General features: G+C 69.4%; 53 protein-coding genes and 1 pseudogene (2 of these 54 running past the window's edge). 26 read left to right on the top strand and 28 right to left on the bottom strand.

Translation table 11 applies throughout. The annotated features are described in order from the left end of the window. Window positions 1-364: the 5' portion of a DUF4232 domain-containing protein gene (locus RV986_RS23180; RefSeq protein ID WP_475919229.1), read on the bottom strand. 200 nt of this gene lie to the left of the window's left edge; only the first 364 of its 564 coding nucleotides appear in the window; its start codon is at window positions 362-364; the stop codon falls past the left edge of the window. A 131-nt stretch (window positions 365-495) separates the two neighbouring features. Between RV986_RS23180 and RV986_RS23175 the strand changes: the two genes are divergently transcribed. Beyond that, window positions 496-2,787, top strand: coding sequence for an FUSC family protein (locus tag RV986_RS23175; protein ID WP_475919228.1), 2,292 nt, complete (start codon window positions 496-498; stop codon window positions 2,785-2,787). A gap of 37 nt (window positions 2,788-2,824) precedes the next feature. On the opposite strand, the gene RV986_RS23170 is transcribed toward RV986_RS23175, so the two are convergent. Beyond that, entirely contained in the window at window positions 2,825-3,370 is a 546-nt protein-coding gene (locus RV986_RS23170; RefSeq protein WP_475919227.1) for a hypothetical protein, read from the bottom strand. 186 nt (window positions 3,371-3,556) lie between these two features. Then, on the bottom strand, window positions 3,557-3,793 hold the full coding sequence (gene rpmB / locus RV986_RS23165) for a 50S ribosomal protein L28 (protein WP_475919226.1): 237 nt from the start codon (window positions 3,791-3,793) through the stop codon (window positions 3,557-3,559). Between the two features lie 63 nt (window positions 3,794-3,856). On the opposite strand from rpmB, the gene rpmG reads away from it, so the two are divergent. From rpmG to RV986_RS23145, 4 genes and pseudogenes are all read left to right on the top strand, one after another. Then, a complete protein-coding gene (gene rpmG / locus RV986_RS23160; protein ID WP_030846000.1) occupies window positions 3,857-4,021 on the top strand; it encodes a 50S ribosomal protein L33 in 165 nt (54 codons plus the stop codon). A gap of 4 nt (window positions 4,022-4,025) precedes the next feature. Then, window positions 4,026-4,313 (top strand): type B 50S ribosomal protein L31, encoded by a 288-nt coding sequence (locus RV986_RS23155; protein WP_475919225.1) that lies wholly within the window; start codon window positions 4,026-4,028, stop codon window positions 4,311-4,313. Further along, window positions 4,313-4,764, top strand: a pseudogene (locus RV986_RS23150) (cobalamin biosynthesis protein CobW); the annotation flags it as partial. The gene RV986_RS23155 and the pseudogene RV986_RS23150, both read left to right, overlap by 1 nt. 738 nt (window positions 4,765-5,502) lie before the next feature. Next, on the top strand, window positions 5,503-5,772 hold the full coding sequence (locus tag RV986_RS23145; RefSeq protein WP_475919224.1) for a DUF397 domain-containing protein: 270 nt from the start codon (window positions 5,503-5,505) through the stop codon (window positions 5,770-5,772). Window positions 5,773-5,915: 143 nt separating this feature from the next. Here RV986_RS23145 and RV986_RS23140 read toward each other — a convergent pair whose 3' ends face one another. Continuing rightward, window positions 5,916-6,437, bottom strand: coding sequence for an ATP-binding protein (locus tag RV986_RS23140; RefSeq protein WP_475919223.1), 522 nt, complete (start codon window positions 6,435-6,437; stop codon window positions 5,916-5,918). A 337-nt stretch (window positions 6,438-6,774) separates the two neighbouring features. Here RV986_RS23140 and RV986_RS23135 point away from each other — a divergent pair, with 337 nt between their 5' ends. The 3 genes from RV986_RS23135 (at window position 6,775) to RV986_RS23125 (ending at window position 9,570) form a co-directional block, all read left to right on the top strand. Continuing rightward, window positions 6,775-7,599, top strand: a complete 825-nt coding sequence (locus RV986_RS23135; RefSeq protein ID WP_475924393.1) for a helix-turn-helix domain-containing protein — start codon at window positions 6,775-6,777, stop codon at window positions 7,597-7,599. Between the two features lie 195 nt (window positions 7,600-7,794). Further along, window positions 7,795-9,255 (top strand): aldehyde dehydrogenase family protein, encoded by a 1,461-nt coding sequence (locus RV986_RS23130; protein ID WP_475919222.1) that lies wholly within the window; start codon window positions 7,795-7,797, stop codon window positions 9,253-9,255. A 51-nt stretch (window positions 9,256-9,306) separates the two neighbouring features. After that, window positions 9,307-9,570 (top strand): type II toxin-antitoxin system prevent-host-death family antitoxin, encoded by a 264-nt coding sequence (locus RV986_RS23125; protein ID WP_475919221.1) that lies wholly within the window; start codon window positions 9,307-9,309, stop codon window positions 9,568-9,570. Between the two features lie 39 nt (window positions 9,571-9,609). Here RV986_RS23125 and RV986_RS23120 read toward each other — a convergent pair whose 3' ends face one another. From RV986_RS23120 to RV986_RS23100, 5 genes are all read right to left on the bottom strand, one after another. Next, complete coding sequence (locus tag RV986_RS23120; protein ID WP_475919220.1) at window positions 9,610-10,239, bottom strand: Uma2 family endonuclease; 630 nt, start codon at window positions 10,237-10,239, stop codon at window positions 9,610-9,612. A gap of 127 nt (window positions 10,240-10,366) precedes the next feature. After that, window positions 10,367-11,080 (bottom strand): HNH endonuclease family protein, encoded by a 714-nt coding sequence (locus RV986_RS23115; protein ID WP_475919219.1) that lies wholly within the window; start codon window positions 11,078-11,080, stop codon window positions 10,367-10,369. Between the two features lie 5 nt (window positions 11,081-11,085). Further along, complete coding sequence (locus RV986_RS23110; RefSeq protein ID WP_475919218.1) at window positions 11,086-12,468, bottom strand: AAA family ATPase; 1,383 nt, start codon at window positions 12,466-12,468, stop codon at window positions 11,086-11,088. Window positions 12,469-12,545: 77 nt separating this feature from the next. Continuing rightward, a complete protein-coding gene (locus RV986_RS23105; protein WP_475919217.1) occupies window positions 12,546-12,755 on the bottom strand; it encodes a DUF397 domain-containing protein in 210 nt (69 codons plus the stop codon). Continuing rightward, window positions 12,731-13,534 (bottom strand): helix-turn-helix domain-containing protein, encoded by an 804-nt coding sequence (locus tag RV986_RS23100; RefSeq protein WP_475919216.1) that lies wholly within the window; start codon window positions 13,532-13,534, stop codon window positions 12,731-12,733. Before RV986_RS23100 ends, RV986_RS23105 begins: the two co-directional genes overlap by 25 nt. Window positions 13,535-13,714: 180 nt before the next feature. Here RV986_RS23100 and RV986_RS23095 point away from each other — a divergent pair, with 180 nt between their 5' ends. After that, complete coding sequence (locus RV986_RS23095) at window positions 13,715-13,954, top strand: hypothetical protein (protein WP_475919215.1); 240 nt, start codon at window positions 13,715-13,717, stop codon at window positions 13,952-13,954. Between the two features lie 31 nt (window positions 13,955-13,985). On the opposite strand, the gene RV986_RS23090 is transcribed toward RV986_RS23095, so the two are convergent. The 5 genes from RV986_RS23090 to RV986_RS23070 form a co-directional block, all read right to left on the bottom strand. Next, window positions 13,986-17,240 carry a type I restriction endonuclease subunit R gene (locus RV986_RS23090; RefSeq protein ID WP_475919214.1) on the bottom strand — a complete coding sequence of 1,085 codons (3,255 nt, stop codon included), beginning with the start codon at window positions 17,238-17,240 and terminating at the stop codon, window positions 13,986-13,988. Next, the gene (locus tag RV986_RS23085; protein WP_475924392.1) at window positions 17,237-18,451 is read right to left on the bottom strand and encodes a restriction endonuclease subunit S; all 1,215 of its coding nucleotides are present in this window, start codon (window positions 18,449-18,451) and stop codon (window positions 17,237-17,239) included. The genes RV986_RS23090 and RV986_RS23085 overlap by 4 nt, the downstream gene beginning before the upstream one ends. Further along, window positions 18,444-20,090 carry a class I SAM-dependent DNA methyltransferase gene (locus RV986_RS23080; protein WP_475919213.1) on the bottom strand — a complete coding sequence of 549 codons (1,647 nt, stop codon included), beginning with the start codon at window positions 20,088-20,090 and terminating at the stop codon, window positions 18,444-18,446. Before RV986_RS23080 ends, RV986_RS23085 begins: the two co-directional genes overlap by 8 nt. A gap of 98 nt (window positions 20,091-20,188) precedes the next feature. Continuing rightward, window positions 20,189-22,381 (bottom strand): DNA methyltransferase family protein, encoded by a 2,193-nt coding sequence (locus tag RV986_RS23075; RefSeq protein WP_475919212.1) that lies wholly within the window; start codon window positions 22,379-22,381, stop codon window positions 20,189-20,191. Next, window positions 22,381-22,671 carry a hypothetical protein gene (locus tag RV986_RS23070; protein WP_475919211.1) on the bottom strand — a complete coding sequence of 97 codons (291 nt, stop codon included), beginning with the start codon at window positions 22,669-22,671 and terminating at the stop codon, window positions 22,381-22,383. Before RV986_RS23070 ends, RV986_RS23075 begins: the two co-directional genes overlap by 1 nt. A 371-nt stretch (window positions 22,672-23,042) precedes the next feature. On the opposite strand from RV986_RS23070, the gene RV986_RS23065 reads away from it, so the two are divergent. Together RV986_RS23065 and RV986_RS23060 are read left to right on the top strand one after the other, a co-directional pair. Continuing rightward, complete coding sequence (locus RV986_RS23065) at window positions 23,043-23,579, top strand: DinB family protein (RefSeq protein WP_475919210.1); 537 nt, start codon at window positions 23,043-23,045, stop codon at window positions 23,577-23,579. A 38-nt stretch (window positions 23,580-23,617) separates the two neighbouring features. After that, complete coding sequence (locus RV986_RS23060; protein WP_475919209.1) at window positions 23,618-24,259, top strand: PadR family transcriptional regulator; 642 nt, start codon at window positions 23,618-23,620, stop codon at window positions 24,257-24,259. A 79-nt stretch (window positions 24,260-24,338) separates the two neighbouring features. On the opposite strand, the gene gad is transcribed toward RV986_RS23060, so the two are convergent. Continuing rightward, on the bottom strand, window positions 24,339-25,745 hold the full coding sequence (gene gad / locus RV986_RS23055) for a glutamate decarboxylase (RefSeq protein WP_475919208.1): 1,407 nt from the start codon (window positions 25,743-25,745) through the stop codon (window positions 24,339-24,341). Between the two features lie 231 nt (window positions 25,746-25,976). Continuing rightward, window positions 25,977-27,242 carry an ion channel protein gene (locus RV986_RS23050; protein WP_475919207.1) on the bottom strand — a complete coding sequence of 422 codons (1,266 nt, stop codon included), beginning with the start codon at window positions 27,240-27,242 and terminating at the stop codon, window positions 25,977-25,979. A 130-nt stretch (window positions 27,243-27,372) separates the two neighbouring features. On the opposite strand from RV986_RS23050, the gene RV986_RS23045 reads away from it, so the two are divergent. Both RV986_RS23045 and RV986_RS23040 read left to right on the top strand, forming a co-directional pair. Further along, window positions 27,373-28,140, top strand: a complete 768-nt coding sequence (locus tag RV986_RS23045) for a MerR family transcriptional regulator (protein ID WP_475919206.1) — start codon at window positions 27,373-27,375, stop codon at window positions 28,138-28,140. A 226-nt stretch (window positions 28,141-28,366) separates the two neighbouring features. Continuing rightward, window positions 28,367-29,404, top strand: a complete 1,038-nt coding sequence (locus RV986_RS23040; protein ID WP_475919205.1) for a DedA family protein — start codon at window positions 28,367-28,369, stop codon at window positions 29,402-29,404. A 108-nt stretch (window positions 29,405-29,512) separates the two neighbouring features. On the opposite strand, the gene RV986_RS23035 is transcribed toward RV986_RS23040, so the two are convergent. Together RV986_RS23035 and RV986_RS23030 are read right to left on the bottom strand one after the other, a co-directional pair. Then, window positions 29,513-31,153: a threonine/serine exporter family protein gene (locus tag RV986_RS23035; RefSeq protein WP_475919204.1), complete on the bottom strand. Its 1,641-nt coding sequence runs from the start codon at window positions 31,151-31,153 to the stop codon at window positions 29,513-29,515. 118 nt (window positions 31,154-31,271) lie between these two features. Beyond that, on the bottom strand, window positions 31,272-31,763 hold the full coding sequence (locus RV986_RS23030; RefSeq protein WP_405880567.1) for an inorganic diphosphatase: 492 nt from the start codon (window positions 31,761-31,763) through the stop codon (window positions 31,272-31,274). Window positions 31,764-31,842: 79 nt separating this feature from the next. Here RV986_RS23030 and dacB point away from each other — a divergent pair, with 79 nt between their 5' ends. The 7 genes from dacB to RV986_RS22995 all read left to right on the top strand — a co-directional run bounded on the left by dacB (window position 31,843) and on the right by RV986_RS22995 (window position 40,572). Continuing rightward, the gene (gene dacB, locus RV986_RS23025) at window positions 31,843-33,477 is read left to right on the top strand and encodes a D-alanyl-D-alanine carboxypeptidase/D-alanyl-D-alanine endopeptidase (RefSeq protein ID WP_475919203.1); all 1,635 of its coding nucleotides are present in this window, start codon (window positions 31,843-31,845) and stop codon (window positions 33,475-33,477) included. A gap of 99 nt (window positions 33,478-33,576) precedes the next feature. Beyond that, complete coding sequence (locus RV986_RS23020; RefSeq protein WP_475919202.1) at window positions 33,577-34,701, top strand: zinc-dependent metalloprotease; 1,125 nt, start codon at window positions 33,577-33,579, stop codon at window positions 34,699-34,701. A gap of 193 nt (window positions 34,702-34,894) precedes the next feature. Beyond that, the gene (gene tilS / locus RV986_RS23015) at window positions 34,895-35,902 is read left to right on the top strand and encodes a tRNA lysidine(34) synthetase TilS (RefSeq protein ID WP_475919201.1); all 1,008 of its coding nucleotides are present in this window, start codon (window positions 34,895-34,897) and stop codon (window positions 35,900-35,902) included. A gap of 74 nt (window positions 35,903-35,976) precedes the next feature. Continuing rightward, window positions 35,977-36,537, top strand: a complete 561-nt coding sequence (gene hpt, locus RV986_RS23010) for a hypoxanthine phosphoribosyltransferase (RefSeq protein ID WP_475924391.1) — start codon at window positions 35,977-35,979, stop codon at window positions 36,535-36,537. A gap of 198 nt (window positions 36,538-36,735) precedes the next feature. Further along, window positions 36,736-38,763, top strand: coding sequence for an ATP-dependent zinc metalloprotease FtsH (gene ftsH, locus RV986_RS23005; RefSeq protein ID WP_475924390.1), 2,028 nt, complete (start codon window positions 36,736-36,738; stop codon window positions 38,761-38,763). Window positions 38,764-38,907: 144 nt separating this feature from the next. Next, entirely contained in the window at window positions 38,908-39,513 is a 606-nt protein-coding gene (folE, locus tag RV986_RS23000; protein ID WP_475919200.1) for a GTP cyclohydrolase I FolE, read from the top strand. Between the two features lie 69 nt (window positions 39,514-39,582). Further along, window positions 39,583-40,572 carry a hypothetical protein gene (locus RV986_RS22995; RefSeq protein WP_475919199.1) on the top strand — a complete coding sequence of 330 codons (990 nt, stop codon included), beginning with the start codon at window positions 39,583-39,585 and terminating at the stop codon, window positions 40,570-40,572. Between the two features lie 3 nt (window positions 40,573-40,575). Here RV986_RS22995 and RV986_RS22990 read toward each other — a convergent pair whose 3' ends face one another. From RV986_RS22990 to RV986_RS22965, 6 genes are all read right to left on the bottom strand, one after another. After that, window positions 40,576-41,064 (bottom strand): DUF3180 domain-containing protein, encoded by a 489-nt coding sequence (locus RV986_RS22990; protein ID WP_475919198.1) that lies wholly within the window; start codon window positions 41,062-41,064, stop codon window positions 40,576-40,578. A 55-nt stretch (window positions 41,065-41,119) separates the two neighbouring features. Then, a complete protein-coding gene (gene folK / locus RV986_RS22985; RefSeq protein WP_475919197.1) occupies window positions 41,120-41,731 on the bottom strand; it encodes a 2-amino-4-hydroxy-6-hydroxymethyldihydropteridine diphosphokinase in 612 nt (203 codons plus the stop codon). Beyond that, window positions 41,728-42,087 (bottom strand): dihydroneopterin aldolase, encoded by a 360-nt coding sequence (folB, locus tag RV986_RS22980; protein WP_475919196.1) that lies wholly within the window; start codon window positions 42,085-42,087, stop codon window positions 41,728-41,730. The genes folK and folB overlap by 4 nt, the downstream gene beginning before the upstream one ends. Window positions 42,088-42,375: 288 nt before the next feature. Then, a complete protein-coding gene (locus RV986_RS22975; protein ID WP_475919195.1) occupies window positions 42,376-42,870 on the bottom strand; it encodes a nuclear transport factor 2 family protein in 495 nt (164 codons plus the stop codon). After that, a complete protein-coding gene (folP, locus tag RV986_RS22970; RefSeq protein WP_475919194.1) occupies window positions 42,867-43,727 on the bottom strand; it encodes a dihydropteroate synthase in 861 nt (286 codons plus the stop codon). The genes RV986_RS22975 and folP overlap by 4 nt, the downstream gene beginning before the upstream one ends. Window positions 43,728-43,914: 187 nt before the next feature. Continuing rightward, the gene (locus RV986_RS22965; protein ID WP_475919193.1) at window positions 43,915-45,720 is read right to left on the bottom strand and encodes a phosphatidylglycerol lysyltransferase domain-containing protein; all 1,806 of its coding nucleotides are present in this window, start codon (window positions 45,718-45,720) and stop codon (window positions 43,915-43,917) included. Between the two features lie 224 nt (window positions 45,721-45,944). On the opposite strand from RV986_RS22965, the gene RV986_RS22960 reads away from it, so the two are divergent. Both RV986_RS22960 and RV986_RS22955 read left to right on the top strand, forming a co-directional pair. Further along, window positions 45,945-47,069: an alpha/beta hydrolase gene (locus RV986_RS22960; protein ID WP_475919192.1), complete on the top strand. Its 1,125-nt coding sequence runs from the start codon at window positions 45,945-45,947 to the stop codon at window positions 47,067-47,069. Window positions 47,070-47,294: 225 nt separating this feature from the next. Continuing rightward, complete coding sequence (locus RV986_RS22955; protein WP_475919191.1) at window positions 47,295-48,854, top strand: hypothetical protein; 1,560 nt, start codon at window positions 47,295-47,297, stop codon at window positions 48,852-48,854. 154 nt (window positions 48,855-49,008) lie between these two features. Here the strand turns inward: RV986_RS22955 and RV986_RS22950 are convergent, their stop codons facing one another. Both RV986_RS22950 and RV986_RS22945 read right to left on the bottom strand, forming a co-directional pair. Further along, window positions 49,009-50,322 (bottom strand): PH domain-containing protein, encoded by a 1,314-nt coding sequence (locus tag RV986_RS22950; protein WP_475924389.1) that lies wholly within the window; start codon window positions 50,320-50,322, stop codon window positions 49,009-49,011. Window positions 50,323-50,339: 17 nt separating this feature from the next. Beyond that, window positions 50,340-50,855 (bottom strand): PH domain-containing protein, encoded by a 516-nt coding sequence (locus RV986_RS22945; RefSeq protein WP_475919190.1) that lies wholly within the window; start codon window positions 50,853-50,855, stop codon window positions 50,340-50,342. Between the two features lie 31 nt (window positions 50,856-50,886). On the opposite strand from RV986_RS22945, the gene RV986_RS22940 reads away from it, so the two are divergent. Further along, window positions 50,887-52,038, top strand: a complete 1,152-nt coding sequence (locus RV986_RS22940) for an NADH-quinone oxidoreductase subunit D (protein WP_475919189.1) — start codon at window positions 50,887-50,889, stop codon at window positions 52,036-52,038. Here RV986_RS22940 and RV986_RS22935 read toward each other — a convergent pair. Continuing rightward, on the bottom strand, window positions 52,003-53,160 hold the full coding sequence (locus RV986_RS22935) for an SAM-dependent methyltransferase (protein ID WP_475919188.1): 1,158 nt from the start codon (window positions 53,158-53,160) through the stop codon (window positions 52,003-52,005). The genes RV986_RS22940 and RV986_RS22935 overlap by 36 nt on opposite strands. Window positions 53,161-53,279: 119 nt before the next feature. Between RV986_RS22935 and RV986_RS22930 the strand changes: the two genes are divergently transcribed. The 3 genes from RV986_RS22930 (at window position 53,280) to RV986_RS22920 (ending at window position 55,971) form a co-directional block, all read left to right on the top strand. Next, window positions 53,280-54,485 (top strand): sensor histidine kinase, encoded by a 1,206-nt coding sequence (locus tag RV986_RS22930; RefSeq protein WP_475919187.1) that lies wholly within the window; start codon window positions 53,280-53,282, stop codon window positions 54,483-54,485. A 91-nt stretch (window positions 54,486-54,576) separates the two neighbouring features. Next, window positions 54,577-55,248, top strand: a complete 672-nt coding sequence (locus RV986_RS22925; protein WP_475919186.1) for a response regulator transcription factor — start codon at window positions 54,577-54,579, stop codon at window positions 55,246-55,248. Between the two features lie 90 nt (window positions 55,249-55,338). Then, window positions 55,339-55,971, top strand: coding sequence for an AAA family ATPase (locus RV986_RS22920; RefSeq protein WP_475919185.1), 633 nt, complete (start codon window positions 55,339-55,341; stop codon window positions 55,969-55,971). A gap of 35 nt (window positions 55,972-56,006) precedes the next feature. Here the strand turns inward: RV986_RS22920 and RV986_RS22915 are convergent, their stop codons facing one another. Beyond that, window positions 56,007-56,851, bottom strand: partial view of a DUF5937 family protein gene (locus tag RV986_RS22915; protein ID WP_475919184.1) — the 3' portion only. It continues 262 nt past the right edge of the window; only the last 845 of its 1,107 coding nucleotides appear in the window; its start codon lies off the right edge, out of view; it ends in the stop codon at window positions 56,007-56,009.

Genomic DNA, 56,851 nt, shown 5'->3' with positions numbered 1-56,851 from the left:
CGCTCGCCGCCAGGGTCAGCTTCGGCGGGGTGGCGGAATTGTCCGCGGGAATGTCCGCACTCCCGCCGCCGTCCTGCACCTTGATGCCGGGGAACCCTTCGAGGGCGCATTCGGCGCCGCGATTGGTGAGCGTGACGGGGACGTTGCCGGTGTCCCCGGCGGCCGGTGCGGTGTTGGCGGGGCCGACCTGGACACCGACCTCGTCGATCTTGCAGGCCTTGGAGGAGCCGGAGCCGGAGCGGGCGGCGGCGGAAGCGGTCGAGGCGGTGGAGGACTTCGTACCGCTGTCGTCACCGCCGCTGTCGCAGGCGGTCAGGGTGAGAGCCGCCGTGGCGGCGAGGACGGCGATCGGAAGGGCGCGCATGGGTTTCCCCCTAAATTCATGACGGTGCTCATGGATCATCACGCAGGCGTGAGGACGAGCGTCGCGCGCCCCCCTCGCCGCACGTGTCTCCCGGGCCGCGCAGGTCCCGAAACCTCCCTTACGCTGACGGAATGAGCTGGTTCCGGGCGCTGAAGGCGACCGCGCGCTCGGGTCTGCGGATCGAACGGAAGCGTCTCGAACCGCTGCTCGCACTGCGCGGCGCGACGGGGCTCGCCCTGGTGATCGGGGTGAGTCTGTGGGCGTTCGGGCCCGCGGCGGCGGTCGGTGGGGCGTTCGGGGCGTTCCAGGCGGCGATCGCCACCTTCCAGCGCAGCTGGCGGCCGCGTCCGGAACTGGCCCTCGCCTCCGGCGCGAGCCTCGCCGTCTCGACGTTCGTCGGCTACGTGACCATCTCCCACCTGGCCCTGTACCTGGCCATGCTGGTGGTGTGGACGTTCCTGGCGGGGCTGAGCTGGGCGGCTGGTCCCACGGTCGGCCTGATCGCCTCCTCGAACGTCGCGATCATGCTGGTGACGGTCACCCTGCCGACCTCGGTCGCGCAGGCGGCCGGCCACAGCGCGTTGATGATCGCGGGCGGACTCGTACAGGCGTCCCTGGTGGTGCTCTTTCCCGTACGACGCTGGGGTGCCCACCGTGACGCGCTGGCCGACGCCCTGGCCGCCGAGGCGGACTACGCGCGCCGGCTGCGCCACGATCCGGCGGCACCGTTCGACCCGCTCCCGCTGATGGAGGCCCGCAACGCGGCCGCCGTCACCCCGCGCCAGGCGCGCCACCGCCCCGCCGAACTGCACGGCACCCGGGGCCTGGCCGAACGCATCCGCCCCGTCCTCGCCTCCCTGGCCGACCCGGCGATGGGCGTCCCGCCCGAGGGCCTCGCGCGTGCCCGGGTCGACGAACTGCTCGCCGCCGCGGCCGCCGTCCTGGACGCGGCGGCCCACGCCGTCCGTCACGGAACACCGGTGGACCTGCCGTCGGGCGCGGCCGCCGCGTTCAAGACCCCGGACACGGGGGCGATCCTGACCGGGCCGTCGTACCGGGCGGCGATGCGCCTCGCGACCCTGCTGCAGGACGTGGTGGAGACGGTCGCCGGGGAGGACGAGCCGGTCGCCGCGGGTGGCGCGGGGGCGGCTTCGGGCGGTGCGGGGACCACCACCGACGGTTCGGGAGCCTCTTCGGCCGGGGTGGGAGCCCCTTCGGCCGAGGTGCGGGACGCTTCGCGCGGCGGTCCGCGGAAGAGCGGCGCCGCGCCCCTGCTGCGTCCCACCCTCGTCCGCCTGGTGCCCGTCGTCCTGCGTGCCATGCGCGACGAACTGCACCGGGACTCCCAGATCGGCCGCCACGCCACCCGCGTCTCCGCCGTCGCCGCGACCGGCTACCTCCTCGGCACCTGGCTCCCGCTCGGCCACGGCTACTGGGCGCCCCTGGCCTCCGTGATGATCATGCGCCCGGACTTCTCCCAGACGTACAGCCGCGCGATCGCCCGCTTCGGCGGCACCCTCGTCGGGGTCACGCTGGCGACCGGGATCGTGCGGTTCGCGAGCCCGGGGACGTATCTCTCGGGCACCCTCGCGGTGATCAGCGCGGGGCTGATGTACCTGCTGACGCGCACCGGCCAGATGGCCGCACAGGCCTTCATCGCCGCGTACGTCGTGTTCCTGCTCGGCATGGGCGGCGAGCAGTGGCAGCAGACCGTACCGGAGCGGGTGCTGCTCACCCTGCTCGGCGGACTGCTCGCGATGCTCGCCTACGCGCTCTACCCGGCCTGGGAGACGCCCCGGCTGCGCGGCCGCCTCGCCGCCTGGCTGACCGCCCAGTCCCGCTATGTCTCCGCCGTCCTCGACCGCAACGCGGATCCCGGTGGCAGCGGTGCCGTTCCCACCGTCGGCGCCGACACCCCCCACAGGGACGACCTCCGCGAGGCGCTGCTCGCCTCACGAAGTGCTCGCGCCGCCTGGCACGAGGCCGTGGCCCGTGCGATGAACGAACCGGTACGTCACCGGGGCCTGTCCCGAGCCGCCACCGGTGCCGCCGAGGGCGCCCTCGCCCAGGTGGGACGCGTCGCCATGCTCCTGGAGGCGCACCTTCCGGAACGGGACGCGACCCCCGTCCCGGCCGCCGCCCGGTTCGCCGAGGCCCTGCGCACGGACATCGCGCAGGGCGCGAAGGTGATGCGAGAGCGCCGAGTACCGCGCTGGGACGCCGTCCGCGAGGCCCTGGAGGCCTGGGACGCCGAGGATTCCCAGGAGACGTTCGTCCGCAGGGGCGCGGGCCTGATCGTGGACTCCCTGACCGCACTCTCCGAGGCCCTCGACACCGCCGTACCGCCGAAGACCGACGACGGGAACGACGACAGGAACGGGAGCGGGCCGCGAAGTCCGAAGGATTCCGCGGCCCACCGATAAAGCGGGCCGCCGATAAAAGGGAGGGGAGCCGAGGGACTCAGGAGCCGAGGCTCGCCGTCGGCAGTCCGGACGGCAGTTTCCCGCCCTCCGCCTTGGTGTACGGCTCCGCGCCGAGGCTGCTCGACCAGGTGACCTTGAGCGTCGTGCCGTTCACCGTGTCGACCATGCCCGTGGCGCGGTCCTTGTTCCCGTCGTTGCACTTGAGATGGATCATCTGCATGCCCGCCTCGTCGCCGGCGGTGCCGGTGCACACGGTGCCGCCCGTGGTGAAGAGCCCGGCCTGCTTGCCGGTGATCACCAGCGCCACGGCCTTGCCGCCCGTCGTGGCCACCCAGCTGCCCTCCAGCTTGCTGTTGGCCGTGGACGAAGTGCCCGAGTCCCCGCCGGTGTCGGCCGTCCCGGAGGCGGACGCGCCGGGGCTCGCGGACTCGTCCCCGGAACCGGAACCGGAACCGGATCCCGAGCCCGAGTCCCCACTGCTGCAGCCGGTCAGCGCGAGCGCGCCCGCCAGAGCCGCGGCCACGGCCGTGGCCGCGATCCGCGCCCGCCGACGCGGGAGGGTCGCCGAAGTCGCCGATGTCACTGAAGCCCCCAAGGGTGGTGGTGTCTCTGGGGTCGCCGGAACGACCGCAGCAAGCTATCAGCAGCACTCACGAGCAGCCTGAGCGAGACATCGGGAGAACTTACGAATGTCCTGAGCATCCCTCCAGGAGGACCGGCGGACTACCAGGAGGACTTGCGAACGCCGCGATCCCGCTCTTCTTGGCCATCAGACCCTCACCCCGCGGGCGCGGATCCTGGCCACGGCCGCCTCGACGCCGATCGCGTCGACCGTCTTGATCCCCTTCGCGCTCAACCGCAGCCGCACGTGACGGCCCTCGCTCGGCAGCCAGTAGCGCTTGCGCTGGACGTTCGGGTCGAAGCGGCGGGACGTGCGCCGGTGCGAGTGGGAGATGGAGTTGCCGAAGCCCGGCCTGGTGCCGGTCAGCATGCAATGCGCGGACAAGGGTGACGCACCTCTCTCTGGCAAGTCTTGGAAATGGGATTCATTTCCATTAACATACCAGCCATGGCACGCAACGAACTCCGCCCCGTCATCAAGCTCCGGTCCACGGCCGGGACCGGCTTCACGTACGTCACCCGGAAGAACCGGCGCAACGACCCGGACCGGATGACCCTGCGCAAGTTCGATCCGGTCGCCGGCCGTCACGTCGACTTCCGAGAGGAGCGCTGACCTCATGCGCGAGGGAATCCACCCGTCGTACGGCCCGGTCGTCTTCCGCGACCGCGCCGCGAACCACGCCTTCCTCACCCGCTCGACACTCGCCGCCACGGCGGGCGGGAAGACGATCGAATGGGAGGACGGCCACACCTACCCGGTGGTGGACGTCGAGATCTCGAACGTGAGCCACCCCTTCTACACGGGCAACGCCCGGGTGCTGGACACCGCCGGCCGGGTGGAGCGCTTCGAGCGGCGGTACGGAGCGGGCAGCCGGGCCGGTGGCCGGCGCGGCGGTGCCGGCTGATGCCGACCCCGGACCTCTCCGTCGTGATCGCCGGCGGCCTGCACGCGGATGCGCGGCGGGCCGCCGACGCACGGTAGCCTCGCCCCCTTCCACGACCTGGCGACGGCCGCGGCGGCCACGGTCGTCCGTACGATCCGGGACGCGACCTGAGCCCTGCGCGAGGACCTGGTGCCGGAACTGCGACGCCTCGCGGTCGTAGAGCTGTGGGGACTCCGTCGAGCCCAGAGCCATGGCCGAGGCCGTCGCCGCGAGCGCCCTCCGGCTGACCTCCGTGATCACCGCCGTCGCCCCGCCCCTCCTGCCGCCCTGCCTCGCCAACGGTGACGACCTCGCCGAGGCCGCCACCGACCGACGCACGGTCGCGGACACCTTCGCCCACCAGCTGGAGTACGCCCCCGTCCTCGCCGTCGCCACATCGGCGGAGGCGGACGACGAGGACCACGCGCTACTGACCATCACCTACATCACCTACATCGACTACAAGGACACCGACCTCCTCCGGAGGTTCATCCCCGATCTCACCCCCGGCGACCGCCCACCCGCCCCACGATCACCGGCAGCCAAGTACGCACGGACTGGCCACCCACCCCTCCACGGCCGGCAGCCAAAGTGCGTACGTACGGAAGGGGCCGTGCCCCGCGACGGCCGGCAGGCGAGGACGTACGGAAGGGGCCGTGCCGGTGCGTCGCAAGCCCGTCGCGTACGTTCGGATTTGGCAGCGGCTCCCTTCCCCACCTCACGTCTGATCCGGCGGCGACGGGCTCGACGTACCGGCACGGCCCCGACCCACCCCCCCACTCCCGAGCCGGAGCGAACCCCGCGGACTGGACCAATACGCAGACGTTGAAACTCGAAGGGCGCGATATGCGTCTGTTCCTAGTACATGAGGGATTCGACCCGGACGACCCTGCACGGATGATGGCGCGGAAAATCATGGACGGGGGCCGGGGATCGCATGGCATGCGATCCCCGGGGCACATGTTGGACCGGATTTAGCCCGACGAGTACCAGGCAGTAGTCGAGCGGTCAACAGGCTGTAGTCAAATGGCGGTAAAAGCTGTAACCGCAGCAGCACCCCCCGTGCACGTGCATCTGCCCATGCATCTGCACATGAACAGAGCTATGATCCGGGTCAGTTGGCCACTGCATCAATGGCCACATCGGCCACTGCACCACCGGGGAGCGACCTGTGGACCACGACGTGTTCGACGTGGATGACCTGGATGACGTGTACAACGGCATGGCTGCGACAGAGCTGACCGGGGTGGCCTGGCAGAAGAGCAGACACAGCAACTCGCAGGGCTCCTGCGTGGAGTTCGCGAGACTGCCCGGTGGCGACGTCGCGGTGCGGAACTCGCGGTTCCCCGAGGGGCCCGCGCTCGTCTACACCCGTGCCGAGATCGAAGCGATGCTCCTGGGCATCAAGGACGGCGAGTTCGACCACCTGATCGTCGGCTGAGACGAGTGAACGCCAGACGACTGAGCGAGACGAGCGAGACGGTCGAGACGAGCGAGACGGTCGAAGCCGAAAACTGAGAGCAACCACTGTCTCGCAGCGCGTAACGCGCGTAGAACCGCGGCACTAAAAGGTGCCGCGGTTCTCTATTCGCTCGAAACCGCCCCGCCGTCGGCCGACTGCGGAAGCCGGAACAGCGCCCACACGACCTTGCCGCTGAGCGTCCCCGCGAGCGGATGCCAGCCCCAGCTGTCGGCGAACGAGTCGACCAGAAACAGCCCACGGCCCGACTCCGCCGAGAAGTCCTCCGAGTCGCCCGCGACCGGGCTGTCGTGACTGGGGTCGCGCACCGCGCACACCAGACGTGAGGTCCACCGCATCAAGTGCAGCCGCACGGGCGGCCCCTGGTCGTCCGAACGCGGAGTGTCCGAGGGCAACGCATGCCGCAGCGCGTTGGTCACGAGCTCGGAGACCACCAGACACACATCGTCGAAGCGGTCGCCGATCTCCCACTGGTCCAGCGTTCCACGGGTGAACTTCCGGGCTTCGCGCACGGCTTCGTAGCGTGCGGGCAAGGCGCAGGAAGCGGCGTTGGACACGGCCGCGGGATCGAGCGGCGGAAGTCCCTGCCGTAAGGGCTCGAGCATGGTCGATCCATTCGTCCCCATGCGAGGCACTCCCGGGAGTTCGCGGTCGTTGCGATGCAGCGGTGGCGCGGGGACCATGGTTCCGAATGCGTACAGCAGATGCAAGGGCAGATGCACGTGCACGCGCCCGAATTGGACCTTCCTCTACACTTTCTTGCTCATTTCTTCTGTCACCTTCTTCACTCTTGTCGTCCCTCAGCTGCTCTCTTCCTGTGCGGCCAGGTTGAAAGCTTTCCGTTTCTGTAATCGAACGAGTACTGCTTGAAGTGTTTTAGTGGCAGACTTCGGCGTCTGAAGACGGTTGGGGAGGCGGACGAACGTGAGCGCTGGTGAGTCGAGCGGCTCGGTGGTGCGGCGCATGCTGCTGGGGTCACATCTGCGGCGCCTGCGGGAGGCGCGCGGCATCACCCGGGAAGCGGCCGGCTATTCAATCCGTGCCTCCGAATCGAAGATCAGCCGCATGGAGTTGGGACGGGTGAGCTTCAAGACGCGCGACGTCGAGGACCTGTTGACGCTGTACGGCATCACGGACGAGGCCGAGCGCACGTCGCTGGTGTCCCTCGCCAAGGAGGCCAACGTCGCGGGCTGGTGGCACAGTTACTCGGACGTCCTGCCGAGCTGGTTCCCGACCTACGTCGGCCTGGAGGGCGCGGCCCATCTGATCCGGTCGTACGAAGTCCAGTTCGTGCACGGCCTGTTGCAGACGGAGGCCTACGCGCACGCGGTCGTCGAACGCGGCATGAGGGGCGCGTCCCCCGCCGACATCGAACGGCGGGTGGCGCTGCGCCTGGAACGGCAGAAGTACCTCGTCTCCGAGAAGGCCCCGGAGTTCCACATCGTCCTCGACGAGGCCGCGCTGCGCCGCCCGTACGGCGACCGCGAGGTGATGCGCGGGCAGCTCCAGCATCTGATCGAGGTGTCGGATCACCCCAACGTACGGCTTCAGGTCATGCCGTTCAGCTTCGGCGGCCACTCGGGCGAGAGCGGTTCCTTCACCATTCTGAGCTTCCCCGAGTCCGACCTGTCGGACGTCGTCTACCTGGAGCAGCTGACCAGCGCGCTCTACCTGGACAAGCGCGAGGACGTCACCCAGTACGAGGGCGCGCTCAAGCAGCTGCAGCAGGACAGCCCGGGCCCGTCGGAGAGCCGCGACCTCCTCCGGGGGTTGCTCCAGCTGTCCTGAAAGCGCCCCTTAGTGGTCTCTCGTTGTACCTCGTGGTCTCTCGTGGTCTCTCGTGGTCCTTCACGGACTCTCCAAGAGAGCTCTCCAACTCCCTTTAAACACAAGTACGATGACATCTGATCAGACGTTGATCGAATGTGTCTGCTGACTCAGGCTCGGATGTCTGCCTCGGCAGCAAGGGGATTGAGGGAGCACATGTCGTCCTACTTCACCGAACTGGCCCGGCAGTACATCGACGGCGAATGGCGCCCGGGTACCGGCTCCTGGGACATCATCGACTTCAACCCGTACGACGGCGAGAAGCTGGCGTCGATCACCATAGCCACGGTGGACGAGGTCGACGAGGCGTACCGCGCGGCCGAGCGCGCGCAGAAGCACTGGGCCGCGACCAACCCGTACGCCCGCCGCGCGGTCTTCGAGAGGGCCCTGCGCATCATCGAGGAGCGCGAGGCGGAGATCACCGAGGTGATCATCGCCGAGCTCGGCGGCACCCACCTCAAGGCCGGCTTCGAGCTCCACCTCGCCAAGGAGTTCCTGCGCGAGTCGATCCAGCTGGCGCTGCGCCCCGAGGGCAAGATCCTCCCCTCGCCGATCGACGGCAAGGAGAACCGCGTCTACCGCGTCCCCGTAGGCGTCGTCGGAGTGATCAGCCCCTTCAACTTCCCCTTCCTGCTCTCCCTGAAGTCCGTCGCCCCGGCTCTCGCGCTCGGCAATGGCGTGGTCCTCAAGCCGCACCAGAACACCCCGATCGTCGGCGGCTCCCTGGTCGCCAAGATCTTCGAGGACGCGGGCCTGCCCGGCGGTCTGCTCAACGTCGTCATCACCGACATAGCCGAGATAGGCGACGCCTTCATCGAGCACCCCGTCCCGAAGGTCATCTCCTTCACCGGCTCCGACAAGGTCGGCCGCCACGTCGCCACCGTCTGCGCCTCGCACTTCAAGAGCGCGGTCCTCGAACTCGGCGGCAACAGCGCGCTGGTGGTCCTGGAGGACGCCGACATCGACTACGCCGTCGACGCGGCCGTCTTCAGCCGCTACGTCCACCAGGGTCAGGTCTGCATGGCCGCCAACCGCGTGCTCGTGGACCGCTCGATCGCGGACGAGTTCACCGAGAAGTTCGTCGCCAAGGTCAAGACGCTGAAGGTCGGCGACCCGAGCGACCCCCAGACGATCATCGGCCCGGTCATCAACTCCTCCCAGGCGGACTCGATCACCGGCGTCGTCGACCAGGCGATCGCCGAGGGCGCCACCGCCCTGGTGCGCGGCGCCGCCATCGACAACCTCGTCGAGCCGACCGTCCTGACGGACCTGCCCGCCGACTCCGCCATCCTCCGGCAGGAGATCTTCGGCCCGGTCGCGCTCCTCGTCACCTTCGACGGCGAGGAGGAGGCCGTGCGCATCGTCAACGACACCCCGTACGGGCTCAGCGGCGCCGTGCACACCGCCGACATCGAGCGCGGTGTCGCCTTCGCCAAGCAGATCGACACCGGCATGTTCCACGTCAACGACGGCACCGTCCACGACGAGCCGCTGGTCCCCTTCGGCGGCGAGAAGCACTCCGGCATCGGCCGCCTGAACGGCGAGACGACCGTGGATGCCTTCACCACCCAGAAGTGGATCTCGGTCCAGCACGGCCGGAGCTTCTTCCCGTTCTGAGTCGTCGGCTTCGACGCCCGGCAGACGTGCATCCAGGTGTAAACAGGGTGCATGTCTGCCACCTATTCCGTCGCCGAGGCGAGGGGCAAGCTCGACGACCTCGTTCGCCGGGCTGCCCGGCACGAGCACATCACTCTGACTGACGAGGGTGCTCCGGTCGCTGTTCTGATGTCCTGCGCAGAGTTTGACGGCCTTGAGGACGCCTTGGCCCTTGCCCGTCTGGAGCGTGACCGAGCCCTCGGACGTACGGAGGCGCCCGTCCCGCACAACGCGGCGCGCCGCGCGCTGCTCGAAGCGGTCCGGAGAGGCGATTGACCTGACGGGTCTGCGTTAGCCGCGTCCGTGGGATGCGTGCTAATCAAGTTCGATCAGAGCGCGGAGGTCGATGTCGACGGGGAAGGGGACCACAGTGGTGAGCTTGTCGGTGTGGACGGGCCGGTCGGGCCGGGGGATGAAGACCCCGCTGTCCTCGTCGCGCCAGAACTGGTGCACCACCGGAACATCGTCCGCGCCGCGCTCGACTCGCCAGTAATGGGCGATTTCGGCCTCGGCGTACATGCCGGGTTTGCGGAAACGGTCCATGCCGCGAGACCCGGGGGAGACCACCTCAACGGCGAGGACCACGCAGGCGACCGGCGTGCAGTCCAGGGTGCGGATGTCGATCCCGGTCTTGTCGTACACAACGATGTCCGGCTTGGGGACGTTGTTGTCGTCGAACTGGGTCCAGCGCTCGACTTCGGTGCCGTACGGCGGGCGCTGTGCGCTCCTCAGCTGGAAATACAGCTCGTTCCGCACCCGGTCGTGCCACCACGTCGTCGCCCCACGTACCACGATGTTCCCATCCAAGAGTTCCCAGTAGAACGGGACGTCCAGCTCCTTGACCTGGTCCCATGTCCAGCCCTCCTCGGGCGGGAACATCCAGTTCTCAGGAGTGGCTCGCGGGTCCTGCCCGGTGTGTGCCTGTGCGGCCATGACTGCTCCCATGAAGGAGATCGTGAGCGGTGGTGCTCTCAGCTGTTCCCCGTACGACGGTAGCGTCACTCGCCCGAGTGAGGGGGCAACGTTCCTGCGGCCTTGCCGGATGCCTTAGCGGTGGTAGCCGGCCACGGCCTCACGGCTGGGCCTGTCGCCACGCAACGAGTGCCTGGCCCAGCTCCCGGCCATACGTCAGCTCGGCGACGCCGGCAGTGCGGGCCCGTCGGCACAGGGTGCGCAGCACATCCCCGAAGGGCTCCTCAAGCAAGACCAAGGCGGTCTCGCCCGCCCCTTCCAGGTCACCCCGGAGCACCTTCGCGTGCCACACCGGCAGCAGATCACGGTAGAGCCGGTAGGCACGGACCCGACCGCGTCTCAGGACCTCTCGGTTGAGGTCGAAGACGGTGATCGACTCCCGGCCCTTCGCCGTCAGACCGTCGTACGTCCCCGACGCGGGCAGCAGCGCCAGATGGTCGGCCGGATCGTCGGTGCTGGGATCCAGCAGCAGGCGCTCCCCGGTTTGCGCGTCGCGGGGGTACGCCTCGCGCTTCGCGTTGCTGTTGCAGTACGAGCAGGCCAGCAGGTGGTTCAGCCAGTCGAAGGTACGCAGCGGAGCGAGCGCCTTGGGCTGGAAGTGGTCGATGTCGGTGCCCTGGCTGTCCAGGCAGTACATGCAGCGCTGGATGGCGGGGGCCATGAGGTGGAGCAGGACGCGTATCTCGCGTTTGGCCGCGCGGCTGCTGCCCCACACAGAGTCCGCGGCCGCACTGTCGGCCCCCTTCTTCACGACCCGGTCGGTGCCGCTCGCGAGCAGCTCCAGTAACTCCTGCGGGGCCGGTAGACGTGTCACCGGGATCACCGGCCGCCTCCGAGCCTCGCCGCCACCTCGTCAACGCGCGCCGACAGGGAGCTGGTGAGCAGCTCGGTCAGCTCCCGGTACTCGCGCAGCTCCGCTTCGTCGGCTTGGTCACGGAATACCTTCCGCTCCAGCTCCACGAGCCGGCCACGCTGCTTCTCGGCCTCGTTGGAGTACGGCGTCTCCAGGCCGAACAGCTCGGACAGCACCGCGTCGTCGCCGCTTCCGTACACGACGCGCCGGTACAGCGCCTCGTCGACGACCTCGGGGCCACGCCGTTCCTCCGGCCCCGGCAGGCGGATCAGCCCGCCCGGGTCGGCTGCCTGGCAGATGTACGGACTGTGGCTGGTGACGATGAACTGGATCCGTGGGAAGTGCGTGCGCAGCCAGCCGCCTATCCGCCGCTGCCAGGTGACGTGGAGATGGGCGTCCACCTCGTCGATGATCACCACGCCGGGCATCCGGACCACGGGGTGCCCCTCGTCGTCCTCGCCCGCGTCGAGCGTTCCGTACGCGTTCTGCAACTGCCGCACGATGTCCAGGACCAGGGAGGCGACGGTGCGGAAGCCGTCGCTCATCTCCCGGAGAGGGTAGGCACGTTCGGTGTCGCCGCCAGGGGCCACCCACAGCCCGTCGGAGGTCACGCGCAGGGCGCGGTAACCGTCCGGCAGCAGTCCGTCGGAGAGCAGCTCCAGGATGGTCTCCAGCAACTCGGCGGCGTCCTGCTGCTCCTCCAGGCTCCGATGGCTCAGCTCCTTGAGCCAGGCCATGCCTTCAGCCAGGGACGCGTCCTCGTGGAAGAGGGAGGCCATACGTCCTGCCGGGCCGGGGGCGAGCATCAGGCGCTGCGCATCACCGCTTCCGCCCGCCAGCCGCCGGAACGGTCCGTAGGCGGCGCAGAACCAGCCCTGGGGGTTGGTGGCCCAGGGGCCCCGTGCGGCGGCGGCTCGCTGGGCGTCATCTTCGCCGTCGTAGTGGTGGCGGGACAGCTGAGGCTGTGGCGGTGCGCCGTAGCGCGGCCCGTCCGTCTGGTTCTCAGGTACCGCCCAGTCGAGGCCGAGAACGATGCGACCGTCGGGCGTCCCGGCGCGTCCGGTGAGTCGGTCGACGGTGTGGTCGGGCTGGACGTGCACCTGCGCCCATGCCGACTGCTCACCGCTGGTGATCCACCCGCTGAAGTCCTGTACGAGGGTGCGGGCCACCTGGGGGCCGGCGACGGCGAGCGCGAGGGCGCGGAGGAACGTGGACTTGCCCGAGCCGTTGCGTCCGGCGAGTACGGTCCAGCTGCCACCGTCCTGCGGTATGGGCAGCTGGAGTTCGTCCACGGCACGCTCGGCGGTGAAGCCTCTGACGTTCGAGAAGCCGATTGCGGATACGTACACCTGTCCTCCCCTCACCCTCGTGCGCTGGGCGGGGTCAGCCTCTCACGAGGGGCTGACATGGGGGAGGGGCGGTGGTCTCAGCCCTCGGGGTGCTTGAGGTGGGCGATGAAGGCCGCCCAGGCGGAGGTGGTGACGATGAGGGCGGGGGCTTCGGGGCGCTTGCTGTCGCGGATGGGGGTGAGGGTGGGGTAGTGGTCGGCTACCTCTAGGCAGTCGCCCCCTTCGGCGTTGCTGTAACTGGACTTGCGCCACTGCGCAGCGCTCAGGTCAGGTCGGGGGGTGCGCATGTTGTGCCAGCCTCCATGATGTTCCGGATCAAGGCCACGGAATCCTGTGGCTTGAGAGCCGAGTCCCGCATCAGATCGTAGGACAGCCTGAGCTTTTCTGCGTCGGCTGGATCGGCGACGAGTTCACCCGAGTACGAACCCTCGGTGTAAACGACGGACCGGCCGTCGGGCAGCCAGAGGATCGTGACCGAGCCGCCGAGTAGATGCTGTGGTCCCGCCGAGAAGGGCAACACTTGAAGCGTGACGTTCGGGAGTTCTTCCATCTTCAGGAGGTGCTCCAACTGGCGCCTCCATGCACCGGGATCGCTCAAGGGGCGCCGAAGCGCCGCCTCGTCCAGCATCGCGCGGTACTGCAGTGCACCCCCCTCCCCATGCAGCACCCTTTGACGACCCATACGGGCCGCGACCTGTTCGTCCAGCTCCTCCTCGTCCTTGGGCCGTGCTGTGCGAAGTTGCTCTCGTGCGTACTCCTCGGTCTGGAGCAGCCCAGGGATGATGTCGGCCGTGAACTGGTACCGCATGGTCGCCTGCTTCTCCAGGTCCATGAAGTCCTTGAACTTGTCCCGGAAGACCGACAGGCGGGCCAACTCCCAGAGGTCAACCAGGTGTTCTCCGGTCCCGTACGTCATGTCCAGCGCCGCCATGACCTCCGGAGACCCCAGCTTCACCCCCGTCTCCAGCTTGTGCAGATACGTGCGGTCGTATGTCGTCTCGCCGGCGAGGTCACTCAGCGACTTGCCGGACTGCTCGCGCAACCGCGCGAGTTCCTTGGCCAGCACCAGCCTTGCTGACCCGTTGTGATGGTTACCGCGGCTCGGATTGGCCTTGCGTGGCGGCATCGCTCGCGCCCCCTGTGGTCCTGACGTGCGGGCCTACGCCCCTCCACTACCGAGAGTAGCCCGCACTCCGTCACGCTGGAGTGGCATTCGGCAACTCCGCGTAGCGAAAGGAAGGTTCACGTGAGTGCTCCGAACCCCGCCAAGGGATGGCGAATCGACCGCATCCCAGGCAAGCGTGTGACGGCAACCGAAGAGGGTGTGCGGCTCCCGCTCTGGCTGCTGTACGACGGTGAGCACAAGGCCGACACTGTGATCCGCCTCAGCCCGGCCGAGGCGGAACAACTGCACGCCGAGCTGTGCTACGCGCTCGGCGAAGGCGAGGCGCCGGCCTGTCGGCCGACTCCGGCGCGCCGGCCTTGATAGCGGGCGGGAGGAGTGGGCTGGGGGCCGCTCATGCCCACTCCTCCGCCATGACGTCGGTCTGTTTCAGTACGCGGTCGATCGCGTCCGGCGCCTTGTCCGGCGGGTAGCCGAAGAAGTCCAGCAGGAACTGGACCCTGGCCCGGATACGGTCCTGGGCCTGGCTCTTGACCCGCCAGTCGACGGTGACGTCCTTGCGGACGAGCTCGCACAGTCTGCGGGCGATGTCGCTGAGGACACCCTGCCCCATCTCCAGCGAGGAGGGGTTGGCGGCGACCGCGTCGTAGAACGCCAACTCGTCCTCGCTCAGGCCGAGTTCGACCGCGCGGGCGCGACTGGCGGAGACTTCGCGAGCGAACTCGACAAGGATGTCCATGGTCTGAGCGGTGCTGACCAGGCCGTTGTGGTACCGGTTCATCGTCTCCTGCATCCGCGCCGTGAAGGCGCGCTGCCGGGTGATGTTGCCGGGGTTGGCGTCGCGGATCTCCTTCATCAGCGAGCGGCGCAGGGCTTCGAGGGCGAGGTTGGGGTGGCGGCTCGCCTTGAGTGAGGCCACGAACTCCTCGTCCAGGTGCGACAGATCGGGCCTGGTCAGGCCGGCGGCGTCATAGATGTCGACGACATCGGCCGCGACGACGGCCTCGGCGTTGAGCTGCTCGATGAGGCGGCGCTTGTCGGCGGCGGTGGCCAGGCCCTGCTCGTTGAGACCGTCCACGTCGAGCTTCTCGCGCGAGGTGCGCACGGTGGCGAAGAACTGGATGTCCGGGAGGAGATCCTGCACGCCCGGGTGGGTCGGGCAGAGCGAGAACGCCTGGGCCAGCAGCTTGCCGTAGTGCATGAAGAGCTGCCGGCGCGTCGGCTTGCCCGGCTGGAGATCGGGCTCGCCCTCCTTCAGGAACTCCAGGACGGCGTACAGGGCCTCCTGGTAACCGTCCGAGTCGAGGGTCTCGCGCCACGGGCAGTCAACGAGCACCTTGAGGATCCGCTCGTGCATCTCCCGTACCGTCTTGACGGCTTCGGAGATGTCCGCACCGAGGATCCCCTCGTTCTGGTCGTCGTCCGAGGTGTACTCGGCGAGGGCGTCGGTGAGGTGCTGGGTCACCCCCAGGAAGTCGACGACCAGGCCCGACGGCTTCTCGCCCCAGGTGCGGTTGACCCGGGCGATGGCCTGCATCAGGGCGGCCCCGCGCATCCGGCGGTCGAGATAGAGGGTGTGCAGGGGCGGCGAGTCGAAGCCGGTCAGCCACAGCGACTGGACGATGACGAGTTCCAGCTCGTCGTCCGGCTTCGTGAGCCGTTCCTGGATGCGCTTGAGCTTCTCGGGGCTGCGTACGTACGGCGCGATCTCGTCGTCGTCCTTGCCGGGGTTTCCCGTGAAGACCACACGGATCTTGCCGCTGTCGTCGGGCAGTAGCCCGGTGTTCTCGTCGGGCTCACCCGTCCACTCCGGGCGGCGCGTGGCGAGGGCTTTGAACAGGCGGGCGGCGATCCGACGCGAGGAGCAGACGATCATTCCCTTGCCGGGATTGCCCGTCAGTTTGGTCATCTCCCGGCTGCGGTCGTCCCAGTGGGACAGGACGGTGTCGGCGAGTTTCCCTATGCGCTTCGGCGAACCGATCACACTCTCGAAAGTGGCGAACTCCGCGTGTGCACGGGCCTGCTCGGCTTCGCTCAGCCCCTCGACGAGGCCCTCGGCCTGGGCGTCCATCTCGTCCAGGTCGGCGTTCTCGGGCAGCTCGACCTTGTGGAGGATGGGCTGGTAGAAGACGCGGACGGTGGCCCCGTCCTTGACGGCCTGCGTGTGGTCGTACGTGTGGATCGTCGGCCCGAAGACGGCGAGGGTGTTGCCGGTCCTGTTGTCGATCGGGGTGCCGGTGAAGGCGAGGAACGTGGCGTTGGGCAGGGCGTCGCGCAGATGGCGGGCGAAGCCGTCCTCGAAGTCGTAGTGGCTGCGGTGGGCCTCGTCGACGACGAGGATGATGTCCCGGCGGTCCGAGAGCAGCGGATGTCGGGCCCCCGCCTCCTTCTCGGCTTTGCTGATACGGAACTTCTGCAGCGTCGTGAAGATGACACCGCCGCCCCCCTCACGTCGGGTCAGGAGGTCCTTCAACTCGGCGCTGTTGCGGGCGTTGTCGGGCACCCCGCCGATCGCCCGGTGCAGGCTGTGGCTGGCGGCGAAGGTGTTCGAGAGCTGGTCGTCGAGGTCGATCCGGTCGGTGACGAGGACGATGGTCGGATTGGACAGCTCGGGGATGCGGGTCACCTTGCCGGTGTAGAAGAGCATCTCCTCGCTCTTGCCCGCACCTTGCGTGTGCCAGATGACGCCTGCCCTGCCGTCCGTGGCGACGGCGGACCCGGTGGCGGCGAGTGCAGTGTTCACGGCGAGGTACTGGTGGGCCTTGGCGAGCTTCACCGTGTCCACGTTCCCGCCGGTGCCCTCAGCGGAGTACGAGAGGAAGTTCCCGACCAGGTCCAGGAAGTGATCGGGCTCCAGCGCCCCGGCGATCATCCGCTCAAGCGCACGGCCGTCCTCCCGCTCCTCCTCCCGCTTCAGCAGGACACCGTCCTCGGCATGCCAGGGCGCCATGTGCTCCCAGGGCGTGAAGGGCGTACCGAGACGGGCGGTCACCGCGTCGGAGGCGACAGCGACGCACAGTGTGCGGAACGTACCGTCGTTCCTCAGTTCACGCCGGTAGTTCTGGATCTGGTCGTACGCCGCGCGCGAGTCGTCACGCCCGCTCGCCTTTTTCAACTCGATGACGCCGAGCGGGATTCCGTTGACGTACAGCACGATGTCGAAGACGAACGCCCGCTCACTGGCCGCGACTATACGGACCTGCGAAGCGGCGACGAGATCGTTTCCGTGCGGGTCGGTGAAGTCGATCGGGCGGACGGTGACGCTGTGCGTCTTGTCGGTGAGCGGGTCCCTGTACTCGACCTTCAGATCGCCGGTGAGCTTCTTGTAGAACTGCCAGTTCTTGCGCACGTCGTTGCCGGGTGCCTGCCGCAGCAGTTCCGCGATCGCCTCTTCTACGGCGTGGGCGGGTAGTTGGGGGTGGCGGGTGGCGATGGCGGTACGCAACCGGGGATAGAGGACCAGGTCACCCCAGTCTTCTCGATGGCCGCTCTTCGGGTTGAGATCCTTGCCGGGAAAGTGCTGCCATCCGAACTCGGCGAGTTGATCTAGGGCGAGCAACTCCCAGTCCCGCTCGGAGGAACCATCGGAGGAGCGGCCGGTGGGGCGCCCCTCGGACTCCGGGGAATTGGCAGCACTTTCGGCAGTCATGACGTGGCATCCTCCACGACGCGCTCGGCGTCCTTGACGCGGATCTTTCCGGTGACCAGTTGGGGGAGCAGGGTGTCTCTGAGGTCGGCGAGGGTGCGGTTCTCACGCCGCACGGCACTCGCTCGCTGGGCGAGAGGCCGAACGGTCTCGGCGAAGGCCGTCGCCGCCTCCCCTTCGGGAAGCCTGACGCGGAGCTTCGCGATCCGGTCCGTGCCGAGACGGCCCGTACCGTGCCCGGCAGTGTCGACAAGCCCGAGGATTTCCTGGGTCCGGGACCTCAGGGCGAGGAGCAGCACGACCGGATCGATCCCGGGGTGGGGAACCAGTGCCTTGCAGTCCTGGCCGAAGGCCACTTCGCGCTGTGTCAGGCCGACGCGGAACTCGGAGATGAGACTCATACCGCGTACGACGAAGATGATCGTGCCGGTGGGGACAAGCCGGGTCCCGTTCTCGGCCCCGAGCCGGGTGACCTTCCGCTCCGAGTCGTCGAGCCACGGGGACTTGAGGCTTGCGGCGGAGATCCACGGGATGTCGCCGTCCCAGTAGCTCGGCTCGCTGGTCGTGGGCGTCCCGCCGGACATCCACTTCGCGGTGTCCGACAGGGCGGTCTCGCACCAGCCTTGTTCGACGGCGGAGTTCCGGATGTACAGGGCCTCGGCTAGTTCGTATGCCGTGGCGGCGATCCGCTCGTTGACGGCGATCTTGTCGTCGAGCGCGCCCAGGACTTCGGCGATGGCTTGCTGCTCGGGTACGGGGGGGAGTGGAACGCGCATACGTGCGATGTCGCGGACGTTCAAGCTCTCGAAAACCGCGCCCACGTTGGTCAGGCGGCGTACCTCTGCTTCCCACAAGGGGCCTCGCGTGACCCAGCGGAGATATGTTTGGTCGAAATTCAGGCTCCTTGAACGAAGGATCACCAGATTCTGGCCGATAGCGCATTGAAGACCAGAAGGGACTACCGCAGAGTCACCTACCCGTCCTCGTCGGGTGAGGATGATGTCTCCAGGCTGGGGCGTGGTGCGTCGCGTCCACTCCATAAGATCATCGGCAGAGATCCGGCGAACAGATGTGAGGTCTAGTCGACCATCTCGAATATTCGGAATAGCGATATATGGGAATCCGGTGCCAGCATCGGGAGGCGTTCGATGCTCACAGTCGAGGACTTCCACACCAGACAGTGACAGTTCGGCGATTTTCCAGCGACTATCCATCGAGCTGTTCCAGCCTTTCACGTACCACAGCTTCGAGGACCCTGGACTCCTCAAAGTGGGTGTACAACTCCTTCGTCAGCCTCTCCACCCTCGCCTCCACCGACTCTGTGTCCGGCTCTTCCTCCGCTTGCGCGGTGCCCACATACCGCCCCGGCGCCAACATGAAGTCGTTTTCCCGCACCTCCTCCAGCGAAGCGCTCCGGCAGAACCCGGGCACGTCCTCGTACGCCCCCGCCCCCTCCACGCCCCGCCAGGCACGGAACGTCGAAGCGACCCGCTCGATGTCTGCAGGCGAAAGCTCCCGCAACGTACGCCCGACCATCTCACCGAGCCCGCTCGCGTCGATGAAGAGCACCTCGCCCTTGCGCCCCCGTACCCACTCCGCGTGCTGCCGCCCCTTGCCCTCCGCGAGGAACCACAGGCACGCCGGGATCTGCGTGGACCGGAACAACTGGCTCGGCAGGGCGACCATGCAGGCCACGAGGTCGTCCTCGACCATCCGGCGCCGGATGTCGCCCTCGCCGCCCGACTTGCCGCTCATCGAGCCGTTGGCCAGGACGATGCCCGCCCGGCCGCCGGGGCGCAGCTTGCTGACCATGAGCTGGATCCACGCGAAGTTGGCGTTGCCGACCGGCGGGACGCCGTAGACCCAGCGGTCGTCGATGCCGAGCCGTTCACCGCCCCAGTCGGAGATGTTGAACGGCGGGTTGGCGAGCACCACGTCGGCCTTCAGGTCGGGGTGCTGATCCTCGTGGAAGGAGTCGGCGGGCTCTTCCCCGAGGTTGGCCTCGATGCCGTGGATGGCGAGGTTCATCTTCGCCAGTCGCCATGTCGTGAGGTTGCGTTCCTGGCCGTAGACCGAGATGTTGAAGCGGTTGCCGTCGTGCGCGTCGACGAACTTCTCGGTCTGGACGAACATCCCGCCCGAGCCGCACGCCGGGTCCAGGACCCGTTCCCCCTCCTGCGGCTCCAGCATCTCCACGAGCAGCCGCACGATCGACTCCGGGGTGAAGAACTCCCCGGCATTACGCCCCTCGGCAAGTGCGAACTGTGCGAGGAAGTACTCGTACACCTCGCCCAGCAGGTCCCGGGCCCCGGTACGCCTGCCGTCCTCGCCGACCTGGGCCTGGAACTCCAGTCGGTCGAGGAGCTGCACCAGGCCGGCGAGCGTCGTCTCGTTGACGCGTGGGCTGTTGTAGTCGTCGGGCAGGCTGTCCTTGAGAACCGGGTTGGTCTTCTCGATGGCCTCCATCGCGGTGTTGATGACCTCACCGAGGGAGGGGCCGTCCAGGGTCCCCCTGGCCCGTTCCATCACCTCTTCCCAGCGGGCGGCCGGGGGGACGTAGAAGAGCCCGGCGCCCGTGTACTGCCTGCGGTCCTCGACGGTCTTGAGGATCAGCTCCTCTGATGCCCGCCCTTCGAGGCCGAGTTCGGCAAGCATGCTGCCGTCCCTCAGCGCCGCCTCCAGTTGCGTCCGCTTCTCGCCCATGGCCACGGAGACGTACTTCAGGAAGACGAGGCCGAGGACGAAGTGCTTGTACTCGGCGGCGTCCAGCGTCCCGCGCAGCTTGTCCGCGGACTTCCAGAGGATCGCCTTCATGGGCTCCGGCTTGGTTTCCTTCTTCTTCCGTGGGGGCACGGGAGTTCTCACTTCTCTTCTTCGTCGAGGGGGGGGCGAGTGCGCGGCGCCTACGGCCGTGCACCACGTACAGGGAACTGTCCTACAGCCGATGCCGGTTACCGCCGCCGCAACGCCAGATCACCGTCGGCGACACCGGCCGAGATGCGTGCGGCGAGGCCGTCCAGCGCCTCCAACTGCCTGCGTACGTCGGCTCGCAGCCGTTCCGTCTCCGTCAGGATGGCCTCCAGTTCGGTGATCTCCTCAGGGGGCAGCTGCGGCAGGTCCAGGTCGCGGATGCTGACGCGTCGTACGAGCGAGCCGCTGCCGCGATGTTGGTTGCGCGGGGCCTGGATCAGATGGGCCAGCGAGTGCGGACGCATCCACAGGGCATCCGGGCGGATGGGCTCGCTCTTGGCCAGCGCCACCAGGTACTCGCGGTACTTGGCGATCCGCAGCCCTTGCACAGGCGACAGCAGTACACAGCCGCCCGCTTGGTCGACCTGGCACCGCAGCCCGTGCTCGGCCAGCACGATGACATCGCCCCGCTCGGTGATCCTGGCGGCGGAGTATGCCGCCAGCGCCTCCGGCTCGATCCGCCGTTGCCCGACCGGCAACTCACCCAGCATCTCCTCGCGGCCGATGACCGGAAGGCCGGCGTCCGAGATGTCGGAGTCCTTGATGCGGTGTCCGGTGAACGACTTCAGCTGGCCTGCGGTGAGGGGCTCGTCCAGCTTCCGGTGCCGTATCGGCGTACGACGTTTCGCGATGCCCATGTCGCCCAGCCAGTCGCGCAGTTGCGGCATCACGGCCATGGTGGCCCGGCGCGCGGTGACGGTCTCCTCGAAGTGGTCGACGTCGGACTCGGGGGCCGCGAGCCGGTGCGCGGGCAGCAGTGAGCGACGGTCCAGGAGCTGTTCCTCGCCCGGACGCGCGGATCGGAGGGGGAACGAGCGCGCGTCCCGTGGGTCGGGTTCGCTCTCTCCGAGCATCAACTGCGCCACGTCGCCGATCCACTTCCGGCCGCCCGTCCGTCGTGAGATGCGGTCGGCGTCGATAAGCAGGACCTGACGGTTGGTGTCGTTGTGTGCCGGTGGCCGCAGGACGAGCAGCGCGTACTCGGCACCTGTACGGAACGGGTGGATGCGGCGGGGAAGTTGGACGATCGCCTCGATACTTCCCTGGGTCAGCAACTGCTCGCGCGCGTCGACTGTCGGTGCGGGCGACGCACCCCGTGTACGTGCCAGAGTCCAGGCCGGTACGACGGCGTAGCCCTGCCCGCCAGGGCTGAGGCGCCGGGCTGCTTCCTGCGCCCACCACATCGGACCCTTCTCGTCCCGCTCCCGCTCCCCTGAGGCGTACGGGGGAGAGGCCAGCACGATGTCGGCGGTGGAGAAGGTCCAGGGTTCGTCGCCCGGCGCCCCTCCCCACCAGCGCGGGGTGTCGAGGTCCGAGGGGTGGGGGCAGACGTCCGTGTACATCTCATGGCTGAGGAGCCGGTACTCCAGGAGCTTCCGCCGCAGCGGGTCGGGCTCGACCGCCACCAGCTCGCCGTGGCCGCGGAGCCTGCCACGCGGGCCGCCGTCCATGCCGAGGAGCAGTTCGCCCAGGCCCGCGCACAGGCTGATGGTGGAACGCTGGCCGGGCCCTCCCCCGTTCGGCCCGATGAGCGAGGCGACGAGAGCCACGATCTCCCGGGGGACGGTGTCCATGACGAGGTCGGATTCGAGACGCTTGGCGAGTTCCACGTCCTCGTCGATGCCGAGAATCGCGTCCGCCGCCTTGCCCGGTGAGCCGATCTCGTGTGTGAGGGCCGAGACGGCCTGCCGGACATCGGGGCCGGCCGCGTCATAGTCGGTCTGCAGGCACTCCGGCAGGTACTCGGGCAGGAGGTTCTGGCCCTCGGCCCACATGGCGATGGTCGCCAGGGCCCGCGCGATCAGGGTCTCCGCCGAGCCGAGGCGATGCTTGAGCGCAACGAGGCCCCGCAGTCTCAGACCTCGCCTGAACCGGTCCCCGTACGTGGGGATCTTGCCGTTCTCATCCGGTTCCGTGTCGGGGACGGGACGCAGGTCCAGCCAGTCCGCGATCTCCAACGCGTCGAAGAGGGGCTTGCTCTCGCTGCCGCCGGTCGGTTCGGGGAAGGGGGGGCGCCGGTCGTTGGTGGCGGCCAGGGCGGCGGGGGAGAACCGGCGCCGCCAGTTGCTTACCGTCGGGCGTCCGACTTCGGCGAGTTCCTTGATCTCGCCCAGCGTGACCGGCGCGTAAGGCGCGGACGTGGTCGGCTGCGCCGACTGGTTCGCTTGGGGCATCAGACTCTCACCGGCTCGCTGCCGGCGAGCACGTCCGCCTTGCGGTCGAGGACGGCCGGGACCTGGCTGTGCTGTCGGTGCAGATCGGCCTTCTCCGGCGAAACGTACTGCATGAGCCGCAGAAGTGTGTCGAAGGCCTGCGGCAGGTGGCGGTGGCAGATGTGCTCGTCGCCGTCCCAGCAGTACAGGCGCAGGGCCAGGATGACGTCGCCGCCGCACTCGTCGAGAAACGGCTGGAACCGCTCGGCCGAGATTGCGTCGACGATCCGCTTGGCCTCGTCCTCAGTCACCGCTGACCCTCCCCCGAATGAAAGCTTCCGTGTTAGCCTCGGATTCGTGCGCCCCGGAGTACTGTCACTGCATTGCACACAGCCCGGGGCACAGCTCTTTCCGGAGCCCGGTGAGCGGGCGTACGGCAGCTGCGCGGTGACCTGACTGCGGTCTCACCTTCAACTCTGATCACATTAGACCTCGCGGGGTTCCTCACGCAATGTGATTGCTGAGAACCCGGCTTCTCAGAAGGTGTGATGGATGATCGTAGCTCTGAATTTGTTTCCGTAAGAGCGTCAGTTGCGGACAAAGGCTGACCTCAAGGGCCCGTAGTTTCGTCGGTGTCAGGCAGCAGGAGCCAGGCAGCCAGACCCGATGAAAGGCGGCGATCATGGTTACTCACGTTTCGGCTGAGGCTCCCGGCGACGAGCGCGGAGCACTGCTCTCCTTCCTGGAGGCCGAGCGGGGCGGAATCCGCCGGGCACTGCTCGGTCTGACGCCGGAGCAGGCCACGAGCCGGCCGAGCGCGAGCCAGCTGTCCCTGGCCGGGCTGCTCAAACATGTCGCCGAGACCGAGCAGGCCTGGATCGCCCGCGCCAAGGGCGAGTCGCCGGCCGTCGAGCGGGACGAGTCGACCTGGCACGAGTGCTTCGCGCTCGTCGGCGACGAGACCGTCGAGTCGCAGCTCGCGTACTGGGAGAAGGTCGCCGCCGAGACGGAGGCGTTCATCCGCTCGGCGCCCAGCCTCGATGAGACCTTCGCACTGCCCGAAGCCCCCTGGTTCCCCCGGGAGCGGGTCTCGATGCGCTGGGTGGCGCTTCACCTGATCCGCGAGACGGCCCGGCACGCCGGCCACGCCGACATCGTCCGCGAGTCCCTGGACGGCGCCACCGCCTTCGAGCTGGTCGCCCGCGCGCGGCGGGGTTGACCTCCGCGCCCTGATCTGCCCCGCCTAACCTGGACCCCATGTCAGCGATCCGTCTCCTGGTGCTGGGCGCCGTCCGCCAGCACGGGCGGGCCCACGGCTACCAGGTGCGCAACGACCTCGAATACTGGGGCGCCCACGAGTGGTCCAACGCCAAGCCCGGCTCGATCTACCACGCGCTCAAACAGATGGCGAAACAGGGACTGCTGCACGCCCACGAGATCGCCCCGTCCACGGCGGGCGGCCCGCCGCGCACCGAGTACGAGATCACGGACGAGGGCACGGAGGAGTACTTCGCCCTCCTGCGCCAGTCGCTGACCGCGTACGACCAGAAGCCGGACATCCTCTCCGCCGCGATCGGCTTCATGGTCGACCTCGGCCGGGCGGAAACCCTCGAACTCCTCCAGGAGCGGGTGCGCTCCATCGAGGAGTGGCGCAAGTCCGTGACCCAGTACTACACACCCGAGGACGGGCCCGGACAGCTCGGTCACATCGGCGAGATCATGAACTTCTGGGTCCACTCCGCCGACTCCGGCGCGCAGTGGACCCGGGGCCTGATCGAGCGGATCCAGAGCGGCGCGTACACCTTCGCGGGCGAGGGCGAACCCTTCGTCGGTGTCCTGGTGGACGGCGAGGCGAACCCGTACGCCACGGGCACCCGACACCCCGGCGACCGGAGCTAGACGCACCCGCACCCGCACCCGCACCCGAACCCGAACCGGCACCCGCACCCGAGCCCCGGGCCGGTCACGCGAAGCGTTCTCAGTGGTGGAAGCCGGTCGCCGCCTGTTTGTCCCGGGTCATGGGATGTGACTGCCGCCGCAGTTGGGGCACCAGCCGGCTCAGGTTCTCCACGAAGAGGTCCGCGAGGTCCACCGAGAAGCCGTTGCGGCACACCACTCGCAGGACGGACAGGTCCTCCCGGTTGGCGGGGAAGGTGTACGCGGGCACCAGCCAGCCGTTCTCCCGCATGCGCCGGGACACGTCGAAGACGTCGTACGCGCTCACATGGGGCGCTGTGGTGAAGGCGAAGACGGGCAACTCGTCGCCCCGGGTGAGCAGCCGGAAGTCCTCCAGCGCCTCGATCCGCTCGGCGAGCCCGCGCGCCACGTCCCGGGTCGTCCGCTGCACGGCCCGATAGCCCTCCCGGCCCAGCCGCAGGAACGTGTAGTACTGCGCCACGACCTGCGCGCCCGGCCGGGAGAAGTTGAGCGCGAAGGTCGGCATGTCGCCGCCCAGGTAGTTGACCCGGAAGACGAGCTCCTCCGGCAGCTCGGCCGCCGTCCGCCACAGCGCCCAGCCGACACCCGGGTAGACGAGCCCGTACTTGTGTCCCGAGGTGTTGATCGACGACACCCGCGGCAGCCGGAAGTCCCAGACCAGGTCCTCGTCGAGGAAGGGTGCGATCATCGCGCCGGACGCGCCGTCGACATGAACCGGGATGTCCAGACCCGTACGCTCCTGGAGCTGGTCGAGGGCCGCGCACAGCTCCGCGATCGGCTCGTACGACCCGTCGAAGGTGGAGCCGAGGATGCCGACGACCCCGATGGTGTTCTCGTCGCACAGCTCGGCCGCCGCCTGCGGGTCGAGGTGGAACCGGTCGCCCTCCATCGGTACCTGGCGCGCCTCGACCTCCCAGAAGTTGCAGAACTTCTCCCAGCAGACCTGGACGTTCACCCCCATGACGAGGTTGGGGCGCGCCCCTGGGTAGCGATCCGCGTTCCGCTGCGTCCAGCGTCGCTTCAGGGCCATTCCCGCGAGCATGCAGGCCTCGCTGGATCCGGTCGTCGAACAGCCCACGGTGGATGCCGGATCAGGCGCGTTCCACAGATCCGCGAGCATGGCCACGCAGCGTCGCTCCAGCTCGGCGGTGCGCGGATACTCGTCCTTGTCGATCATGTTCTTGTCGGTGCACTCATCCATCAGCACCCGGGCCTGCGGCTCCATCCAGGTGGTGACGAAGGTGGCGAGGTTCAGCCGCGCGTTCCCGTCGAGCATCAGCTCGTCGTGGACGACCTGGTACGCCGTGTTGGGCGGCAGCGGCCCGTCCGGGAGCCGGTGCTTGGGCGGGGCCTCGGTCATGCCACTGACGGGATTCGCCTCCCCGAAGAAGGGATTGACGGACAGCGGTCGCTCGTCGGGCTTCTCGTGACCTTGGTGGAGAGGCATGGGATCTCCCATTGAGTCGGCGGGGCGGAGGGCCCTGCGTGTCCATCCGGTTCATCCGGTTCATCCGGTTCATCTGGTTCATCTGGCTCAACTGGTACATCGGATCGGAGAGGCCTGTCGGTTCACGGTGGTCCGTCCGTGTATCGGGGCCTGTCGGTTCGTCGGAGGGTCATGCTGATCCATCGGACCGGTGCGTTCTACCCGTTCATCGGATCACGGCGCACATTCGGTTCACCGGATCGGGACTCCGTCATCTCGCAACTGCATCTGCGGCCGCCCGGTGACGATCAGCCAGGCCGGCACCGAGGCCAGCACCAGCAGGGGCAGCACGGCCGGGTCGGACACCAGCACGGCCGCCGTGAACAGGCTGATCCAGCCCTGCCGGGTGACGGCCATGAGCACGCCGAGGACGCAGCAGACCACGGCGAGCGTGGCATTGACCCGGGGGACGAGCGCGTGCGCGCACAGCCCGAGAGCCACCCCGATGAAGACGGCGGGAAAGATCCGGCCGCCGCGAAAGCCGCACGACGCGGCGACCACGAGCGCGGCGAGCTTCACCACCGTCATCAACGCGAACTGTCCGGCCGACCAGCGGCCGGGGTCCGCGGCCAGCGTCTTCACCTCGTCCAGCCCCTTGAAGAGCGTCAGCTGCCCGCCCAGGGCGCCCAGCAGGCCCAGGACGAGCCCGCCCACAGGAAGCCTCACCATGGGGTGCCCGAGCCGCGAGAAGGAGCCGTGGACGTACGGCAGGGCGTACGCCGCGGCCATCCCGAACTCCGCCGCGACCGAGACGATCACCAGCGCGCCGAGCAGGTCGCCCCAGTGCGGGCCCGAGTAGGGGGGCAGCCCGAGGTCGAAACTCGGGTGCGCGAGCAGGGTCATGGTGAGTGCGCCCGCACCGCCCGCGAGCAGCGGCGGCAGCAGCCGGTCCCAGAGGGCGCCGGGTGCCGGCTGTCCGGCCAGCACCTCGGAGAAGATCAGTGCGGCGGCCACCGGTGTCCCGAACAGCGCGCCGATCGTGCCCGCGGCCCCCAGCGCCACCCACAGCCCCGCGGAGGAGCCGGGGACCGCCCGGGTGCCCAGCCAGTACGCGAGGGCGACGTTGGTGGCCGTGATCGGGTTCTCGGGGCCCAGGCTCACCCCGCCCGCCAGCGCCAGGACGGTGGCGAGGAGCAGCCCGGGGAGCAGCCCGGGCGGCAGGGGAGCGTCGACCAGACCCGTGGTCGCCGGGTCCGGGCCCGCGTGCCCCGGCACCTTCCACACCACCAGGCCCACGGCGATGCCGGTCGCCGTGAGCATCACGACCATCCACAGCACGGAGTAACGGCCCACGCCCAGTGCGTCCGGAAGGGTCTCCCACAGCACCTCCTTGAACCGTTCGGCGAGCAGGGTGATGCCCAGCAGGACGAGCGCCGCGGCCACACCGACCACCAGGGAGGGCACGATCAACGGCAGCAGACGCCGTACGGGGGTCGCCGCGGACGCATCGGTGCTCACGGCCACACCTTAGGTGGGCAAAAGCCGCACAACCTCCCAGGGAATTCGCTCGGACGCCCCGGGATTTCCGGCTTGCACCTCACGTCGCGTGAGGGCCCATGGTGGGACGCGTACCGAGGAAGGAGCGGAAGTGGGCTACTCAGTGGGCCAGGTCGCCGGTTTCGCCGGGGTCACGGTGCGCACCCTGCACCACTACGACGAGATCGGCCTGCTCGCGCCGAGCGAGCGCAGCCACGCGGGCCATCGGCGCTACGGCGACGCCGACCTCGACCGGCTGCAGCAGATCCTGTTCTACCGGGAGCTCGGCTTCCCGCTCGACGAGGTCGCCGCCCTGCTCGACGACCCGGCCGTGGACCCGCGCGCGCATCTGCGCCGGCAGCACGACTTGCTGACCGCCCGGATCGAGAAGCTGCAGAAGATGGCCGCGGCCGTGGAGCACGCCATGGAGGCACGCACGATGGGCATCAACCTCACGCCCGAGGAAAGGTTCGAGGTCTTCGGGGACAAGGACCCCGAGGCGCACGCCGAGGAGGCCGAGCGGCGCTGGGGCGGCACGGCGCAGTACGTGGAGTCGCAGCGCCGCGCCGCCCGCTACTCCAAGGACGACTGGAAGCGCATGCGGGACGAGGTCGCCTCCTGGAGTGAGCGGTACGCCGCCCTCATGGAGGCCGGCGAACCCGCGACCGGGGAGCGGGCCATGGACATGGCCGAGGAACACCGGCAGCACATCGCCAAGTGGTTCTACGACTGCTCGTACGACATCCACCGGGGCCTCGGCGAGACGTACGTGTCGGACGGGCGCTTCAAGGAGTTCTACGACTCCATGCGCCCGGGTCTCGCCGAGCACCTCAGGGACGCGATCACGGCGAACGCGGCCCGGCACACCCAGGGGGCCTGACGGTAAGGGGCACCCGCCACTGCGGGCGCCCCTTACCGGCGTCGACGCCCATGGTTCACAGCTTTGACCCAGTGGGCACACAGTGCATCCTGGAAGCACCGGTGGAACCTGGCACGGACACAATGCGTTGATAGCTTTGGTCGGCCGTACCGAAGTACTGGCGTAGCGCCGTATTCGGCCTTCCCAGGACCGCCGTACCTTCCTCACCCCTCAGGAGCCCGGAACCGTGACGACGCTTGCCCTTGGTCCAAGCTGGCTGGATCCGAACACGCTCCTGGACGACTTCGGCATCTGGGGCCTGCTGCTCGTCGTCTTCGCCGAGTCGGGTCTGCTGATCGGCTTCTTCCTGCCGGGCGACTCGCTGCTGTTCACCTGCGGTCTGCTGATCACGTCGCACCAGCTGGACTTCCCGCTGTGGGCGGCCGTCGTCCTGATCTGCGTCGCCGCGATCCTCGGCGACCAGGCGGGTTACCTCTTCGGCAAGAAGGTCGGCCCCTCGCTCTTCAGCCGCCCGGACTCCCGCCTCTTCAAGCAGGAGAACGTGGTCAAGGCCCACGAGTTCTTCGAGAAGTACGGGCCCAAGTCCCTGGTCCTGGCCCGCTTCGTGCCGATCGTGCGCACGTTCACGCCGATCATCGCCGGCGTCAGCGGCATGAAGTACCGCTCCTTCATCACCTTCAACATCATCGGTGGCGTCCTGTGGGGCGCGGGCGTCACGCTGCTCGGCTCCTGGCTCGGCAAGATCGACTTCGTCAAGGCCAACATCGAGGCGATCCTGATCCTGATCGTCCTGGTCTCGGTGGTCCCGATCGCCATCGAGTTCCTCCGGGCCCGCTCCAAGGCCAAGAAGAACCCGCCGGAGCCGCAGTCCCCCCAGGGCCCGGCCCAGTACCACCAGCAGCCCCCGGTCCCCGTCATGGACGACGCCACGCGCCCGCTGCGCATGCACCCGCCCCAGCAGGGCCAGGACCAGTACCAGCAGCAGGACCAGTACGCGCAGGGCCAGGGCTACCCGCAACAGCAGCCCCAGCAGCCCCAGCAGCCGTACGACAACCAGGATCAGGGCTACTACCAGGGCTACGACCAGAGTCACGGCCAGAACGGCCAGAACGGCCAGAACGGCCAGAACGGCCAGAACGGCCAGAACGGCCAGGGCTACGACCAGGGCCAGGCCTACCCGCCCCAGCAGTACCCGCAGGGCTACCCGCAACAGCCGTACGACGCGCAGCAGAACCCGTACAACCAGGGCTATCCGCAGAACTGAGGCGGCAGGTCCGCGCCCCGAAAGGGGCGCGGGGAACTGCGCGACGAACCACGAACAACCCGCGGTGGCCGTCGAACAGAAGCGACCGAGCTCCTGGGCACCCGGCGCTCAGAACCCCCGCGTCCGCTTGGCGGCCCGCCGCCCCCCGGCGGAGCCGCCCGGCACCCGCAGGAACAACCGGGAGATCTCCGACCCGAGGTTCACGCCGATGGCGATGGCCATGGCGAGCGCCGCGGCCTTGGAGAGCGACACCAGCCCCTTGTCGACGTCGTTCTGCGCGATCGCCAGCAGCCCGAAATAGGTGGCCGACCCTGGCAGCAGGGGCCCTATCGCGGCGGTGGTGTACGGCAGCGCGGACGCGAAGCGGTACCGGGACAGCAGCTGCCCGAAGAGGCCCACCAGGCCCGCTGCGACGGCCGTGGAGGCGACCGGTGAGATGCCGCCCGGGTAGTGCATGGCGCCGTACACCGACCAGGCGACGCCCCCGTTGAGGGTCACCGCGAGCACGGTGGATCGTTCCTGCTGGAGCAGGATCGCGAAGGTCAGCGACAGCAGCATGGCGGCGGCGATCTGCAGCAGAGGCCGCTCGGAGATGCTCAGGGCCTGGTCCGGATTGAGCGCGGCGCCGAACTTCACGCCGAAATAGAGCACTACGAGGACGCCGATGATGATGCCCACGAAGAGGTACATGACCTCAAGGAGCCGCGCGGACGCGGTGATGTAGAAGCCGGTCAGTCCGTCCTGCACACCGGCGACGAGCGCCCGCCCCGGCAGCAGCGCGAACAGCCCACCGGTGATCACCGCGGACGACTTCGCGTCGACGTGCGCGAGCTGGAGTGCGACCCCTATCGCGGCCGGCGGCATCGCGGCCACCGTGAACTGGTAGAACTCCGGCAGCCCGCGCCCGGCGCACAGCCACGCCAACCGGTCGCCCAGCATCGCGCCGAGCGCCGCGGCGACGAACACGATCGCGTCACCGCCGACGAGCACCGAGGCCGCGCCCGCGAGCAGCCCGGTGCAGCCGGTCAGCACCCAGCCGGGATACGGATGCCGGTTGCGCCGGATCTCGGCGAGGCGCCCGTAGGCCTCCTCCAGGGAGATCGCGGTCTCCGGGTCGCTGAGATCGTCCACGAGCCGGTAGACGGCCGCGAGGCGCGTGTAGTCGGTGCCCCGGCGGCGTACGGTCCGCGAGGCCGTCACGGGATCGTCCACCAGGGACGGCTGGTGCGAGATCGACAGCAGAGTGAAGGTGACGTTGGGCTCGCAGCGGTCCAGGCCGTACGAGCGGCATACCGCGAACATCGCCGTCTCCACGTCCTCGGCGCCCTCACCGCCCGCGAGCAGCAGTTCGCCGATGCGCAGCGTCAGGTCGAGCACACGCGGTACGGCCGGCCCGGACTCGTCCTCCTTGTGGACGAGTTCGGGCGCCGGGCGCTCGGCCACCGGCATCCGCAGCATCGTGCGCATCCGGTCCTGCCAGGGCACGTCCTTGGTCAGACTGACCACGGGGATGCCGGTCGCCGGTGTGAAGGCGGGCGGGGCGTGCTGGGCGCTGTAGGTGCGCGGGGTGCTGAACGCCGACCCCTCGGACTCGGCGTCCGCGGTCTCGGGCGCCACCAGCCCCCGGGGGACCGCGAACTCCGAGGTCGTCCCCGATTCGTCCTCGACCGCCGGTGCCACGCCGTCCGGCTGCGCGAAGGCACTCCTCGCCTCGTCCGACTGCGGTTTGCGGTCCTCCGCCTCCGTCACCCACTACTCCCGCTGTTGCAGACCGTGCACCTCCTGTACGCCCCAGTATGCGCACCGGTACGCGAACGGGCCGCGCCACCCCAGGAGGGGTCACGCGGCCCGCGGGGCTCAGGAGAGATCAGTGACCGCCCTGCTCCTTCAAGCGCTTGTAGGAACGCTCGATCTCGGCCTCGGCCTCGGCACGGCCCACCCAGTTGGCGCCCTCGACGGACTTGCCGGGCTCCAGGTCCTTGTAGACCTCGAAGAAGTGCTGGATCTCCAGGCGGTCGAACTCCGACACGTGGTGGATGTCCCGCAGGTGCTCCACACGCGGGTCGTGCGCCGGGACGCACAGCAGCTTGTCGTCGCCGCCGGCCTCGTCCGTCATACGGAACATGCCGATCGTGCGGCACTGGATGAGGCAGCCGGGGAAGGTCGGCTCGTCCAGGATGACCAGCGCGTCCAGCGGGTCACCGTCCTCGCCGAGGGTGTTCTCGACGAAGCCGTAGTCGGCCGGGTAGCTGGTCGAGGTGAAGAGTCGACGGTCCAAGCGGATCCGACCGGTCTCGTGGTCCACCTCGTACTTGTTCCGCGAACCCTTCGGAATCTCGATCGTGACGTCGAACTCCACCGGTGGCTCCTCCATGATCAGCACATAGTTCTGGTGGTTAAGTGTCCCTCACGCAGGTGTGTGATCGCGAAAGGGGCTGGTGGTCGTGCCAGAGCTGAGGGCTTGGCGGGCCGCGAGACCGCATGTCGTGCGGGTCGCGAAGACCGTGCAACCGCACGTGACGCGGGTCGCGCAGGCCGTGCAGCCGCGTGTGGTGCGGGCCGCGCGGTCCGTGCGGCCGCAGGTGACGAGGGTTGCCCAAGCCGTGCGGCCGCGTTCCGTGAGGCTCACGACCCCGCAGCTCACCGCCGTCGCCGCCACCGCGGGCCTGGCGCTCGCGGCCGGAGCGGTGGCCGTGGCCGGTCCCTGGGACTCCTCCGGTCAGCGTACGGCGGAGCGCGACTGGGCCGCATCGCGAGAAGGGGAGGGTGGCGCAGATCACGGACGTAATTCCGATACGTCCGCCACGTCCCCCACGGCACCGAAGCCCGCGCCCAGTGCCGCGTCCGTCCTGGCCGGCCTGGACGGCTCCACCACCTACGCCGCGGCGCCCGCACCCGCCGGGAAGGCCCTCACGAACACCCTCGACCGGCTCCTGAACGATCCCGCGCTCGGCGCGCGGCGCACGGCCGTGGTCGTCGACGTGGCGACCGGCAAGCGGCTGTACGACAAGGGCGCCGACGACGCGCAGACCCCGGCCTCCACCACGAAGATCGCCACCGCGGTGGCCGCCCTCTCCGCCGCGGGCGCCGACCACCGCATCGAGACCCGTACGGTCCTGGAGCCCGGCACCGAGGAGGTCGTGCTCGTCGGCGGCGGCGACCCGACGCTGACCGCCCGCGCGGAACAGGAAACGGACGGCTGGGCGAGCCTGCGCACCCTGGCCGACGAGACGGCGACCGCTCTGAAGGCCCGTCACCTGGACCAGGTGACGCTCTCGTACGACACCTCGCTGTACGCCGGTCCCGTCCTGCACCCCATCGGCGCCAACCCCAACCTCGCGCCGGTCAGCGCCCTGATGGTCGACGAGGCCCGTACCGACGACTCGACCAGCGGCCCGGTCACGCGCGCCGCGGACCCGGCGGCGGACGCGGCGGGCAAGTTCGCGGACCTGCTGCACGCCAAGGGCATCAGGACGACGTCTCCCGGCCCCTCCAAGGCCACGAACCGCTCGCAGCCCCTCGCCACGGTCTCCTCGCCGCCCCTGTCCGCCCTCATCGAGCGGATGCTGACGAACAGCGACAACGACATCGCCGAGGCCATGGCCCGCCAAGTCGCCCTCGCCTCGGGCGGGCAGGCCGGCTTCGAGGGCGGCGCGGCGGCGATCGACGCGCAGTTGAAGAAGCTCGGACTCCCGCTGTCCGGCGCGCGCTTCACCGACGGCAGCGGTCTGAACCGCGACGACAGGCTGACCGCGGACCTGCTCACCGCCCTCCTGGTGATGGCCGGCGACCCCGCCCGCCCCGAACTCCGCCCGATCCTCACCGGTCTCCCGGTCGCGGGCTTCACGGGCACCCTCAGCGACCGCTACACCGACGACTCCTTCGGCACCGGCGTCGTACGCGCCAAGACCGGCACTCTTACGGGTGTGAACACCCTCGCGGGCACGGTGGTCGACACCGACGGCCGCCTCCTGGCCTTCGCCTTCCTGGCCTCCGACACGACGGACCCGGCAGCGGCCCAGTCGGCCCTGGACCGTACGGCTTCGACCCTGGCGGGCTGCGGCTGCCGGTAGGCACCGCCGATACCACGAGCCCCGTGCGCCCCCGTACCGGGGGCGCATCCGGAGCCGTACCCCTAACCGCAGCCCGACCCCCTCACGTACGGTTGACGCATGACGAGCATCGGTGGTGCCGAGATGGTCGACTGGAATCTCGCGGTGGCGACCGCGACACGGCTCGTGCGGCCTGGCCCCGAGGTGAGCCGCGACGAGGCCCGGGAGGTCGTCGCGGAGCTGCGCCGGCATGCGAAAGCCTCGGAGGAACACGTCCGGGGCTTCACTCGTATGGGCACGGAGAACATCCACGACACCCCCATCCTCGTGGTCGACCGCCCGGGGTGGGTCCGGGCGAACGTCGCGGGGTTCCGGGAGCTTCTGAAACCCCTGCTGGACAAGATGCAGGAGCGGCGGGGGAGCACCCCGGGCGGAGCCGTCCTCGGCGCCGTCGGCGGCAAGGTCACCGGCGTGGAGCTGGGCATGCTGCTGTCGTTCCTGTCGTCACGGGTGCTCGGCCAGTACGAGACCTTCGCCCCGGCCACCCGTGAGCTCCCGGCGGGCGAGAACGGCGGCGGCCGACTTCTGCTGGTCGCCCCGAACATCGTCCACGTGGAACGCGAACTCGACGTGGAGCCCCACGACTTCCGCCTGTGGGTGTGTCTGCACGAGGAGACGCATCGCACCCAGTTCACGGCCGTGCCCTGGCTGCGCGACCACCTGGAGGGCGAAATCCAGTCTTTCTTGGGCGAGACCGAGGTCGACCCCATGACCGTCCTGGAGCGCATCAGGGAGGCCGCCCAGTCGCTCGCGGGCGGCCGGCCCGAGGGCGAGGACGACGACGGGGGCCGCTCGCTGGTCGAGATCGTGCAGACGCCGGCCCAGCGGGAGATCCTCGGCCGCCTCACCGCCGTGATGTCGCTCCTGGAGGGCCACGCGGACTTCGTGATGGACGGCGTGGGTCCGGACGTGGTCCCCTCCGTGGGCGAGATCCGCGAGAAGTTCCAGCAACGCCGGGCCAAGGGCGCCTCGCGCCTGGACCTCGCCCTGCGCAAACTGCTCGGTCTGGACGCCAAACTGAGGCAGTACAAGGACGGCGAGCGGTTCGTACGAGCGGTCGTCGAACAGGTGGGCATGGACGGGTTCAACCGTGTGTGGACTTCCCCGAACACCCTTCCCACCAAGACGGAGATCGCCAAACCGGCGGACTGGGTCGCGCGGGTGCATCGCAAGGCAGAGTCGTGAACCCTACGGCAAGGTCGTGAAACGAATCCGGCCGACGGCAGGTGAACGCCCCTCCAATCACCCGTCCGAGGGACCGTGAGCGATGGGTAGGCGTGCAATGCTCGGGGAACGGCCCGTTTCTGTCACCATCTACACACTCTGAGTGACCGAACCTCGGGCTCACCCCCCGAAAACTTCATGAAGGGAACCGGACATGGGTCCCCATCCTGCGGTCGCGGCGATACGCCTGGCGGTCCGCCGCGTACTTCACGACGTCCTGACCGACCACACCCGTCCCCCGGGCGAGTCCTCCCCGCTCGTCCTCGTCGCCTGCTCCGGCGGCGCCGACTCCATGGCGCTCGCCTCCGCCCTGGCCTTCGAAGCCCCGAAACTCGGCATGCACGCCGGTGGCATCACCGTGGACCACGGTCTGCAGGCCGGCTCCGATCTGCGCGCCGACGAGGTCGTCTCCCGCCTCGTCGAACTGGGCATGGCCCCCGTCGAGTCCCTCGCCGTCACCGTGGGCCGCGAGGGCGGCCCCGAGGCCGCCGCCCGCGACGCCAGGTACGCCGCCCTGGACGACGCCGCCCTGCGCCACGGAGCCGCCGCGATCCTGCTCGGCCACACCCGCGACGACCAGGCCGAGACGGTTCTGCTCGGCCTCGCCCGCGGCTCCGGAATCCGCTCCCTGTCCGGAATGGCCGCGGTCTCGGGGGCCGGCGGCCGTTACCGCCGCCCGTTCCTGCACCTGGACCGGCAGACCGCCCGCAAGGCCTGCATGGTCCAGTCGCTGCCCGTCTGGGACGATCCGCACAACGCCGACCCGGCCTATACGCGGTCGAGGCTGCGCCACGAGGGACTGCCCGCCCTGGAGAAGGCGCTCGGCAAAGGCGTCGTCGAGGCCCTGGCCCGGACGGCCCAGCTCTCCCGCGACGACGCCGACGCCCTCGACGCCTGGGCCCGCCAGGCCGAAGCCTCCGTACGCGACGCCGCGGGCCTCCTGGAGTGCGCGAAGCTCTACGCCCTGCCGCCCGCCGTACGCCGCCGCATCCTGCGCAGCGCCGCGATCGAGGCGGGCGCCCCGGCGGGTTCGCTGTTCGCCCGCCACATCGAGGAAATCGACCGGCTGATCACCGGTTGGCGCGGCCAGGGAGCCATCAATCTTCCGGGCAAAGTCGTCGCCCAGCGGCAGGGTGGCAGACTGGTGATTCGGCAAGGCTGAAAACGCGCTCCTCAGGGAGGTGCTCGGTCTCCCTGCGGGGAGGGGCCGGTCAGCCGGTGGGACGACCGAAAGTGATGCGGGTGGACGCGAAAGACATGGGCACCGACCTCAAGTCGGTGCTCATCACCAAGGAAGAGATCGACGCCAAGCTGGTTGAGCTGGCCGCGAAGATCGACGCGGAGTACACGGGCAAGGATCTGCTGATCGTCGGTGTCCTCAAGGGTGCCGTCATGGTCATGGCGGACCTCGCGCGTGCGCTGTCCACCCCCCTCACCATGGACTGGATGGCGGTGTCGTCGTACGGTGCGGGCACCCAGTCCTCGGGTGTGGTGCGGATCCTCAAGGACCTCGACACCGACATCAAGGGCAAGCATGTCCTCATCGTCGAGGACATCATCGACTCCGGGCTGACCCTGTCCTGGCTGATCTCCAACCTCGGCTCCCGCGAGCCGGCCTCCCTCAAGGTGTGCACGCTGCTGCGCAAGCCGGACGCGGCCAAGGTCGCGATCGACGTCGAGTGGGTCGGCTTCGACATCCCGAACGAGTTCGTGGTCGGGTACGGCCTCGACTACGCGGAGAAGTACCGCAACCTCCCGTTCGTCGGTACGCTCGCGCCTCACGTCTACGGCGGCTGAACCTCCGGGTCCCAGTCCTCGTAAGACGATCGGGAACCCCAGCGGGTTTCGCGCCGTTGAAGCATGCGTGGACGGGATTGTCAGTCGTCCCCTGCGGCGTCGGGTGACAATGCTGGGGTACCGTCCGAAGAACAGTCTTTATAAGTCTTTATCAAACTCACTATGGCAGGAGGGACGGGGCGGCACCGCTCCGTATGGATGGACGTGAAGCGATACTTCCGTGGGCCGGTCATGTGGATCGTGCTGGCCGTCCTTGCCGTGGTCGTGTTGATGCAGGTCGTCGGCTCGTCCGGCGGCTACAAGACGGTGGACACCGGCCAGGTAGTCCAGGCGATCAATGACAACAAGGTCCAGTCGGCCAAGCTCACCACCGGCGACGAGCAGGTCATCAAGATCTCGCTCAAGGACGGCGAGAAGGTCTCCGGCAGCTCCAAGATTCAGGCGAGCTACATCGGTGACCAGGGCGTCAACCTCGCCAACACTCTCCAGGACAAGTACCAGAACAAGCAGATCCCGGACGGCTACACGGTCGCGCCGTCCAAGCAGAACCCGTTCCTCGGCATCCTGCTGTCCCTGCTTCCCTTCGTCCTCATCGTCGTCGTCTTCCTGTTCCTGATGAATCAGATGCAGGGCGGCGGCTCCCGGGTCATGAACTTCGGGAAGTCCAAGGCGAAGCTCATCACCAAGGACACCCCGAAGACGACCTTCTCGGACGTCGCGGGCTCGGACGAGGCGGTCGAGGAGCTCCAGGAGATCAAGGAGTTCCTCCAGGAGCCGGCGAAGTTCCAGGCCGTCGGGGCGAAGATCCCCAAGGGTGTGCTCCTGTACGGGCCTCCCGGTACCGGTAAGACGCTGCTCGCCCGTGCTGTCGCGGGTGAGGCCGGCGTGCCCTTCTACTCGATCTCGGGTTCCGACTTCGTCGAGATGTTCGTCGGTGTCGGTGCCTCCCGGGTCCGTGACCTCTTCGAGCAGGCCAAGGCGAACGCTCCGGCGATCGTCTTCGTCGACGAGATCGACGCGGTCGGCCGCCATCGCGGCGCCGGCCTCGGCGGTGGTCACGACGAGCGCGAGCAGACGCTGAACCAGCTGCTCGTCGAGATGGACGGCTTCGACGTGAAGGGCGGCGTGATTCTCATCGCCGCCACGAACCGGCCCGACATCCTCGACCCGGCGCTGCTGCGTCCCGGTCGCTTCGACCGCCAGATCGCGGTCGACCGCCCGGACATGCAGGGCCGTCTGGAGATCCTCAAGGTTCACCAGAAGGGCAAGCCGGTCGCACCGGACGTCGACCTCTCGGCCGTCTCCCGCCGCACCCCCGGTTTCACGGGTGCGGATCTCGCGAACGTGCTGAACGAGGCCGCGCTCCTGACGGCCCGCAGCGACAAGAAGTTGATCGACAACTTCATGCTGGACGAGGCGATCGACCGCGTGGTCGCGGGCCCGCAGAAGCGGACCCGGATCATGTCGGACAAGGAGAAGAAGATCACCGCGTACCACGAGGGCGGCCACGCCCTGGTCGCGGCGGCGTCTCCGAACTCCGACCCGGTCCACAAGATCACGATCCTGTCGCGCGGCCGTGCCCTCGGCTACACGATGGTCCTGCCGGACGAGGACAAGTACTCCACCACGCGCAACGAGATGCTGGACCAGCTGGCCTACATGCTGGGCGGCCGCGCGGCCGAGGAGCTCGTCTTCCACGACCCGACCACGGGTGCTGCGAACGACATCGAGAAGGCCACCGCAACGGCCCGCGCGATGGTCACGCAGTACGGCATGACCGAGCGTCTCGGCGCGATCAAGTTCGGCGGCGACAACACCGAGCCCTTCCTGGGCCGGGAGATGTCGCACCCGCGCGACTACTCGGAAGAGGTCGCCGCGCTCGTCGACGAGGAGGTCAAGAAGCTCATCGAGAACGCGCACAACGAGGCCTGGGAAATCCTGGTCGAGAACCGCGACGTGCTCGACGCGCTGGTCCTCCAGCTGCTGGAGAAGGAGACGCTGAACAAGGAGCAGATCGCCGAGGTCTTCGCTCCCATCATCAAGCGCCCGGCCCGCCCCGCGTGGACCGGCTCCTCCAGGCGCGCCCCGTCCACCCGCCCGCCGGTGCTCTCCCCCAAGGAGCTGTCGCTGACGAACGGGGCGAACGGATCGACGCCGGCCATCGCCACCGTGACGGAGTCCGTCCCGGCGAAGGAAGGGGCTCCGGAGGACCGTCCGGAGAGCTGATCAGGCTCCCCCGGCGGCCCCATCAGGCCCGGAATGGATGCCGCGCCCCCCAGGTTCTAGCCTGGGGGGCGCGGCATTTTCGCACGACCACCGCTTTTGGACGCGTCGACCAGCACGTGCAAGATCCACAGGAACGAGGACCACATGACCGACCCCGTGACGCTGGACGGCGAAGGTGTGATCGGCGAGTTCGATGAGAAGCGCGCCGAGAGCGCGGTACGAGAGCTTCTCATCGCGGTCGGTGAGGACCCGGACCGCGAGGGTCTGCGCGAGACGCCAGGGCGGGTGGCGCGGGCGTACAAGGAGCTTTTCGCCGGACTGAGGCAGGCTCCGGAGGACGTGCTGACGACGACGTTCGACCTCGGGCACGACGAGATGGTCCTGGTGAAGGACATTGAAATCGTATCTTTGTGCGAACATCATCTCCTGCCGTTCCATGGCGTGGCTCATGTCGGGTACATTCCGGCCGACACTGGCAAGATCACTGGCTTGTCGAAGTTGGCGCGCCTTGTCGAGGTATTTGCCCGGCGGCCGCAGGTGCAGGAGCGACTCACTACACAGATTGCCGACTCGCTCATGCGGATCCTTGAGGCGCGTGGCGCGATCGTCGTCATCGAGGCTGAGCACATGTGCATGTCGGTCCGTGGCATTCGCAAGCCAGGTGCCAAGACCACCACGTCTGCGGTGCGCGGCCAGCTTCGGGACGCTACGACCCGGGCTGAGGCAATGAGCCTGATACTGGCGCGCTGACCTGATTGTCAGTGGTGCCCGATACGGTCCTCGGTCAGTGGAGTTGATCGCTGATCAAGGGGGATCGTGGTGGGGTATGGGCTGCCCAGCAAGCAGACGGTGAATGCGGTCGGTGGGCGCAGGCAGGCGCGCAACGTTCAGGCGGGCTGCCGCCCCTGGGCGTTGGAGGGAGAGCGCGCGGTTCAGACGGCGGTCACGGAAGTGGTGACCGTCAAGGTCCGCGAGGTCGTCGAAGTCGTGACCGATCATGTGACGTTCACCGCCGCGCCGGATCAGATGCTGGGCACGCCCGATGGCTGGGTCCACGCGAGAGACGCGGAAGGGACCGTTCTCGCCTGGACGGCCGCTAGGAAGCTGTGCCGCGCACGACTGACCATCGAACCGGGCTTCGACTTCGGCTACCTGATCGGAGCGACGTGCTCGGACGGGACGGTCGGCCAGAACTACGTGTCGCTGGTAGTCAACGACAGGGCATTCGCGGAGCGGTACGCACGCTGCTTGACCAACTCGACGGGGCTGAATGCCCGACTGGAGCCGGTAACACGTCCTTCCGGCTACTTGCAGCGGGACGCGCCCGGATTTCGTGTGCGGGTGGTCTCGTCGTACCTGGCCGATCTGATGCGGCAGTACGTAGGCGGGGACGCGCACCACATGCGGCAGGGCTTTCCGCGCGTGGTGCTGCGCGACAAGGAGACGTTCGACGGTTTCCTGGACGGCTACATGGACGGTGACGGATGTCCGGCCAAAACCTGGCCCGCGCGGGTGCTGGTCAGTGCAAACGTGCCGTTTCTCACGGAACTCGCCCAGATCGTCGGCGCCAGATTCACGCCCCGCACTGATGGCAAGGCCTCGAAGCTCCTCGTGGCCGACAGTTGGCCGTCACGAGGAACGTTCAAGCCAGAGCAGCACTCCCTTCAGCTCAGGGAGACGGCCTGGTCCCAGGTCCACCAGGTGCGGCGGCGCATCGCCAAGGACAAGCCGTTCACCCTCTACAGCTACCGCCTGGACCCGCACCCCGGTTTCCTGGTCAACGGCCACCTCGCCCGGCAACCCTGGTGACCCCTACGCGACCGGGGCCGCGCCGCCGTGCTCGTTGTCGTCGTCCTCCGGGAGCTTGCAGACGCGCTCCAGGAAGAAGGCGGCCGCTATCACCGCGATGCCGGCCAGGACCGAGAAGCCGGCGTAGATGGCCTGGTCGCGGCGGGCGGGGACGTCCAGGGATTCGAGCAGGAACGCGCCCGTGCCGCCGTACATGCCCGCCACCAGGGCGGCGACCAGGGCGCTCGCCTGGCCGAAGACGACCGCGCGGGCCGCCATCAGGGGGTCGACGCCCTTGGCGCCGGGGCGGCGCTCACGCTGTGCCTTGAGCCGGGCGCGCAGAGAGAGCGCCGTGGACAGCAGGACGACGGCGATCAGGGCCAGCACGATGGGTGCGGCCAGCGGGACGCGGGGGAGCGTCCCCACCGCGTTCCACAGGCGGGCGCCCGCCCAGGACAGCACACCGGCCACGACGAACACGGCGGCCAGCGTCCTGATGCGCAGCTCTTTCACTTTGTCCCTCTGCCCCTCTTGGTAAGCCGACCTCTGGTCGTCTTGACCTTAACGACTACTCGGGCAGCCGGAGTTCCAGGTCGGCGCGGGGCGCGACCCCCTCTTGGGCGATGCCGGCGAGCAACTGGGCCACGGGGCCACGGCCGGGCAGCTGGGCCTCGGGCTCCACGTCGTGCCAGGGGGCGAGGACGAAGGCACGCTCGTGGGCGTGCCGGTGAGGGAGGGTCAGGACCGGGTCGTCGGAGACGACATCGGCGTACGCCACGATGTCGACGTCGATGGTGCGCGGGCCCCAGCGCTCGTTCCGTACACGGTGGAAGGCCTCCTCGACGGCGTGCGCCCGCTCCAGGAGCGAGGACGGGGGGAGGGTGGTCCTGAGGACCACGACCGCGTTGAAGTACGTCGGCTGGCTGCCGGGTTCGACGCCCCACGGCTCCGTCTCGTAGACGGGGGAGACCGCCTTGACGCGGACGCCCGGGGTGTCCTCCAGGGCGTCGATGGCACCCTGGAGGGTCTCCAGCCGGTTGCCCAGGTTCGAGCCGAGGGAGAGCACCGCCCGCTTCGGGTTCTGCAGGGTCGTGTCGGCGGCGTCCACCCGCTCGACGACGGAGGCGGGCACCGGCTGTACGGTCGGGTCGCTCTGACCCTCGGTGAAGTAGGCGGTCATACTCGGCTCCGGGTGATCGTGACGGTCACGTCGTCGAAGGGGACGGTGATCGGCGCGTCCGGTTTGTGCACGCAGACCTCCACCTCCTGGACCCCCTCGTGCTTCAGACAGGTCTGGGCGATGCGCTCGGCGAGCGTTTCGATGAGGTCGACGGGCTCGCCCTGGACGACGGCCACGACCTCCTCCGCCACGATGCCGTAGTGCACGGTCTTCGACAGGTCGTCGTCGGCCGCGGCCGGTCGGGTGTCCAGGCCCAGCGCCAGGTCCACGATGAAGGTCTGGCCCTCTTCGCGTTCCCTCTGGAAGACACCGTGGTGCCCGCGGGCCTTGAGGCCGCGCAGCGCGACACGATCCACGCGAATCACTCCTGCAATCGTCGGTAGCGGCCGATGTCCACCGAGTGCGGTCGGCGCACCGGCCTCAAACGAATCTACCTGCGGGCACTGACAGAGCCCGTCCCCGGGGACACGCGCCACATGATGGTCACGAGGCTTCATCGGGTGTTTCCCTCGGGGAATACGGCGGCTCACGGGTTGGTAGCCGCCCCTACCCAGCGGTTCGTGATTCCAACCACTCCTTGGTTCCGGCGAGCCGCCTGCCCGTCCGACCGGCAGTCCTCGGTTCGGCCGGACGTGTTCCCCGTCTCAGCCGGGGGTTTCCTCGTCGTCCTCCTCGCCCGATTCGGCGAGCACGGGCGAGGCGTGGTGCGACCAGAGTTTCCAGCCGTCGGCCGTGCGGCGGAACACGTTCGTGGCGACCACCAGCTGGCCCACGAGCGGGCCGAGCTCGTCGCTGTCCTCGGGGGAGGGGCCGCCGCTGAGGATGTTTTCGGTACAGGTGACCATCGCGGTGTCGCCGGCCACGGAGACATGCACGTCCGTGAGGAAGAACTGGATGTACTCGGTGTTCGCCATGATCAGCGCGTACGAGCGCAGGACCTCACCGCGGCCGTTGAGGACCGGCCAGCCGGGGTGGATGCAGGAGATCACCGCGCCCTCGCCCTCGATGTCGTCGTCGGCGGTGTCCAGGGGAGCCAGCCAGAGCGAGGACAGTCCTTCGAAGTCACCCCGCTCCAGCGCCTCGTAGAAGGCCGTGTTGGCGAGTTCAACCTGTTCGACGTCGGTGCGGGGTGCGCTCACTGGGCTCCCTCTACGGCCCGGGCGACGCGTACGGCATCGGCGGTGGCCCGTACCTCGTGGACGCGGACCGCCCACGCGCCCTGGTGGGCGGCGAGCGCGGAGACGGCGGCGGTGGCCGCGTCCCGCTCGCGCGCGGGCGGCGGAGCGCCCTCCGGGCCCGCCAGTACGCGGCCCAGGAACCGCTTGCGGGAGGCGGCGACCAGGATCGGGTGGCCGAGCGTGCGCAGCCGGTCGAGGCGGGCGAGGAGCGCCAGGTCGTGCTCGGAGTCCTTGGAGAAGCCCAGGCCGGGGTCCACGACGATCCGGTCGGGGGCGATGCCGCCCGCCAGAACGGCCTCCACGCGTGCGTGCAGTTCGTCGACGACTTCGGAGACGACGTCCCCGTACCTCCCCTTCACGTTGCCGCCCTCCAGGAAGCCGCGCCAGTGCATGACCACGAAGGGGGCGCCGGCCGCGGCGACGGCCGGGATCATCGCGGGGTCGGCGAGGCCGCCGCTGACGTCGTTGACGAGGGCCGCGCCCGCGGCGAGCGACCGCTCGGCGACGGACGCGCGCATGGTGTCCACGGAGACGGTGACGCCCTCGGAGGCGAGGCCGTGGACGACCGGGATGACCCGTTTGAGCTCTTCCGCCTCGTCGACACGGCTGGCGCCGGGGCGGGTGGACTCGCCGCCGACGTCCACGAGGTCGGCGCCCTCGGTGACCAGATGGAGGCCGCGCTTGACGGCGGCCGTCGTGTCGAACCAGCGGCCGCCGTCGGAGAAGGAATCGGGGGTTACGTTGACGACCCCCATGACCGCGCAGCGGTCCCAGGTCGGCAGTCCCGCGACGTGGCCGCGGCGGCGCTCGGAGTTCATACGTCCAGCCTAGGCCTCCGGCGGGGGGCCGAATCGTCTGCGGGTTCGCACCGGCGGCGGTCTTCTGGCCGCTTCGTGGCCGGTTTTCCGCCGCCCCGACCGACTTCGGACCCCGGCGGGAGGTCGCGGCTCGTGCGAGGGCCCCCGGGCTGGGGTGGGGGCCCTCGCACGAGCCTGTCCAGGGTGCCTACGCCGCCCTGATCCCGCGTTCCGTCACGCCGTGGGCGCACGGGCGCGGAGCCGGTACGCGGCGGCGCAGCAGGCGCGGGAGGGCCAGATTCACGAAGCCCTCGGCCTGCATGGCGGCGAAGCCGATGCGCGGGAGGTCGCGGGAGGAGCCGTAGACGACGAAGCGGGGCTCCCAGCGGGGGCGGAACTTCGCGTTGAACTTGTACAGCGACTCGATCTGGAACCAGCGGGAGAGGAAGACGAGCAGGCCCCGCCAGGCGCGCAGCACCGGCCCCGCGCCGATCTTCTCGCCGCGTGCCAGCGCCGAGCGGAACATCGCGAAGTTGAGCGAGATCTGCTTGATGCCGAGCCGGGGGGACGCTTCGAGGGCCGCCACGATGAGGAGTTCGTTCATGCCGGGGTCGGCCGAGCGGTCGCGGCGCATGAGGTCGAGGGAGGCGCCGTCCGGGCCCCAGGGGACGAAGTGCAGGACGGCCTTCAGGTCGCCGTACGGTCCGAGCGCGTCGTCCGCCTTGTGGGCGGTGGCGATCAGGCAGTCGCCGTCGGAGGGGTCGCCGATGCGGCCGAGCGCCATGGAGAAGCCGCGCTCGGTGTCCGTGCCGCGCCACGCCTCCGCAGCACGTCGTATCCGCTCCAGCTCGCCCTCGCTGAGGTCACGGATGCGCCGTACCCGGGTCTCGTAGCCAGCCCGTTCGATGCGTTTCACCATCTGGCGCACATTGCGCATCGCGCGCCCCGCGAGGGAGAAATCCGCGACGTCCACTACCGCCTCGTCGCCCAGTTCGAGGGCGTCGAGACCGGTCTCGCGGGTCCACACCTCGCCGCCCGTCTCGGAGCAGCCCATGACGGCGGGGGTCCAGGAGTGGGCCTTGGCCTCGTCCATGAAGCGTTCGATGGCGCCGGGCCATGCCTCGACATCGCCGATGGGGTCGCCGCTGGCGAGCATCACGCCGGAGACGACGCGGTAGGTGACGGCCGCCTTGCCGCTGGGCGAGAAGACGACGGCCTTGTCACGGCGGAGCGCGAAGTGACCGAGCGAGTCGCGCCTGCCGTGCTTGTCCAGCAGGGCCCGCAGCCGGGTCTCGTCGTCCTCGGTGAGGCGGGCGGCGGGGTGTTCGGGGCGGAAGGCCAGGTAGATCGTGGTGACGGCGGTCAGCCAGCCGAGCGCGCCGAGCGAGAAGGCGACCGTCCAGGACGTGGGTCCGGTGTAGTCGACGGGGCCTTCGAAGCCGGCCAGGCCGTACAGGACGTGCGTGATGCGGTCGGCCAGGCTCGGGTCGCCGACCATCCGGTTCCGGTGGGCGCCGACGATGACCAGTCCCAGGATGAGCGAACCGGCGCCCATGAGAACGAAGTTGGCGAGAGCGCGCCAGCGGCTGCGTGGATCGGGCAGGGCGGCGAACTCGCTTCGGTGGCGCAGCAGGGGCGCGAGCAGCGCGAGGGAGATCAGGGCGCCGATGAGTGAGTGCCGGTACGCGAACTGGGCGACGGCACCGGCCGGCAGCAGCACCACGGCGGCCCGCCACGCCCGTCGCTTGCGGCGCCGCAGCCCGTGGGCGAGCAGCAGCAGGAGCACGCCCGCGCTGAGTGACAGCGCGGCGGCGAAGGGGCCGAACGAGCCCGGCAGCACCTCGGCCATGGCGTGCATACGGCTGTGCCGGAAGCGCGGGAAGACGCCGGCGGCGATGTCCAGGACCCCTACGAGGGTGCAGGCCCTGGCGACGAGGGCGGGGACGGCATCCGGGCGCGGACCACGGACTATGCGTCGCGTCCTGCCTGTTCGGCCTGGAACCTCGCCCGACATTTCCCCATCTATCCTGACAGACATCGCATCCCGTAGTTCTGCGAGAGACCTTGAATCCGGTGCCATTCCGGCATCCGGCGACATTGCGCCCTCTAGGACGGTGTCTTGGGGAGTCAGGTTCACTCCCCACCGGAAAGCCGGTTCAAAAGGCAAGGAAAGTCCTGGGCAAGCCCTCGCGAAGGAGCAGGGTGGCCCAGGACGGAAAGCGCAGGCAGGAACAGCCCATGGGTCTCACGAGCAACAACATGCTGGTGCTGATGGTCTCGCTCGCCGGGTTGCTGTTCGTCGGCACGGTGTGGCTCTGGCCGCGGCTGGCGCGCCGGAACTGGCGGGCCGTCAGCGGCAGGGTCGCCCTCCTGCTGGCGACGCAGGTTCTGGTGTTCACCGCGGTCGGTCTGTCCATCAACCAGTCCTTCGGCTTCTACGCCTCCTGGAACGACCTCCTGGGGCGGGAGACCGGCCAAGGAGTGGTCGTCGACCAGAACGGCGGGGTCGCCGGGAGGGGTTTCCAGGTGCTCGACAGGCAGAGGGTGGCCGTGCCGGGCGGCGGGGTTCCCCGCGTGGGCGGCCAGATCCAGAAGATCAATGTCCTGGGGAGGAAGACCCGCATCGCGACTCCGGCGTACGTGTACCTGCCGCCGGAGTACTTCCAGCCTCAGTACAAGAAGCGCACCTTCCCGGTCGTCGTCACGCTCACCGGCTATCCGGGGACCACGGAGGCCCTCATCACGAAGCTGCACTTTCCGAAGACCGCCCATGAACTGGCCCGGCGCGGCAGGGTGCAGCCGATGATCCTGGTGATGCTGCGGCCGACCGTGGCGCCGCCGCGGGACACCGAGTGCGTGGACGTCCCGCATGGTCCGCGGACGGAGACGTTCTTCGCGAAGGACCTGCCCGACGCCATTTCCAGCCACTACCGAGTGGGTTCAAAACCGGGCAGTTGGGGCATCATCGGCGATTCGACCGGCGGCTACTGCGCGCTGAAACTCGCCATGCACCACCCCAAGGTGTACACGGCCGCCGTGGGGCTCTCGCCCTCGTACCGTGCGCCGAGGGATGCCACGACGGGTGATCTCTTCCAAGGGGACGAGAAACTGAGGCGCCATGCCGACCTGGAGTGGTCCCTGAAGCACCTTCCCGCGCCGAACGTCTCGCTGCTGGTCACCACCAGCAAGCACGGCGAGGGCAACTACGGACCGACGATGAAGTTCATAGACCTCGTCAAGTCGAAGCCCCCGACGAGGATTTCATCGATCGTCCTGGAGAGCGGTGGTCACAACTTCAACACTTGGCGGCGTGAGATCCCCGGCTCACTGGAGTGGCTCAGCAGGCAGCTCACCGACCGCTGACCGCGGTGCGGGGAGCCCGGCGTCGCCGCGCGCTAACGGAGGGCTCGACGCGACGAACAGTGGCTCTGCGGGGGCAAGCGGCAGTCCCTGTGACACCGTGCCGTGACCCTTGTGGGACAAGGGATTGCCCTTGTGGGCGCCTGGGGCGGTGTGAAGGCAACGGGGTGGCCGTGTTTTTACCGGGCGGGGCACCAAGATTCGCCTACGCGCGGTAAGTTTCTGGCCATGCCACGTGGACGTCACCGCCATTCCCCACCTCTGCACAGGCTGCTGCCTCCTTCGGCGATCGCAGGCGTCTCGCTCGTCTGCGCCGTGGGGCCCTGGCTGTTCACGGAGCCAGGGGTGCTCCGCATCTTGGCCGCGGCCGCCGCGGTGACCGCCGTCGCGGGCGGCGTCGTGATGCGCCGCTGGGACACGGCGGCGGGCAAGCGGGTCGCGGACCTCACGCGTGCGCGTGCGAGCGACGAGTGGCGGCACGAGGAACGGGTCGCCGAGCTTGAGACCGACCTCGAAGAGTCGCGCGAACTGCGCACCAAGCTGGAGCACAAGCTGCGCGCGAAGCGGGCGGAGCTGGCGGGCCTGCGCAACGAACACGCGGCGCTGCTGCGACGGTATGCCACGGCGGAGACCGAGCGGGCGAGCGCCCTGGAGGGCCGCCGACTGCTCGAAATAGAGACGGTGGCGCCCGCTCGCGAACTGACTGCCGCTACGGAGACCGTGGACCCCGCGGAGCACGCGGAACCCGTGGACCCGGCGGAGCCGGAGGCTCCCGAAGGGGCGGCCGCCGCGCGTGAGGACACGGGCGACGACGCCGGCGACGACGCGGGCGAAGAGCCGACCGAAGACGTGAACGCGGAAGTGACCTCCGAAGAGGAGGCCACTGAAGAGGAGGCCGCCGACGCGGAGGCCGGCGCGTCGACGGACGCGACCGCGTCGCCCGAGGTCTTCTCCCCGACCGGCTCGTCGCTCTTCCTGCGCGCCAACGCGGCGCTGGGCCGGATCGCGAGCGGTGCCACGGAGACCGATGCCTCCGACGCGGACGCGGACGCGGACGCGGACGCGGACGTGGACACGGATGCGGACGCAGAGGCCGAGGCAGAGACCGGCGCCGAGGCTGAGGGCGAGACCGAGACCGAGGCCGAGGTGGAAGCCGGGGCTGAGGCTGAGGACGAGTTCGCGGGCGAGGTCGAGGCCAAGGTCGGAACTGAAGCCGCCTCGGACTCCGAGACCGACCCCGACCCCGACCCCGACGGCTCCGCCAACGTCTCCGGCTCCACCGAGGGCGAGCCCGCCAAAGGAGAACCTTCGCCGGACGGCTCCCCGAAGGGCTACGGCTCCCTGACCGACGACGAGCCCTCGGCCGAGATCCTCGACCCCGCCGCACGCGCAGCGTCCGTCGAGACGGAGCCCGTCGAGGCGAAGCTCGCAGCCCAGGGGTCCCACCCCGTGAAGCCGACGAAGCCCTCCCGTGCCGACGGGCACTTCACCGTGCCGACCGCGGTGGCGGTCGCCCCGGCCGCGCCCGTGCGGCGTCCCTCGGTCGAGGGCGGGTTCGACTTCTTCGGCACGCAGAAGGGGACGTCGCAGGCCATGGAGGCCATGCAGAACGAGGACCTCGCGGATGTCGTCGGCCAGGAGGCGCTCGCCCTGCACAAGGCCGAGGCCGAGTCCGGGTTCAAGCCCGTCGACGAGGGGTCCCGCGGTGTCGGCCAGGTCATCGACCTGACCGCGCACGACGAGACCGAGCACATCGACCTGGCGGAGCTGCGGACCGCGGCTTCCTGAGAGCGCTCGTACGTGGCTCACGTCGCTTGTCGGCTTGGGGGCGGTGGCATCAGGCCACCGCCCTCAAGCCGTTCTCAGGCCTCGCAGGCGTTGTGGACCTCGCAGGCCTCGCAGGCCTCGCAGGTTTCGCGGGCGTCGCAGGCCTCGAAGCGTCTCAGGCCATCCACCGGTCCGGCCGAGCCTCGCGCCGTCCCGTCCGTGACCGGTCGGCCTGCGACTGAAGCAGCTCCGCCGCCTCGGAGGCGTCCCGCAGCCGTGCCGTCACCGTCTTGTTGGCCCCCGTGTCCACATGGACGTCGGCGACGCCTCTGAAGCGCTCCCAGGGCCCTTGTGCCAGCCGTACGCTCTGGACCTTCGCGTGCGGCACGAGCGAGAGACTGCGCCGCAGCAGCCCGTGGCGCGCCGCGAAGACGGTGTCGGTGACGGCGAGCCCATACCCCCGCCACCACAACGGCACGCACCACCAGGCGCGGCGCGGCGGCCGGGACAGGGCGGCAGGCACCGTCACCCCGGGCAGTGCTTTCGTGATCACCGACTCGGCGACCGCGCGCGGAGCGACGGGCACGAGGACGGAGTTCGACGACCCCGCCACGTCCAGCTCCACCCGCACCCACCCGCGCCGCCGCCACAGCAGCGGTTCGACGATCCGCACGGTCTGTACGCGGCCGGGCGGCACGGTCTCGTGCGTACGGTCGAGGAGGCCGTGGTCGATGCGCAGCCCGTCCGGGGACTCGCCCACCGTCCAGTCGTACTCGCCGACGAACCGCCCCACGCTGCTCGCGCCCGCCGCGCCGAGCAGCGGCACCCCGGTCGCGAGGACCGTCCACACACTGTGGGTGCCGAACCACAGCACGGGCGGTACGACGAGCGCGGCGGCCAGGGAGCCCCAGGTGGCGCCGGTGAGGACGAGGGAGACGGCGAGGACGCCGGCCGGGACGTGCAGCAGCTGCCGCACCGGCGCCTCACCGACCTCGTGCGCCGTCTCGGGGGCGAAACCGGCCGCGCGGGCGAGGAGCTCGGCGCGCAGGGCGCGTGCCTCGTCCTCGCCGAGGAAGGCCAGTTCGTCTTTCTTGTCCGTGCCGATGACATCGAGTTTGAGCTTGGTGACGCCCGCGACGCGGGCCAGCAGCGGCTGGGTGACGTCGACGGCCTGCAGCCGGTCGAGCCGGATGTGCGCGGTACGCCGGAACAACAGGCCGGTACGGATGCGCAGCTCGGTCTCGGTCACCGCGAAGTGCGTGAACCACCAGCTCAGGAAGCCGTAGAGGGCGGCCGCCGGGACGATCACGGCGAGCCCGATGAGCAGTGCGGTCGTCGTCAGCCTGGTCAGCTGTTCCTGCGCCTGGTTGGGGTCGTGCACGGCCCAGCCGGCGACCACGGCGACCGGCGCCCAGGCCCGCCGGAACGGCGTTATGGGGTGCAGCCGCCGCTCCACCAGCGGCTTCTCTTCCCGGACGGCGTCCTCCATGTCCGGCGCCGGGGTGCTCACAGCCCCGCCGATCGGGCCTCGCCCAGCTCGGTGAGCCGGTCGCGCAGCCGCTCGGCCTCGGCCGGGTCCAGGCCCGGGATGCACGCGTCGGTCGCCGCGGCCGCCGTGTGCAGCTGCACGCTCGCCAGCCCGAAGTGCCGCTCGACGGGCCCGGAGGTCACCTCCACCAGCTGCATCCGGCCGTACGGCACCACGGTCTCCTCGCGGAACAGCACTCCCCGGCTGATCAGCAGGTCGTCGGCGCGCTCGGCGTACCGCCAGGAGCGCCAGTTGCGCCCCAGCATCCGCCAGCCCCACAGCAGCAGGGCGAACGGCAGCAGCGCGAAGGCCGCCCAGACGGCGCCCGCGAACACCGCGAGGAGCACCCCCAGGACGATCGTGAGCAGCCCGAGCCACACCACCAGCAGCAGCCGGCGCATCCGTAGCAGACCCGGCGGCAGTCCGGTCCAGACCGGCTCCGGCGCCGTGTTTTTCGCGGGGTTTCCCGCGAACTCCGTGCTCCCCGTATCCATGCCGCAAGGGTACGTACGACAAACTGTGTCCATGACTCCTACGACGGAGACCATGGTCGGAATCGGCGGCGCCGCTGAGAGCACCGACATGGTGCTCAACATCGGTCCTCAGCATCCGTCCACGCACGGCGTGCTGCGGTTGAAGCTGGTCCTGGACGGCGAACGGATCCAGCACGTCGAGCCGGTCATCGGCTATATGCACCGCGGCGCGGAGAAGCTCTTCGAAGCGCGCGACTACCGCCAGATTGTCATGCTCGCCAACCGCCACGACTGGCTCTCCGCCTTCTCGAACGAGCTGGGCGTGGTCCTCGCCGTGGAGCGGATGCTCGGCATGGAGGTCCCCGAGCGCGCGGTGTGGATGCGCACGCTGCTCGCGGAGCTCAACCGGGTCCTGAACCACTTGATGTTCCTGGGGTCGTACCCCCTGGAGCTGGGCGGGATCACCCCGATCTTCTACGCCTTCACGGAGCGCGAGGAGCTCCAGCACGTCATGGAGGAGATCTCCGGCGGGCGCATGCACTACATGTTCAACCGGGTCGGGGGCCTCAAGGAGGACCTTCCGGCCGGATGGACCACCCGCGCGCGTGAGGCCGTCACGGCCCTGCGCTCGCGGATGGGCGTGTACGACGACCTGGTGCTCGGCAACGAGATCTTCCGGGGGCGTACGCGGGGTGTGGGCACGCTCGCGCCGGAGACCGTGCACGCCTACGGCGTGAGCGGGCCGATCGCGCGTGCCTCCGGCGTCGACTTCGACCTGCGCCGGGACGAGCCGTACCTCGCCTACGGGGAGCTCCAGGACACCCTGAAGGTGGTCACCCGGCAGGAGGGCGACTGTCTGGCCCGCTTCGAATGCCTCCTGGAGCAGACGCACAACGCGCTCGACCTGGCAGACGCCTGCCTCGACCGGCTGGCCGAGCTGCCGCCCGGCCCGATCAACCAGCGCCTCCCCAAGGTCCTGAAGGCGCCCGAGGGCCACACGTACGCCTGGACCGAGAACCCCCTCGGCATCAATGGCTACTACCTGGTCAGCAAGGGCGAGAAGACTCCGTACCGGCTGAAGCTGCGCTCGGCCTCGTACAACAACATCCAGGCGCTGGTGGAGCTGCTGCCCGGCACGCTGGTCGCGGACATGGTGGCGATCCTGGGGTCACTGTTCTTCGTGGTCGGGGACATCGACAAGTAGGCCGTCACGTAGGCCATCAAGTAGGCCGTCGATCGCTGAGTTCGGAATTCCAACCGGCTGGAGCAGCCAGCCGAAGTCGCCCAGGCCGCCGGCCGCGGTGAGTTCGGCGGCCTCCCCGGCGCCCGCGAGAGCGCGCACGTAGGCGGTGGGGTCCGTGGTGGCGAGCGTGAGCGCCGGTCGGGCGCCGCGCACGCCCAGCGCGCGCAGTGCGGCCCGCTGGGTCACCACACGTCCTCCGGGCAGCGCGCACGCGTCCAGCGCCACATGTGCCGTGATGTCGCACGATCCGTCCGGCACGGGCAGCGTCTCCCGGCCCTCCCGGAAGCCCGTGAGCGTCCCGAAGGGCGGCCGGGCGGCGGCGACGTGCGCGTAGTCGACGGCGACGGCGAGACCGTGGTCGAGGGCGGCCACGGCGGAGGCCCAGGCGGTGTCCCTGGGCAGCCCGATCTCGGCACGGGCCCCGTCCACACGGGCCCCGTCCAAGGGCACCCGTCCGGAAACGAGCCCTTCGGAGGACGGTCTTTCGGCGGCCAGATCTTCGGAGGACGGTCCTTCGGAGGGCGGGCCCGCGGAGGGCAGTGGCCACCACCTCCGCAGCCACTGCGCGTCCGCCCCGGCGACGGGCTCCCCGAGGCGTTCGGCCCCGTCGTGGCCTCGTACGAGAACCAGTCGCGGTACGCCCGCCGCGTCCACCTCCGCCACCTCGACCGGCACGTTGTCCAGCCACTCGTTGGCGAACAGCAGTCCGCTGACGCCCTTCGGGGGCTCGGCGAGCCACTCGATCCGGTGATCGAGACCGGCGGGGCGGTCGGCGCGCTCGACCGCGTACCCACGCGCGCGGGCGGCCACCTCGGCGGGGAGCGCGGCGAGGACGCCGGTCACCAGTTCGCCGCGGCCCGCCCCCATGTCGACGAGGGCGAGCTCGGCGGGGTGTCCGAGAACCTCGTCGACCCGGCACAGCAGCCGGGCCACGGCCCCGGCGAACAGCGACGACGCGTGCACCGACGTACGGAAGTGGCCGCCGGGCCCCTCGGGCCCGCGGTAGAAGCCGGAGGGCCCGTACAGGGCCTCCTCCGTCGCCTCGCGCCAACCCCGCCACTCGCCCGCCGCCACACCGCTCACGGGGCCAGGCTAAGTGCCGAAGACGGGGGGAGCCTCCACCTTGGGGAGTACGAGCACGCCTTGCGGATCGACCCTCCGGTTGACCCCTGCACACTGCACGCTTCCCTACTCTGGGTTACGTGCAGCGCCTTTATGACTTTCTCCGCAGGCACCCGACGTGGGTCGACAGCTTCTGGGCCGTCGTCCTGCTCGGGATCTCCGGCGTGAGCCTCACCACTGTCAACGGCGCCTCGGACCGGCATGGGCCGCTCGCCGCGGCGTTCCCGATCGCCGTCGTACTGAGTGTGGTCGTCGCGCTGCGCCGCCGTATGCCCGAGAAGATGCTGATCCTGGCCGCCGCGATGGGCTTCGCCCAGCTGGCCCTGGACGTCGAGGTGGTGCCCGCCGACTTCGCGATGCTGGTGATCATCTACACCGTGGCCGCGGACGGCGCCCGCTGGACCTCGCGCTTCGCGCTGATCGGCGGCCTGTGCGCGGCGCCGCTCTCGCAGATCCGCTGGCCCCAGGAAGCCTCGAACTCGCTGAACAACGTTCTGATAGCGGCCTTCCAGACGGTCCCCTTCGCGCTCGCCTGGGTGCTCGGCGACTCCATCCGCACCCGTCGCGCCTACCTCGCCCAGCTGGAGGAGCGCGCCGCCCGGCTGGAGAAGGAACGCGAGGCACAGGCGAAGGTCGCCGTCGCCGCCGAGCGCGCCCGGATCGCCCGTGAGCTGCACGACGTGGTCGCCCACAACGTCTCCGTGATGGTGGTCCAGGCCGACGGCGCCGCGTACGTCATGGACACCGCCCCCGAGCAGGCCAGGAAGGCACTGGAGACGATCTCCGGGACCGGCCGCCAGGCCCTTGCCGAGATGCGCCGTCTGCTGGGCGTGCTGCGCACCGGTGAGCACCAGGAGAGCGGCGAATATGTGCCGCAGCCCGACGTCGAGCAGCTCGACGACCTCATCGAGCAGTGCCGCACCTCGGGCCTGCCCGTCGACTTCAAGGTCGAGGGCACCCCGCGCCCGCTGCCCAGCGGGGTGGAGCTCACGGCGTACCGCATCGTGCAGGAGGCGCTCACCAACACGCGCAAGCACGGGGGCCCGAACGCGGGCGCGAGCGTGCGCCTGGTGTACTTCGACGACGGCCTGGGGCTGCTCGTCGAGGACGACGGCAAGGGCGCGCCCCACGAGCTGTACGAGGAGGGAGGCGCCGACGGCCAGGGGCACGGCCTGATCGGGATGCGCGAGCGCGTCGGTATGGTCGGCGGCACCCTGGACGCGGGACCGCGACCTGGTGGGGGCTTCCGGATCAGCGCCCTGTTGCCGCTCAAGACAGCCCACTGACACCTGTAACGACCCGTTTTGGCCTCCGGCTGACTTTCAGTTGGCATCCAGTGGCCGAATTTGACTTTTACAGAGAGGGAAGAGGACCCCGATGGCAATCCGAGTCATGCTCGTCGACGACCAGGTGCTGCTGCGCACCGGTTTCCGGATGGTGCTTGACGCCCAGCCGGACATGGAGGTCGTGGCCGAGGCGGGCGACGGCGTCGAGGCCCTCCAGGTGCTGCGGTCGACGGCCGTCGACGTGGTGCTGATGGACGTACGCATGCCGAAGCTGGACGGCGTGGAGACCACCCGCCGCATCTGCTCGGAACCGAACCCTCCGAAGGTGCTCATCCTCACCACCTTCGACCTCGACGAGTACGCCTTCTCCGGACTGAAGGCGGGCGCCTCCGGCTTCATGCTCAAGGACGTGCCGCCCGGCGAGCTGCTCACTGCCATCCGCTCCGTGCACAGCGGCGACGCGGTGGTCGCGCCCTCCACCACCCGGCGGCTGCTCGACCGCTTCGCGCCGATGCTGCCCAACGCCGGGAAGGAGCCCCAGCACAAGGAGCTGGAGCGGCTCACCGAGCGTGAGCGCGAGGTCATGGTGCTGGTCGCGCAGGGCCTGTCGAACGGGGAGATCGCGGCGCGCCTCGTGCTGTCCGAGGCGACCGTGAAGACGCACGTGGGACGCATCCTGACCAAGCTGGGGCTGCGGGACCGGGTACAGGTGGTCGTCCTCGCCTACGAGACGGGGATCGTACGGGCCGGCGGGCACCGCTGACGGCGTCCGGCCCGGCGTCGGTCCAGCGTCGGCCCGGCGTCGACAAGGAGGCGTGACCGGGGCGTAATCGGGGCCCACTAGGGTCTGCGCATGCTCCTGTGGATCAACGGCCCCTTCGGGGGCGGCAAGTCACAGACCGCACACGAGATCCAGCGACGGCTGCCCGGCAGTGTCGTCTGCGATCCGGAACACGCCGGCTTCGGCCTGCGCCGCATGCTGCCGCCCGAACTGCGCGGGAACTTCCAGGACTTGACGTCCTGGCGGCAGGGCGTGGTCGAGGTGCTCGACCTCGTCCTCGGCAAGCACGACGGCGTGGTCATCGCCCCCATGACGGTCACGAACCCCGTCTACTTCGACGAGACGGTCGGCCGGCTGACCGAACTGGGCCACGACGTACGGCACTTCGCGCTTCTCGCCGAGCGCGAGACCGTACTGAGGCGGCTGCGCGAGCGCGGCTTCGGGCACCTCCTTCAGTACGTCGCCGGGAAGGACGCCCCGCTGCGGCGCGAGAGCTGGGCCGTGCAGCAGCTCGACGACTGTCTGGAGCGGCTGCGCGAGCCGGAGTTCGCCGAGCACCTGTGGACCGACCGCACCACGGTCGCCAAGACCGCCGACCGCATCGCCGTACTGGCCGGTCTCACCCTCGCGCCGAACCGGGACGGGGCGCTGCGGGGGCGGCTGCGGCGGGCGTGGACGGGGGCGAAACACATCCGGTTCGACTGAGTCCGCCCGGTTCGCCCGAGCCCTCGCGGCGCGGCTCAGCGCAGGATGCCCTCCAGGAAGTCGCTGCCCAGCCGGGCCACGACCGTCACGTCCAGCTGGTGCAGTACGTACCGGCCGCGGCGGCGCGTGCTGATCAGCCCGGCCTTCTTCAGGACGCTCAGGTGCCGGGATATCTCAGGAGCCGTCATTCCGTTCAGCTGGGCCAGCTCGCCCGTGGTGAACGCGCTGCGGGCCAGGCTGCGGCAGATCCGCATCCGGACCGGATGGGACAGGGCCGTCATCCGCAGGGTCAGCTGTTCGAGCGAGGACGGTGCCGTCAGCTCCGGGGAGCCGACCGGGTAGTGCAGCACCGGCTGCCAGCCGTACCGGTGCAGGACCATCAGGTGCGGCCGGCCGAGACTGGTCGGCACCAGGAGGAGGCCGCCCTCCCCGGTGGCCGTCTGGCCCTGGCCCAGTTTGTCGACCGTGATCGTCCGGGCCGTCTCGTCGAGTGCCACCGCCGGGGACACCGAGGCCACGGCCTCGGCCAGGCCCTTGCGCCGCAGGAGGTCCGTCTTGTGGCGGGCGTCCGCCGCGAGCTGGTGGCGCAGCCGGGACCAGGCCTCCGCGAAGAACGCCTCGTCGCAGTCCTGCAGAAACTGCCGCAGCCACGCCCGGATCCGCGGTGGGTCGTCCAGCAGCCGCTTGCTGAACCGCACCTGCTGGGGCCCGCGCGCGGCGGCCAGCTCCAGCGCGCGCTGCTGCAGCTCGGGGTCGCCGAGCGTGGCGCGGGCCGGTGCCGCGTACGCGAGCGCGCAGGTGAATTCCAGGGCGGCGTCCACGAACTGCTCGTCCGTCAGCTTGTCCAGCAGGTCCAGCTCCTCGGCGAGCGTGGCACCCG

It is taken from the genome of Streptomyces sp. RLA012 (assembly GCF_056270325.1).
The sequence above is the reverse complement of the archived record's forward strand: the minus strand, read 5'-3'. Positions and strand labels throughout refer to the sequence as shown.

Bases quoted from the DNA above. Each gene is read 5' to 3' on its own strand.
- RV986_RS23175 (WP_475919228.1), top strand. From the start codon at position 496: ATGAGCTGGTTCCGGGCGCTGAAGGCGACCGCGCGCTCGGGTCTGCGG.
- rpmG (WP_030846000.1), top strand. From the start codon at position 3,857: ATGGCACGCAACGAACTCCGCCCCGTCATCAAGCTCCGGTCCACGGCC.
- RV986_RS23155 (WP_475919225.1), top strand. From the start codon at position 4,026: ATGCGCGAGGGAATCCACCCGTCGTACGGCCCGGTCGTCTTCCGCGAC.
- RV986_RS23140 (WP_475919223.1), bottom strand. From the start codon at position 6,437: ATGGGGACGAATGGATCGACCATGCTCGAGCCCTTACGGCAGGGACTT.
- RV986_RS23135 (WP_475924393.1), top strand. From the start codon at position 6,775: ATGCTGCTGGGGTCACATCTGCGGCGCCTGCGGGAGGCGCGCGGCATC.
- RV986_RS23130 (WP_475919222.1), top strand. From the start codon at position 7,795: ATGTCGTCCTACTTCACCGAACTGGCCCGGCAGTACATCGACGGCGAA.
- RV986_RS23125 (WP_475919221.1), top strand. From the start codon at position 9,307: ATGTCTGCCACCTATTCCGTCGCCGAGGCGAGGGGCAAGCTCGACGAC.
- RV986_RS23120 (WP_475919220.1), bottom strand. From the start codon at position 10,239: ATGGGAGCAGTCATGGCCGCACAGGCACACACCGGGCAGGACCCGCGA.
- RV986_RS23105 (WP_475919217.1), bottom strand. From the start codon at position 12,755: ATGCGCACCCCCCGACCTGACCTGAGCGCTGCGCAGTGGCGCAAGTCC.
- RV986_RS23090 (WP_475919214.1), bottom strand. From the start codon at position 17,240: ATGACTGCCGAAAGTGCTGCCAATTCCCCGGAGTCCGAGGGGCGCCCC.
- RV986_RS23085 (WP_475924392.1), bottom strand. From the start codon at position 18,451: ATGGATAGTCGCTGGAAAATCGCCGAACTGTCACTGTCTGGTGTGGAA.
- RV986_RS23075 (WP_475919212.1), bottom strand. From the start codon at position 22,381: ATGCCCCAAGCGAACCAGTCGGCGCAGCCGACCACGTCCGCGCCTTAC.
- RV986_RS23065 (WP_475919210.1), top strand. From the start codon at position 23,043: ATGGTTACTCACGTTTCGGCTGAGGCTCCCGGCGACGAGCGCGGAGCA.
- RV986_RS23060 (WP_475919209.1), top strand. From the start codon at position 23,618: ATGTCAGCGATCCGTCTCCTGGTGCTGGGCGCCGTCCGCCAGCACGGG.
- gad (WP_475919208.1), bottom strand. From the start codon at position 25,745: ATGCCTCTCCACCAAGGTCACGAGAAGCCCGACGAGCGACCGCTGTCC.
- RV986_RS23020 (WP_475919202.1), top strand. From the start codon at position 33,577: ATGACGAGCATCGGTGGTGCCGAGATGGTCGACTGGAATCTCGCGGTG.
- tilS (WP_475919201.1), top strand. From the start codon at position 34,895: ATGGGTCCCCATCCTGCGGTCGCGGCGATACGCCTGGCGGTCCGCCGC.
- hpt (WP_475924391.1), top strand. From the start codon at position 35,977: ATGCGGGTGGACGCGAAAGACATGGGCACCGACCTCAAGTCGGTGCTC.
- ftsH (WP_475924390.1), top strand. From the start codon at position 36,736: ATGGACGTGAAGCGATACTTCCGTGGGCCGGTCATGTGGATCGTGCTG.
- folE (WP_475919200.1), top strand. From the start codon at position 38,908: ATGACCGACCCCGTGACGCTGGACGGCGAAGGTGTGATCGGCGAGTTC.
- folK (WP_475919197.1), bottom strand. From the start codon at position 41,731: ATGACCGCCTACTTCACCGAGGGTCAGAGCGACCCGACCGTACAGCCG.
- folP (WP_475919194.1), bottom strand. From the start codon at position 43,727: ATGAACTCCGAGCGCCGCCGCGGCCACGTCGCGGGACTGCCGACCTGG.
- RV986_RS22965 (WP_475919193.1), bottom strand. From the start codon at position 45,720: ATGTCGGGCGAGGTTCCAGGCCGAACAGGCAGGACGCGACGCATAGTC.
- RV986_RS22960 (WP_475919192.1), top strand. From the start codon at position 45,945: ATGGGTCTCACGAGCAACAACATGCTGGTGCTGATGGTCTCGCTCGCC.
- RV986_RS22955 (WP_475919191.1), top strand. From the start codon at position 47,295: ATGCCACGTGGACGTCACCGCCATTCCCCACCTCTGCACAGGCTGCTG.
- RV986_RS22950 (WP_475924389.1), bottom strand. From the start codon at position 50,322: ATGGAGGACGCCGTCCGGGAAGAGAAGCCGCTGGTGGAGCGGCGGCTG.
- RV986_RS22945 (WP_475919190.1), bottom strand. From the start codon at position 50,855: ATGGATACGGGGAGCACGGAGTTCGCGGGAAACCCCGCGAAAAACACG.
- RV986_RS22940 (WP_475919189.1), top strand. From the start codon at position 50,887: ATGACTCCTACGACGGAGACCATGGTCGGAATCGGCGGCGCCGCTGAG.
- RV986_RS22925 (WP_475919186.1), top strand. From the start codon at position 54,577: ATGGCAATCCGAGTCATGCTCGTCGACGACCAGGTGCTGCTGCGCACC.
- RV986_RS22920 (WP_475919185.1), top strand. From the start codon at position 55,339: ATGCTCCTGTGGATCAACGGCCCCTTCGGGGGCGGCAAGTCACAGACC.